46 protein-coding genes, 1 pseudogene and 1 riboswitch (2 of these 48 cut by a window edge) are annotated in these 57,671 nt (G+C 60.5%); of the genes and pseudogenes, 35 read left to right on the top strand and 12 right to left on the bottom strand.

What is annotated here, in order from left to right:
• Positions 1-383 carry the 3' portion of a DUF2177 family protein gene (locus HBO09_RS15140; protein ID WP_169993403.1) on the top strand. It extends 25 nt beyond the left edge of the window, so the window shows 383 of its 408 coding nt (coding positions 26-408); its start codon lies off the left edge, out of view; it ends in the stop codon at positions 381-383.
• Here the strand turns inward: HBO09_RS15140 and HBO09_RS15135 are convergent.
• A complete protein-coding gene (locus HBO09_RS15135) occupies positions 373-1,539 on the bottom strand; it encodes an MFS transporter (RefSeq protein ID WP_169993401.1) in 1,167 nt (388 codons plus the stop codon). The genes HBO09_RS15140 and HBO09_RS15135 overlap by 11 nt on opposite strands.
• A 102-nt stretch (positions 1,540-1,641) precedes the next feature.
• On the opposite strand from HBO09_RS15135, the gene HBO09_RS15130 reads away from it, so the two are divergent.
• A complete protein-coding gene (locus tag HBO09_RS15130; protein WP_169993399.1) occupies positions 1,642-2,535 on the top strand; it encodes a LysR family transcriptional regulator in 894 nt (297 codons plus the stop codon).
• Between the two features lie 139 nt (positions 2,536-2,674).
• Positions 2,675-2,797, top strand: coding sequence for a PA1414 family protein (locus HBO09_RS28940; RefSeq protein WP_003210728.1), 123 nt, complete (start codon positions 2,675-2,677; stop codon positions 2,795-2,797).
• 225 nt (positions 2,798-3,022) lie between these two features.
• Here the strand turns inward: HBO09_RS28940 and HBO09_RS15125 are convergent, their stop codons facing one another.
• Positions 3,023-4,405, bottom strand: a complete 1,383-nt coding sequence (locus HBO09_RS15125; protein WP_169993375.1) for a sodium:solute symporter — start codon at positions 4,403-4,405, stop codon at positions 3,023-3,025.
• Positions 4,406-4,471: 66 nt separating this feature from the next.
• On the bottom strand, positions 4,472-5,422 hold the full coding sequence (gene speB, locus HBO09_RS15120; RefSeq protein WP_032863463.1) for an agmatinase: 951 nt from the start codon (positions 5,420-5,422) through the stop codon (positions 4,472-4,474).
• Positions 5,423-5,709: 287 nt separating this feature from the next.
• Between speB and HBO09_RS15115 the strand changes: the two genes are divergently transcribed.
• The 8 genes and pseudogenes from HBO09_RS15115 to HBO09_RS15080 form a co-directional block, all read left to right on the top strand.
• Entirely contained in the window at positions 5,710-6,597 is an 888-nt protein-coding gene (locus HBO09_RS15115) for a LysR family transcriptional regulator (protein WP_169993373.1), read from the top strand.
• An 8-nt stretch (positions 6,598-6,605) separates the two neighbouring features.
• Complete coding sequence (locus HBO09_RS15110; protein WP_169993371.1) at positions 6,606-7,211, top strand: DTW domain-containing protein; 606 nt, start codon at positions 6,606-6,608, stop codon at positions 7,209-7,211.
• Between the two features lie 645 nt (positions 7,212-7,856).
• Entirely contained in the window at positions 7,857-8,246 is a 390-nt protein-coding gene (speD, locus tag HBO09_RS15105; RefSeq protein WP_169993369.1) for an adenosylmethionine decarboxylase, read from the top strand.
• Entirely contained in the window at positions 8,230-9,636 is a 1,407-nt protein-coding gene (locus tag HBO09_RS15100) for a radical SAM protein (RefSeq protein ID WP_169993367.1), read from the top strand. Before speD ends, HBO09_RS15100 begins: the two co-directional genes overlap by 17 nt.
• A 22-nt stretch (positions 9,637-9,658) precedes the next feature.
• Positions 9,659-10,873: an MFS transporter gene (locus tag HBO09_RS15095; RefSeq protein ID WP_169993365.1), complete on the top strand. Its 1,215-nt coding sequence runs from the start codon at positions 9,659-9,661 to the stop codon at positions 10,871-10,873.
• A complete protein-coding gene (locus tag HBO09_RS15090; protein WP_262381235.1) occupies positions 10,848-12,980 on the top strand; it encodes an ornithine decarboxylase in 2,133 nt (710 codons plus the stop codon). Before HBO09_RS15095 ends, HBO09_RS15090 begins: the two co-directional genes overlap by 26 nt.
• A 23-nt stretch (positions 12,981-13,003) precedes the next feature.
• On the top strand, positions 13,004-14,086 hold the full coding sequence (gene dinB, locus HBO09_RS15085) for a DNA polymerase IV (protein ID WP_169993363.1): 1,083 nt from the start codon (positions 13,004-13,006) through the stop codon (positions 14,084-14,086).
• Positions 14,087-14,119: 33 nt separating this feature from the next.
• Positions 14,120-14,419: pseudogene (locus tag HBO09_RS15080) on the top strand (transposase); the annotation flags it as partial.
• A gap of 115 nt (positions 14,420-14,534) precedes the next feature.
• Here the strand turns inward: HBO09_RS15080 and HBO09_RS15075 are convergent.
• From HBO09_RS15075 to HBO09_RS15065, 3 genes are read right to left on the bottom strand one after another with little or no spacing between them, the layout of a single operon-like run.
• Complete coding sequence (locus tag HBO09_RS15075) at positions 14,535-15,890, bottom strand: HlyD family type I secretion periplasmic adaptor subunit (RefSeq protein WP_169993359.1); 1,356 nt, start codon at positions 15,888-15,890, stop codon at positions 14,535-14,537.
• 10 nt (positions 15,891-15,900) lie between these two features.
• Complete coding sequence (locus HBO09_RS15070) at positions 15,901-18,060, bottom strand: type I secretion system permease/ATPase (RefSeq protein WP_169993357.1); 2,160 nt, start codon at positions 18,058-18,060, stop codon at positions 15,901-15,903.
• A gap of 20 nt (positions 18,061-18,080) precedes the next feature.
• Entirely contained in the window at positions 18,081-19,439 is a 1,359-nt protein-coding gene (locus HBO09_RS15065) for a TolC family outer membrane protein (RefSeq protein WP_169993355.1), read from the bottom strand.
• A 465-nt stretch (positions 19,440-19,904) separates the two neighbouring features.
• Here HBO09_RS15065 and HBO09_RS15060 point away from each other — a divergent pair, with 465 nt between their 5' ends.
• The 6 genes from HBO09_RS15060 to HBO09_RS15035 all read left to right on the top strand — a co-directional run bounded on the left by HBO09_RS15060 (position 19,905) and on the right by HBO09_RS15035 (position 35,028).
• Positions 19,905-28,520 carry a retention module-containing protein gene (locus tag HBO09_RS15060; RefSeq protein WP_169993353.1) on the top strand — a complete coding sequence of 2,872 codons (8,616 nt, stop codon included), beginning with the start codon at positions 19,905-19,907 and terminating at the stop codon, positions 28,518-28,520.
• Between the two features lie 333 nt (positions 28,521-28,853).
• Complete coding sequence (gene cysM / locus HBO09_RS15055) at positions 28,854-29,756, top strand: cysteine synthase CysM (RefSeq protein WP_169993351.1); 903 nt, start codon at positions 28,854-28,856, stop codon at positions 29,754-29,756.
• Positions 29,756-31,108, top strand: coding sequence for a 23S rRNA (uracil(1939)-C(5))-methyltransferase RlmD (rlmD, locus tag HBO09_RS15050; RefSeq protein ID WP_169993349.1), 1,353 nt, complete (start codon positions 29,756-29,758; stop codon positions 31,106-31,108). The genes cysM and rlmD overlap by 1 nt, the downstream gene beginning before the upstream one ends.
• A 120-nt stretch (positions 31,109-31,228) precedes the next feature.
• Positions 31,229-33,472 (top strand): GTP diphosphokinase, encoded by a 2,244-nt coding sequence (gene relA / locus HBO09_RS15045; RefSeq protein WP_169956980.1) that lies wholly within the window; start codon positions 31,229-31,231, stop codon positions 33,470-33,472.
• A gap of 151 nt (positions 33,473-33,623) precedes the next feature.
• Positions 33,624-34,457, top strand: a complete 834-nt coding sequence (gene mazG, locus HBO09_RS15040; RefSeq protein ID WP_133714205.1) for a nucleoside triphosphate pyrophosphohydrolase — start codon at positions 33,624-33,626, stop codon at positions 34,455-34,457.
• 25 nt (positions 34,458-34,482) lie between these two features.
• Positions 34,483-35,028, top strand: coding sequence for a DUF2058 domain-containing protein (locus tag HBO09_RS15035; RefSeq protein WP_169993347.1), 546 nt, complete (start codon positions 34,483-34,485; stop codon positions 35,026-35,028).
• Between the two features lie 197 nt (positions 35,029-35,225).
• Here the strand turns inward: HBO09_RS15035 and HBO09_RS15030 are convergent, their stop codons facing one another.
• The 4 genes from HBO09_RS15030 to purM form a co-directional block, all read right to left on the bottom strand.
• Positions 35,226-35,414, bottom strand: a complete 189-nt coding sequence (locus HBO09_RS15030; protein ID WP_029292397.1) for a hypothetical protein — start codon at positions 35,412-35,414, stop codon at positions 35,226-35,228.
• A 346-nt stretch (positions 35,415-35,760) separates the two neighbouring features.
• Complete coding sequence (locus HBO09_RS15025) at positions 35,761-36,474, bottom strand: DUF3108 domain-containing protein (RefSeq protein ID WP_169993346.1); 714 nt, start codon at positions 36,472-36,474, stop codon at positions 35,761-35,763.
• 8 nt (positions 36,475-36,482) lie between these two features.
• Positions 36,483-37,133, bottom strand: coding sequence for a phosphoribosylglycinamide formyltransferase (gene purN / locus HBO09_RS15020; protein ID WP_169993344.1), 651 nt, complete (start codon positions 37,131-37,133; stop codon positions 36,483-36,485).
• The gene (gene purM, locus HBO09_RS15015; protein ID WP_032857036.1) at positions 37,133-38,191 is read right to left on the bottom strand and encodes a phosphoribosylformylglycinamidine cyclo-ligase; all 1,059 of its coding nucleotides are present in this window, start codon (positions 38,189-38,191) and stop codon (positions 37,133-37,135) included. Before purM ends, purN begins: the two co-directional genes overlap by 1 nt.
• Before the next feature lie 359 nt (positions 38,192-38,550).
• Here purM and HBO09_RS15010 point away from each other — a divergent pair, with 359 nt between their 5' ends.
• The 5 genes from HBO09_RS15010 to HBO09_RS14990 all read left to right on the top strand — a co-directional run bounded on the left by HBO09_RS15010 (position 38,551) and on the right by HBO09_RS14990 (position 43,173).
• On the top strand, positions 38,551-39,609 hold the full coding sequence (locus HBO09_RS15010; RefSeq protein WP_169993342.1) for a DUF2066 domain-containing protein: 1,059 nt from the start codon (positions 38,551-38,553) through the stop codon (positions 39,607-39,609).
• Between the two features lie 43 nt (positions 39,610-39,652).
• Complete coding sequence (locus tag HBO09_RS15005) at positions 39,653-40,726, top strand: AI-2E family transporter (protein WP_169993340.1); 1,074 nt, start codon at positions 39,653-39,655, stop codon at positions 40,724-40,726.
• A gap of 215 nt (positions 40,727-40,941) precedes the next feature.
• Entirely contained in the window at positions 40,942-41,646 is a 705-nt protein-coding gene (hda, locus tag HBO09_RS15000) for a DnaA regulatory inactivator Hda (protein ID WP_032857040.1), read from the top strand.
• 213 nt (positions 41,647-41,859) lie between these two features.
• Positions 41,860-42,489, top strand: coding sequence for an NlpC/P60 family protein (locus HBO09_RS14995; RefSeq protein ID WP_169993338.1), 630 nt, complete (start codon positions 41,860-41,862; stop codon positions 42,487-42,489).
• Between the two features lie 144 nt (positions 42,490-42,633).
• A complete protein-coding gene (locus HBO09_RS14990) occupies positions 42,634-43,173 on the top strand; it encodes a C40 family peptidase (protein ID WP_169993336.1) in 540 nt (179 codons plus the stop codon).
• A 134-nt stretch (positions 43,174-43,307) separates the two neighbouring features.
• Here HBO09_RS14990 and HBO09_RS14985 read toward each other — a convergent pair whose 3' ends face one another.
• The gene (locus tag HBO09_RS14985) at positions 43,308-44,621 is read right to left on the bottom strand and encodes a sorbosone dehydrogenase family protein (protein ID WP_169993334.1); all 1,314 of its coding nucleotides are present in this window, start codon (positions 44,619-44,621) and stop codon (positions 43,308-43,310) included.
• 99 nt (positions 44,622-44,720) lie between these two features.
• Positions 44,721-44,969: riboswitch (cobalamin riboswitch) on the top strand.
• Positions 44,970-45,048: 79 nt separating this feature from the next.
• Here HBO09_RS14985 and cobO point away from each other — a divergent pair.
• The 13 genes from cobO (at position 45,049) to HBO09_RS14920 (ending at position 56,326) form a co-directional block, all read left to right on the top strand.
• Positions 45,049-45,660, top strand: coding sequence for a cob(I)yrinic acid a,c-diamide adenosyltransferase (gene cobO, locus HBO09_RS14980; RefSeq protein ID WP_169993332.1), 612 nt, complete (start codon positions 45,049-45,051; stop codon positions 45,658-45,660).
• On the top strand, positions 45,657-47,039 hold the full coding sequence (locus HBO09_RS14975; RefSeq protein WP_169993330.1) for a cobyrinate a,c-diamide synthase: 1,383 nt from the start codon (positions 45,657-45,659) through the stop codon (positions 47,037-47,039). Before cobO ends, HBO09_RS14975 begins: the two co-directional genes overlap by 4 nt.
• Complete coding sequence (gene bluB / locus HBO09_RS14970) at positions 47,036-47,686, top strand: 5,6-dimethylbenzimidazole synthase (RefSeq protein WP_169993328.1); 651 nt, start codon at positions 47,036-47,038, stop codon at positions 47,684-47,686. Before HBO09_RS14975 ends, bluB begins: the two co-directional genes overlap by 4 nt.
• Positions 47,683-48,591, top strand: coding sequence for an adenosylcobinamide-phosphate synthase CbiB (gene cbiB / locus HBO09_RS14965; RefSeq protein WP_169993326.1), 909 nt, complete (start codon positions 47,683-47,685; stop codon positions 48,589-48,591). Before bluB ends, cbiB begins: the two co-directional genes overlap by 4 nt.
• A complete protein-coding gene (gene cobD / locus HBO09_RS14960; RefSeq protein WP_169993324.1) occupies positions 48,584-49,573 on the top strand; it encodes a threonine-phosphate decarboxylase CobD in 990 nt (329 codons plus the stop codon). The genes cbiB and cobD overlap by 8 nt, the downstream gene beginning before the upstream one ends.
• Positions 49,570-51,021, top strand: a complete 1,452-nt coding sequence (locus HBO09_RS14955) for a cobyric acid synthase (protein ID WP_169993322.1) — start codon at positions 49,570-49,572, stop codon at positions 51,019-51,021. Before cobD ends, HBO09_RS14955 begins: the two co-directional genes overlap by 4 nt.
• A gap of 10 nt (positions 51,022-51,031) precedes the next feature.
• Positions 51,032-51,553, top strand: coding sequence for a bifunctional adenosylcobinamide kinase/adenosylcobinamide-phosphate guanylyltransferase (gene cobU / locus HBO09_RS14950; protein WP_154906374.1), 522 nt, complete (start codon positions 51,032-51,034; stop codon positions 51,551-51,553).
• Positions 51,550-52,605 carry a nicotinate-nucleotide--dimethylbenzimidazole phosphoribosyltransferase gene (gene cobT / locus HBO09_RS14945; protein WP_169993320.1) on the top strand — a complete coding sequence of 352 codons (1,056 nt, stop codon included), beginning with the start codon at positions 51,550-51,552 and terminating at the stop codon, positions 52,603-52,605. Before cobU ends, cobT begins: the two co-directional genes overlap by 4 nt.
• Entirely contained in the window at positions 52,602-53,186 is a 585-nt protein-coding gene (cobC, locus tag HBO09_RS14940; protein ID WP_169993318.1) for an alpha-ribazole phosphatase family protein, read from the top strand. Before cobT ends, cobC begins: the two co-directional genes overlap by 4 nt.
• Entirely contained in the window at positions 53,187-53,915 is a 729-nt protein-coding gene (locus tag HBO09_RS14935) for an adenosylcobinamide-GDP ribazoletransferase (RefSeq protein ID WP_169993315.1), read from the top strand.
• Between the two features lie 42 nt (positions 53,916-53,957).
• Positions 53,958-54,362 (top strand): MarR family winged helix-turn-helix transcriptional regulator, encoded by a 405-nt coding sequence (locus tag HBO09_RS14930; protein WP_169993313.1) that lies wholly within the window; start codon positions 53,958-53,960, stop codon positions 54,360-54,362.
• Between the two features lie 62 nt (positions 54,363-54,424).
• Complete coding sequence (locus HBO09_RS14925) at positions 54,425-55,624, top strand: MFS transporter (RefSeq protein ID WP_169993628.1); 1,200 nt, start codon at positions 54,425-54,427, stop codon at positions 55,622-55,624.
• 150 nt (positions 55,625-55,774) lie between these two features.
• On the top strand, positions 55,775-56,326 hold the full coding sequence (locus tag HBO09_RS14920) for a redoxin domain-containing protein (protein WP_169993311.1): 552 nt from the start codon (positions 55,775-55,777) through the stop codon (positions 56,324-56,326).
• A gap of 65 nt (positions 56,327-56,391) precedes the next feature.
• Here HBO09_RS14920 and HBO09_RS14915 read toward each other — a convergent pair whose 3' ends face one another.
• Positions 56,392-57,671 carry the 3' portion of an outer membrane protein transport protein gene (locus HBO09_RS14915; RefSeq protein WP_169993308.1) on the bottom strand. 13 nt of this gene lie beyond the right edge of the window, so 1,280 of the gene's 1,293 nt are visible here — the last part of the coding sequence; its start codon lies off the right edge, out of view — the gene reads right to left on this strand; its stop codon occupies positions 56,392-56,394.

Raw genomic sequence — 57,671 nt, 5'->3', positions numbered from 1 at the left:
ACCTCGGGACGTTATTGGCTTTTTTAGTGCTCGATGGCCTCTGGCTTGGCGTGTTGATGGGGCCGACCTATAAGGCCCTGCTGGGGCCGCTGATGCTTGAACAACCGCGATTACTCCCTGCGGTTTTGTTCTACCTGCTTTATGTGATCGGCTGTGTAGCTTTTGTGGTGTTGCCGGCTCTGGCCAGTGGTGGCTGGCAACGGGCCGCCCGGCTCGGTGCCTTGCTCGGGTTGGTGGCTTATGGCACCTATGACTTGAGCAACTGGGCGACCTTGCAAGGCTGGTCGGCGGGCCTGGCATTGATGGACATGGCGTGGGGCACCTTCCTCACAGCGGCCTGTTGCTCGTTGGGGTACGGGGCGGCTTACCGCGTCAGGGGCTGACCCGCGCCCGGCAATCAATCGGTGCCGGGGCCGGTCGTAGCAGCAATGCACCGGCCAGTATCAGGCCACTTCCCGCCACTATCAGCGCCGGCTGCAAGTCGCCGCTGAGGTGACTGCTCAGCGAGGCCAGTAGCGGTCCACTTAACTGGCCCAGGGCAAAACACGCCGTCAGCAGCCCCGTGCTGCGTTGCGCACCGTGGGGTGCGATTTCCCGCAGGCGCTGCATCACCAGTTGCATGCACGCCAGGAACGGCAGACCGCACAGCACCACGCCCAATGCCAAACCCACACCATTGCCCAGCAAACAAGCGAAGACGCCGGCCGCTTGCAGCCATAGGGTGGCCATCAACCAATAGCGTGTAGTGTCGGGGTTGGGCTTGCGCAGGCTGACCAGCAACACACCCAGGGCTGCCGCGAGGCCAAAGCACGGCCAGAACAGGTCCGCCTGCCAGGCGCCCTTGAACTGCGCGCTGGCCATTTGTGACAGGAACGTGGCGGGGATGATGTAGCCCAAGCCAAACAGCAGGTAAACCCAGCCCAGGTGCGCGATGTTGCCATTGCTCCTGTTAGCCGCGCTGCTGCGCTGCGGCTGTCCCCTGTCCGGCTTGGGCAGGAACGGCAGGATCACCAGCAGCATGACCAGGGCGACCACGCCATATACCAGCCACAACGTCGCCGAATCCTCGCCCAGCAGGTTCGAGCCCAATGCCAACAATCCCGTGAGCAGAATTCCCAACCCAGGCCCGGCAAACACCAGTGCTCCGAGTCGTGGGCGCCCTGTGGCAACCGCCAGGGGTTGGCTCAGGCCGGTGATCATCACCAGCACCCAGGCGCTGGCCACGCCGGTGCCAAAGCGCAACATCAGGTGCGACCAGAAACCGTTGGCCCAGAACGACGCCAGGGTCAGCAGCACACACAGCCACAAACCGCCGAGCAACCGCCCGCGTATGTGGTGATGACTGCGTGCGAACATCGAGTCCACGGCCCCTACGAAATAGCCCAGGTAGTTGGCTGCAGCAATCAGCCCGGCGTCGGTCAGGTCGATTTGCCCTTCACTGAGCAAGTGCGGCATCTGCGGGGTAAGGGCGAAGCGGCCAATGCCCATGGCCATCATCAGGGCAATAAAGCTGGCGAGTAAACGGATCAGGGGCGACATGGGCCAAACTCCTGCAAGAAGCGATGACCTCAGGTTAAGGTGGATTGGTATTCAGTAAAAATGAATAATACTGAGAAACTTGTTCAGTTTAGGAGAAGGCCTGTGGAGTTCAGCCAACTGCGTATTTTCCAGGCCGTGGCCGAAGAGGGCTCTATCACCCGTGCGGCAGAGCGATTGCACCGGGTACCGTCGAACCTCTCGACCCGGCTCAAGCAAATGGAAGAGCAACTCGGTGTCGAGTTGTTTGTGCGCGAGCGCCAGCGCCTGCAGCTATCGCCCGCCGGCAAGGTGTTGCTCGACTACAGCACGCGCCTTTTAGCCCTACATGACGAGGCGCACGGCGCGGTGCAGGGCGGCCATCCAGCCGGGGACTTTGTGTTGGGCAGCATGTACAGCACCGCCGCGATCCATTTGCCGAAACTGTTGGCGCAATATCACAAGGCTTACCCCATGGTGAACCTGCAGGTGCAATCGGCACCCAGCGGCGAACTGCTCGAGGGCCTGATCACCGGGCGCCTGGATGCGGCGCTGGTGGATGGCCCGCTGAGCCTGGCGACCCTGGACGGTGTGCCACTGTGCGAAGAGCGCTTGTTGTTGATCTGCGAGGCGGACCACCCGCCGGTGCGTGGCCCGCAGGATGTGGCCGGGCGCGCGGTGTTCACCTTCCGACGCAGTTGTTCCTATCGGGCGCGTCTGGAAGCGTGGTTTTCCCACGACCGCGTAGCCATGGGCCGGGCCATCGAGATTGAGTCGTATCAAGGCATGCTGGCGTGTGTGATCGCCGGTTCCGGGGTCGCGTTGATGTCCGAATCGATGCTCGACAGCCTGCCCGGCAAGGGCAGCGTATCGATCCATCCCCTGGCCGAGCCGTTTGCCCACGCCACTACGTGGCTGATGTGGCGCAAGGGCATGCTTGGGGCTAATCTCAACGCTTGGATTGACCTGCAGCAAGAGGGCAAGACGCGGCTGCCACAAGAGGCGCGGGCGATTGCTTGACCGCATCGTCAGGATTTGTATCAATTCAGTAATGGTTCGTTGCGGTTTCAGGCAAGCATTACGTGGGACTTAGTACTACTATCTGTAGGAAGCAGCCACAGAATTCCAGCTGCTCGGCACTACCCTCAAAGGGGGCACCATGAAAGAAAAACTGCAAAACTGGCTGCACGACCTCGGCGTCGCACTCGGCTTGATCGAGCCACCGCTGCAACCGGTGCCTATCCGCACCGATGACGAACAGCGCCGCCCGCGTCGCAGGTAAGCCCGGAAAAGCGCTCAGACACAGGGTTTGAGCGCGGTTGTAGGACCACGCAACACCGCAGATTCAATGTGGGAGCGGGCTTGCTCGCGATTACGGTAAATCAGTCACTGAACGGTTGACTGACCTACCGTAATCGCGAGCAAGCCCACTCCCACTTTTTGTTTGGTGTTTTAAATAAAAAACGGATGCGACAACCGACGTCGCACCCGCTGAAGCAAGCTTTACTCAGGCAGCGTCGGCTGCCGCCACCTGTGGCCGACGCGACAGCACACTCACCAGTACAAAACTCACCACGCTCACGCCCAGGCTGTAGTAGATCGGTGTGTTTGCCTCCAGACCATCCTTGATCATGAACACCAGCGACGTGGCAAACCCCAGTGCCATGGCGCTGATTGCCCCTGAGGTGGTGGCGCGTTTCCAGTAGATCGCCCCGATCAGCGGGATCAACATGCCGCCGACCAGCAGGTTATAGGCCAGGGTCAAGGCGCTGATCACATCGGTGACCACCAGAGCGATTGCCAGTACGGCAATACCGGTCAGCAGGGTGAACAGGCGGTTGATGTTCAGGCTCGACTGTTTGCCGCCGCGCAGGCGTGGCAGCAGGTCTTCGGTGAGCACGGTGGAGGCGGCGAGCAGCCCGGCGCTGGCCGTGGACATCATGGCCGCCAGGGCCGCTGCGATCACCAGGCCACGCAGGCCGTCGGGTAACGACAGTTTGACGATGGCGGCGAAGGCGTTGTTGACGTTGTCCAGGTCCGGGATCAGCACATGGGCGGCCATGCCGATCAGGGCACAGGCCAGGCCGTAGAGGATGCAGTAGAAACCGGCGAAAGTGCCTGCATACTTGGCGACCTTTTCGTCACGGGCGGTAAAGACCCGTTGCCAAATGTCCTGGCCGATCAGGATGCCGAAAAAGTAGATCATGAAGTAGGTGATGATGGTGTCCCAGCCGATGCTGGTGAAGCTGAAACTGGCCGCCGGCAGCTTGGCCACCAGTTCATCCCAGCCGCCCACGCGGTACAGGCAGATCGGCAGCAGGATAAACATCAGGCCGACGGTCTTGATCACGAACTGCACGATATCGGTCAAGGTCAGCGACCACATGCCGCCAATGGTCGAATACACCAGCACCACGCCCCCACCCAGTAGGATTGCGGCCCAGAACGGCAGGTCAAACATCACTTGCAATACGGTGCCGATCCCCAGGATTGAAGTCACTGCCAGCATCAACGCGTAGGCCAGCATGATCAGCCCGCTGGCCTGGCGGGCCGTGGGGTTGTAGCGCTGCTCCAGGACCTGGGTCACGGTGAAGATTTTCAGCTTGAGCAAGGGTTTGGCGAGGAACAGGTTCAGCGCAATGATCCCTGCACCCAGCGCTGCGCAGAGCCAAAAGCCGGAAATGCCGTGGACATACCCCAGGCGCACGCTGCCAACGGTGGACGCGCCACCGAGCACCGTTGCTGCCATGGTGCCCATGTACAGCGTCGGCCCCAGGTTGCGCCCGGCGACCAGGTAGTCTTCATGAGTCTTGGCCCGGCGCATGCCGAAATAGCCGAGCACGAGCATGCCGGCGGCGTAGATAAGTACGACGAATAGATCCAAAGCCATGGTGGCGAGTCTCCAATTATTATTTTTATAGGTGTTCAGGCGCGGGGCACATGGCCCCGCGCTACATCAACGGTGCGTGACGCCAGGCAGCACGCAGAGCATTTCGTACAGCAGGTTGGCGCCCAGCAACGAGGTGTTGCCCGTGGTGTCGTAGGGCGGAGAAACTTCCACCAGATCACAACCAATCAGGTCCAGGCCCTGGCAGCCACGGATAATCTCGATCGCCTGGATGGTGGTCAGCCCGCCGATTTCCGGGGTGCCGGTACCAGGTGCCCAGGCCGGGTCGATGCCGTCGATGTCGAAACTCAGGTACACCGGGCCGCCGCCGACCTTTTCCCGGACTTCGGCCATCAACGGCGCGAGGGACTGGTGCCAGCACTCTTCGGCCTGGACCACGCGAAAGCCTTGTTTACGGCTCCAGTTGAAGTCTTCGGCGGTATAGCCCTGGGCGCGCAGGCCGATTTGCACTACGCGGTCGCAATCGAGCAGGCCCTCTTCGACGGCACGGCGGAAGGTGGTGCCGTGGGCGATTTTCTCGCCGAACATGTGGTCGTTGACGTCAGCGTGGGCATCGATATGCACCAGCCCGACCTTGCCGTGCTTCTTGTGGATCGCCCGCAGGATCGGCAGGGTGATGGTGTGGTCGCCGCCCAGGGTCAGCGGGATCACGTCGTGCTTGAGGATCTCATCGTAGGATTCTTCGATGATGCGCACGGCGTCCAGCAGGTTGAAGGTGTTGATCGCCACATCGCCGATGTCAGCCACCGACAGTGAGTCGAACGGTGCGGCGCCGGTGGCCATGTTGTAGGGGCGGATCATCACCGACTCGGCGCGGATCTCGCGGGGCCCGAAGCGGGTACCGGCGCGCAGCGAGGTGCCGATATCCAGGGGCACGCCGACAAAGGCTGCATCCAGGCCGGCGGCGGTTTGCAGGTGGGGCAGGCGCATCATGGTGGCGATGCCGGCAAAGCGCGGCATTTCGTTGCCGCCCAGTGGTTGGTGAAAGATCTTGTCCACGGGAATGCCTCATCGATGTTGTGGTTATCAGAGGCCGATTCTGCGAAATGTCGGACAAGGGAAGAATCGCTGCGGGGAAATACTTAGTTCAGATTTTTCTGAACTAATGCCTGGGGTAGACTCCACCGGTGTGCAAAACCTGTTCCCTGTAGGAGCGAGCTTGCTCGCGAAAAACGTTAACGATGACGCGGGCATTTAGAATGTACGCGGCGCTCTCAGGTTTTTCGCGAGCAAGCTCGCTCCTACAGGGAATGGGCCTGTCAGCCGATTTTTTGCCTGGAGGTTCCATGGCCAGCGCCTTGCCCGACCTGAAACTGCTGCGCATCTTCGTCAGCGTCGTGCGCCACCAAGGGTTTGCCAATGCCCAGCACGAGCTCAACTTGTCGACGTCCGCCATCAGCACCTATATGAGCCAGCTGGAAGGCGCGTTGGGCCTGGTGCTGTGCCATCGCGGGCGTGGCGGTTTCAGCCTGACCAGCAAGGGCGAGCTGTTTCACCAGGAAACCTTGCGCCTGCTGGCCGAGTTGGAGGGCTTCGAGCAATACGCCGCGGCGCTCAAGGGCGAGTTGCGCGGCACGCTCAAACTGGGCGTGCTCGACTCCACCGTCAGCGACAAGGCCCTGCCGTTCGCCGAAGTCATCGGCGCCTACAGCCTTGAGCACCCGGCGGTGCATTTGCATTTGTCGGTCATGAGCCCCTACGAGCTGCAACTCGGGGTCCAGGACAATCGCCTGGACCTGGCCATCGGCGCCTTCTCCAACCGCATGAGTGGGTTGATGTACATGCCGTTGTACCGCGAACAGCATTGGCTTTACTGCAGTTCGCGGCATCCACTGTTCAGCGAGCGGCGCATCCCGGAACAGGTGATTACCCAGCAACGCATGGTCGGGCGCGGTTATTGGAGCCAGGCGGAACTGGCGCGCCATGGCTTCAAACATAGCGCCGCGACGGTGGAAAGTATGGAAGCGCAGCTAATCCTGGTGCTGTCCGGCGCTTACATCGGCTACTTGCCCGAACACTACGCCCAAGCCTGGGCCGACAAGGGCGATTTGCGGGTGCTGCTGCCTGCGACTTTTGGCTACCAGGCACCGTTTTCGTTGATCATGCGCCGTGGGCGCAGCCGCGAGCCGTTGATCCAGACCTTCCGCGATTTACTCAAAGCACAGCTCAATTAGGCCTGAATATGTCCAGACCCCAATGCCCCCGCTGCCTGCGGCCGACCACTCACTGCCTGTGCGCGCTGATTCCGAACCTGGACAGCCGCACCCGGGTGCTGCTGTTGCAACATCCCAGCGAGGTCAACCACGCACTCAATACCGCGCGTCTGGCCGCGTTGGGCCTGGTGAATGCACAACTGGTGGTGGGTGAAGTATTCGAGGACTTGCAGAACTTGCTCAATCCGCCTGGCTACCAGGCGCGGCTGTTGTTTCCCGCCGAGGATGCGCAGCCGCTGCAGGCCTACAGCCCATCCGACGAACCGTTGCTGCTGGTGGTGCCCGACGGCACCTGGCGCAAGGCGCGCAAGTTGCTGCACCTCAACCCGCTGCTGGCGGCGTTGCCACGGGTGACGCTGGCTGCGGGCGCGGTGTCCCGTTATCGGTTGCGCAAGGCACCGGGGCCGGGGGCGTTGTCGACGGTGGAGGCGATTGTGCAGGCGCTGCAGGTGCTAGAGGCGCCGCAGTCATTCGAGCCGTTGTTGCGGCCGTTTGAGGCGTTGATCGAGGGGCAGATTGCGGCGATGGGCGAACATATCTACCGCAGGAATCACGGGGATACGAGTTCTGTCTAACGGAGTCAGGAGCAGTGGGGTGGGCTGCTCCAGTCGAGGTCTTGAGGGTCGCTGCATTTAGCGCATTTTGAGCCTGATCCGTGTTGAAGCAGAGGCATTGGACGCTGACTTCAGGTCAGTTACGTGAGTAAAGCAATGTCGAAATAATGAGGAGAACGCCTACTTTTTTTTGCATGATTTTAGGCCTGCTCTTGTACGAAAAGTCTACTTGATAGCCCTTGCAGGAGGGGGCTTCCCCCTTGAATGACTACACCCAGAGGCGGCGAGCGCCAGCACTGGTGGAGGATTTGGAGCTAGATTCAGTTTTAGTGTGCGGCTGTAGTTGGCAAGTTGCCGGGATGACATGTTTGGAAATATTTAAAAAAGTATAAGATTTGTCTTGTCTGAAAAAAATTTTTACATTTTTCAGACTTTTTTAGTAAAAGTTTCCTGCTAATTTTAAGTTGCCCCGTAACGGCGGGCAACACTTAAACTTGAACAAGGAACGTATCATGAAATCTGCAATCGACCTGTTTCAAACTGAAGTGACTGGCGTTACTACCAAAGGTGTTTGCCTCTGGTAAGTGCAAAAGGGGGGAAGGGGAGTTAATCTCCCCTTCTCTTTATTTGAAGTATTTCATGCCCAAGGATAGGAGCAATGTTCGTATGGACGACTTTGGTTATCATACGATTTGGGATATCACAGGTGCAGATGCGCGCTTGTTGAAAGATGCGCCGGCACTGCATGATTTCTTCCTCAGTACTTTGCAGCGTTCACGTTTTACTGTACTAGATCATTTGACCCACAAATTCAATGCCGGCGGCGAGGGGGTGACAGGTCTCTATCTACTTTCCGAATCTCACCTTTCCTATCACACCTATCCAGAAAGTCATTACATTAGCATCGACATCTATACGTGCGGCTCGAATAACCTGTCAATCAATGAAGGGATTCGCGGTTTTTTTGGTGGAGATGTAAAAGTCAAAAGCCGTACGTTGCTTCGTGGCAGCAATGTGGTTGTTACTACAGAGGTGGAAAATGAAACTTGTCAATAATGGATTGATTAAATTCGATTATCAGTTTCCACTGTACAATTTCTTTTTTCCCTCGCAGTCCATGAACGTCTTTCGCCCGAGCGAAACGCAGTTGTCCAACTTGCTGAATGGAGCCAATGCCAAAGCGAAGTCGCGCGCATTATATTTTCATATTCCATTTTGCGAGGCTATCTGCTCTTTTTGTCCGTTTACTCGGGGGTTGTACAAAAATGCAGAGGATATTGATCGTTATACAAAGGCGTTGATAAAGGAAATCGAATATAAATCACGGCTGATGGACTTTAAAGCAGTTCCGGTCAGGGCGATATTCTTCGGAGGCGGTACGCCTTCGCTACTCTCACCACAGAATATCAATGATATCGGTGAGGCCTTGCATCGATTTTTCGACATGTCGACGGTTGAGGAATTCTCTTTCGAGTTCAATATCACCAGTGTTACGCGTGAACGCAATGTTGCATTGGCTGACATTGGCGTTACGCATGCGCGCTTTGGTTTACAGACGATTGATCCTACTTGGCGCAAACTGTTCAATCTCAATGAGGATATTGCCGAAATCGAGCGCGCAGCCGATCTGTTGGTGCCCACGTTTGAGCACGTCCTGTGCGACATCATGTACGGTATGAACGGAAGCAATGAGGCTCAGACGCTGGCAGATATCGACAAAGCCGTTGAGTTGGGTCTTAGCAACATAGACATTTATCCGATCAACAACGTCGTCACTTCAGTAAAACTCCACAAGCAAATCAAAGAACGTACTGCTGAAGTTTTCCCGGCAATGCGTAAATTGAACATGAAACTGATGATTGATGAGCACATGCGACAGAAGGGCTACCTGCCTTACAACGGGCATGGCTATGTGCGGCGAACCAGTGCGCAACCGACGTTGATTACCCCAGATTACTCATTTATCTACCATGAGCACGTTTACGGCTATGCCGACCACGACCTGCTGGGTTTTGGCGTGGGCGCTATCTCCTCTGTAGCGGAAAACGTGATTACCAACACCTCGTTGCGCGAACAATATATCGCCAAAATGAGCGCTGGTGATTATGTCTGTCAGGTCAGCCAGCATGCCCCGGTGTTGGATCTGGTCAAGCCGGTTGTGCTGCGTCTTCCCTATCACGGAGAAATCGACAAATCCAAGGTGGCGATGAGCCGGCTACCTCAAGGACTCCTGGCGCGTCTGCAGGAACTAGTGGAAGCGGACCTTATCACTGAATCCCCGACAAGCTTTGAGCTGAGCAAACTGGGCTGGCTGTGGTACAGCAACATTATGTTTTACTTAATTCCAGAAAGTGAACAAAATATCTTGAAAAAAATAGTGTTTGAGAAGCTTAGTGCCGACGGAAGAGATATCACTCGGGATGAGTTGATTTATTCTGCAGGTTAGAACCACTTGGTAGGCAGTGGATATGCGCGCACTTACACTCAATCATGGAACCCAACGGCTCTCGATCGCTTTTTTTTTCTCGAAATGCGGTGAGTTTGCTTTCGAGACGGCGTTTGCTGTAGCCGTTGTAACGTTGACCGATGCCGATATTCTACTGATGGGCTTGGTCTACTTTTTTCGTTACTTACCCAGTGCATTGTTTTCTCCCGTAGGCGGCTGGCTGGCGGATAACGTTGAAAAAAAGTCTACGCTGGTAGTTGTTGAATTAATGAAGTGCGCCTTGGCAGTTGCGATGTTCGTGATGTTCGAGTACTCGCAACCGACGGTGGCGATGGTCATCGTTGCCTCCATGCTCATGACGGCACTTGACTGTCTGTATACACCTACGTTTCGTGCTTACTTTCCCGATATTGTGCATAACGATGACTTGCCTGCTGTCAATAGTGGGGTGCAGGTCATTGAAGACATCTCTTCGATCATCGGTCCGCTTATATTTTCTCTTATTGCAATTGTTCTTGCGCCAAGCTATGCGTTTGCATTTTTCGCGGTAAGTTTGTTGGTGTCGGCCGCTTGTATGTTGATGTTGCTGTCGTCTGCAAGAACTACACAAGAGTCTTTCAATATACTGGCTATTTTCAAAGAAGCGACACGCAGCGTTGGCAGTCTGCGAAAATTCAACAAGCCACTCTTTACGGTCATCTGTTGCACTACGTTGTGTGCGATGTTTGCCACTTCAGTAATACGTTTTATATTGCCGGCTGCCGTTATCGAGCATTTTCAGTCGGAAGCGGCTGTTGGTTACATTTATTCCCTGCTTGCCCTGGGTACGGTGATGGGCGGTATGTTGTATGTGAAGTTCAATGCGACGACCACGGCGCGTTCAGTCATTGTCTATTGGTTGTTGTATGGCGTGCTTTTTTTGTCCACGGCTATCGCCTTGCAATTCAATACGTACTTATTCGTTTTGTTATTACTGTGCGTGGGTTTTATTGGTGCGTTCGTCGATATTGCAATTATTACCAATATTCAATGCCTGTCGAATCCACAGGAAGTGGGTAAGAACTTTTCCTTGTACTACTTCACGGCGGTCATTGGCGACGCTATGTCAGGGCTTATCGCGTGCCTTATGTTTCTCATCGTGGGGCCGGCTACTTTTATTGGCATGACGTTCATGCTGTGTGTTGCACCCTTGGGTTGGAGCCTGAGAAGAGATGATGCAGATAAGGATCGTTTGTAGCGCAACCGTCCATCTTGAGGAGCGGCCTGGGGTGGTGGTTGCAGCTTTCGCAGGGAGCCATGATTTGCTGGGGGCTGGCGCGCTGGTTTTGAGCGTGGAAGATGCATCGATAGCGCGCGTAATCGACTGCGTGGAAAAATGGCAGATTCCGTTGTTTGTGATACATCACGACGGGCAAGCGCAGTGCTCTGCCGCACTAGCCAAACTGCAGCCGACTTTGCTACAGGCGCCATTATCGGAGCGTGCCGCTAATCGCATCATTGATGCCGCCAGAGACTTCGAATCGAGGGCTCTACCAGCATTCAGTTCGGCAATCGCGCAGTTTGTGTCAAAGAAACGACCTACGTTTGCCTGCCCAGGGCATCAAGGCGGGCAATGTCTGGATCTGCACCCTGCCGGAGTGCGTTTCAAACAGTTGGTCGGAGCAGAGGTTTTCAGTGTGGATGTGCCCCACGCTGCGCCCGAGCTGGGCGATGTGCTCAGTCATGAAGGGCCGATCAAGCAGGCTGAGGAACTCGCAGCCAAGGTATTTAATGCCGACGAAACCTACTTTGTCCTCAATGGCACCTCGACCGCCAACAAGATTGTCACCAGTGCCTTGCTTACCGAGGGCGACCTTGTACTGATGGATCGGAACAATCACAAATCGGTGTATTTGGGAGCTCTGGTTCAAAGTGGCGCGCGTGCGGTGTATCTCGATAATTTTCGCGATGACTGCGGCGTACTGGGCGGCTACCGAAAAGGCGCCTTGCACGAGGATCAGCTCAGAGCCCGGGCGAGCAAAATAGATGAGGCGAAGGCGAGGCAGGCAAGGCCGTTTCGCCTGGCAATCGTGCAACACGCCACTTGCGACGGTGTTGTCGTGGATGCCGGTGCACTGTTGGAACGAATCGGTCACCTGTGCGATTACGTGCTCTTTGATTGCGCATGGTTAGGCTACGAACCGTTTGTCGATCTGCTTGCCCACCGATCGCCATTGCACATCCCGTTACTGCCGGACGCCCCGGGTATCATTGTGACGCAGTCTGTCCACAAGCAAATGTCCGGTTTTTCACAAACCTCGCAGATCCATAAAAAGGACAGGCATATCCAGTCCCAGCAGCGCTATTGCTCCAGCCGCGTGTTCAATAGCGCTTTCATGTTGCACTCTTCTACCAGCCCGTTTTATCCGTTGTTCATGTCCTTGGAGGTCAATGCGGCTATTCATGCCGATGGCCACGGTCAACGGCTATGGAGTGGCGCTGTCTCAATGGCCAATGAGTTCAGACGCCAGGTCGATCAGCACTGCACGGTTATCAAGCCGTACTACGGCAACCGGACGCCATCCTACGATCTTGCTTCTCAGGTCTATACGCAGGAATTTTGCCCCGTCAGTCGCGACGCTAACCCAATCGAACGCGGCCTGCATTACCTGGACCCCTGCAAGGTCATGTTCACTACGCGTGCGAATGAGGACGCGATTGCCGGCGGGTACGTTTCGATTCCTGCAAGCATCGTCACTTGCTACCTCAGAGAGATGAACTTCACGCCGGAAAAATCCGATTTCTACAACTTCACCCTGCTGGTGTCGCCTTCTTCCGACGCAACGCAGTTGACCCGGCTGATGCACACGCTGGAGCAACTGGAGCGGGCGCTGGCGCAAGGTGATTGGGTCAGCGACGTGTTGCCGTCGCTTGCGAGCAGCGGGCAGGGTTACGCAAACATTTCCTTGCGCGAGTTGTGCTGCGTCATCAACCACCTGTTCCAGCAGCATCAGATCCAGGAGCTCCAATCCAACATATTCAGCTCTGTGGCAGCGACGCAGGCCGTGTTGACGCCGTATGCGGCAAACCAAGCCTTCGTACGCGGACGGTCCAGGCTGATCGACATCGCAGATGCCGTTGGTTGTGTGGCTGCTGAAGGGGTCATTCCTTATCCGCCAGGGGTTATGTGCATCGCTCCCGGGGAGTGCTGGAATTCGGCGTTGGTTGGGTACCTGCTGGCCGTGCAAGCCTTGGCCAATCTCTATCCCGACCTTGCGCCTCATATCCAAGGGGTGCACTACGGACAACATGATGACGGTACTTTGGCCCTTCAGGTCCATGTACTGGATGACCTAACTGTTTGATATCAATGCGCACAGGACAGTCAATGGCGGGTACTACAGCAGGCGCGAGCGAGCGAAAGTTCATTTATATCGACATGGACTCTTTTTTTGTCTCTGTTGAGCTTCTCGACGCGCCCCATTTAAGTCATTGCCCAGTCGCCGTAGGGGGGACGGCGGCAGAACGTGGAGTGATCAGTACAGCGAATTACATCGCAAGAAAGTTTGGCGTCAAAAGCGGCATGGCCACCGCCACGGCACATCGTTTGTGCCCGGATTTGGTACTACTGCCAACGCGCTTCGAGGCATATGAAGCTATCACGCGAAAGCTCGACGAGATCTTCCGGCGATATACCGACAAAGTAGAGTTTCAGTCACTCGACGAAGCGGCTCTCGAAGTGACTGGGCAAACATGCTTCAACGGGTCCGCCACCCATATAGCCGCGCACATTCGCGCCACGGTCCAGCAGGAACTCGGCCTGACGGCCTCTGCTGGAGTGGCGCCGTTGAAATACTTGGCCAAGATTGCTTCGGAAATACAAAAGCCCAATGGAATGTTCGTCATTACGCCGAGTCAGGTGCGTGGATTTCTCGACGAGCTGGATGTTCGTAAAATTCCTGGCGTCGGCCCCAAGACCTACGCGGTGCTGGAAAACCTGGGTTGCCGCCAGTGCAAAGACGTTACCGAGGACAAAATTCCGGCATTGATGCGCTATCTCGGCGTGCATGGGTTTTACGTGTGGGAGCGGTGCCAGGGAATCGAAGAGGCGGATGAGGGGGGCAGTGATATCAAGTCTGTCGGCATTGAAAGAACACTGCCCTCTGACTGCGATGCGTTGTGCGATTGCCTGGAGGAGTTGGAGCGATTGTCGCAAGGCTTGAGGGAGCGTATTGCAGACATGGGAGATGATTACCTCATCACCAAAAATTTAGTAAAGCTCAAGTTTTCCGATTTTTCGATTTCAACTACAGAGGCGTCGGCCAACAGCCTGTGTACGCACACCGTTCAGTCTCTCTGTCGACTGCTCTGGGATACCCGTCGTGAAGGCAGGTCCGTTCGATTGATCGGGCTTTCGGTAAAAGTCCGGCGAAAGGTTCAGGACGATATTCAAATGGCGTTTCCCTGGTAGCCAAGTTATTAACCTAAGTAGAAGGAGTCTTAAATGGTTAGGCGCTATGAACTTCCCAATTGCGCGTGGAATTCAATCATGGACCTGATGTCGACAACGCAAAAAACGGGTAGACCGCGTCATGACGATCGCCTGATGCTCAATGGTGTACTTTGGATCGTTTGCTCCGGCGCAGCCTGGCGTGATCTACCGGAGCGGTTCGGAGCATGGTCGACGGTGTATCAACGCTATCGGGATTGGCGTGACGACGGCACGCTGGAGCAGATTTTGGATCGCCTGTGCACTGGAGTGAATGAGGGGGAGATGATTGATATGGAAACCTGGACACTCAACCCCGCACTGTTTCGAGAGCAGTTGGCACATCAAAATGCCTGAGCCTTGTGTGCCGCCCAGCGCAAACAGGGCAACGCTGATAACGCAGTGTCGTGTGACGCTGACACATTAACGCTCAACGCTCGCGCATCGCCTCCGTCCTCGCCTTCAACACCGGCTTGAGCAAGTAATCCAGCACGCTTTTCTCCCCGGTAATAATGTCCACCGTTGCCACCATCCCCGGGATGATCAGCAATGGTTTTTTCTCCCCGCCCAAATGATTCTTATCGGTGCGCACCTGGATCAGGTAGAAGCTGTTGCCCTTGTCGTCGGTAATCGTATCGGCGCCGATCAGTTCCAGTTTCGCTGCCAGCCCGCCGTAGATCGTGTAGTCATAGGCACTGAACTTGACCATCGCCTTCTGTCCCGGGTGCAGGAAGGCTACGTCCTGGGGCCGCACTTTGGCCTCGATCAGCAGGTTGTCTTCCAACGGTACGATTTCCACCATGTCGCTGCCCGGTTGGACCACGCCACCGATGGTGTTGACCTTCAGTTGTTTGATCACCCCGTGCACGGGGGAGACCACGGTGGTGCGGCTGACGCGGTCATCGATGGCGATGCTGGTGGCGGTGATTTTTGACAGGTCGGTGCGTTTTTCGTTGAGTTCCTTGGCCGCTTCCGAGCGGAAGGTCTGCACCGATTCGTCGATTTTGCTCTTGATCTCATTGATCGCCGACTCCGCCCGGGGGATCGCCAGGGTGGTGGCATTCAATGAGCCGCGGATCTCCACGGCGCTGCGTTTGAGGCGCAGGATTTCCACGGGCGATACCGCGCCGGTGCCCACCAGGGGCGCCGACATGTTCATCTCTTGCTGCAGCAGCGCCAGGCTGGAGCTGAATTGGCCCTGCTTGGAGCGGAACTCCGCCAGCTCCTGGGTTTTCTGCCGCAGTTGTTCGCTCAAGGTCCGCTGTTCGCTGCTCAAGCGCCGCTGGCGTTGTTCGAACAACGAGCGTTCGTCCTCGGCCACTTGCGGGGCTTTGGCGATCACTTCATCGGACAGTTTGAACGGCCGTCCCTCGGCCTCGGCGGACAGGCGTTCGACCTGGGCGGTGAGGGCATAACGGTCGACTTCGCTTTCGCCCTTGTTCGAGCGAAAGCGCGTGTCATCCAGTTGCAGCAGCTTGTCGCCCTTGTCCACCATCTGTCCTTCGCGCACGTAGATCTGGGTGACGATGCCGCCCTCCAGGTTCTGGATCACCTGCACTTTGCTCGACGGGATGGCCTTGCCTTCGCCCATGGTCACTTCATCGAGCACGGCAAAGTTGGCCCACAGCAGGGCGCAGATGATCAGGCCGGCGGTGAGCCATACGATAATCCGTGAACGGCGCGGCGAGTCCTGCAGCGCAGCACCCGCCAGTTCAGGCATGAATTCGCTGTCGGCGGTTTTGCCAAAACTCTTGAAGTAGCCCGGTGACGAGGGGGTGGCTGACATGGTGGGGCTCCTAGACGGCGGCCGAGCCGACACGGCCCTTGCGCAATGCATCGATCACACTTTCTTTGGGGCCGTCGGCCACGATGCGGCCGTTGTCCAGCACGATCAGGCGGTCGACCAGACTGAGCATCGAGGTGCGGTGCGTGACCAGAAGCAACGTCTTGCCCTTGACCCACAAATCCAGGCGCTGGCGCAGGGTTTCTTCGCTGCTGTTGTCCATGGCGCTAGTGGGTTCGTCCAGCAACAGGATTGGCGGGTCGAGCAGCAGCGCGCGGGCCAGCAACACCGCCTGGCGCTGGCCGCCGGACAACAACTGCCCGCGCTCGCCCACCGGTCGGTCGAAGCCTTGTGGATGTTGCCGGGCCAGTTCGCTGACGCCGGTCAGCTCGGCCACTTCGAGCATCCGCCCATCGCTGATGTAGCGCGCGCCCAAGGTCAGGTTATCGCGCAGGCTGCCAGCCAGCAGCGGCAGGTCATGGGCCACATAGCCCACTTGCTGGCGCAGGTCGGCCACATCCAGTTGCCGCAGGTCGAGACCATCGAGCAGCAATTGGCCTTCTTCTGGCGTGTAAAAACCCATCACCAGCCGGCCCAGGGTACTTTTGCCCGAGCCGCTGCGCCCGATAATCCCCACGCGTTCGCCGGCCTTGAGCTGGAAGCTGACCTGGTTCAGGGCTGGTGCGTTCTGCCCGGCGTAGCGGAAGGTCACTTGGCTGACTTCCAGGGCGCCACTCAGTTGCGTGCGTTCCAGGGGACGCTGTTGTGGGTCGCGCTCCTGGGGCAGGGCCATCAGCGCGTCGGTGCTGCGCATGGTCAATTGCGCTTGCTGGTAGCGGGTGATCAACCCGGCAATCTGCCCCAGCGGCGCCAATACCCGGCTGCCAAGCATGTAGGTGGCCACCAGTGCGCCGACACTGAGGTTGCCGGCGATGATGCTGTAGACCCCGGCGACAATGGTTGCCATCCCGGAAAACTGTTGGATGAACAGCGTGCCATTGGTGGCCAGCGCCGAGAGGTTGCGCGCATGGCTATCGAGGCGGGTGAGGGCGCCATGGGTGCTTTCCCACTGGTGCTGGCGCTCGCTTTCGGCGCTGCAGGCCTTGAGGGTTTCCAGGCCACCGAGGGTTTCGATCAACAGCGCCTGGCGTTCGGCGCCCAGGCTCAGGCTTTTTTGCACGGTGTCGCGCAGGCGTGCCTGGATCAGCATCGCAAAGCCGATGGTCAGCGGGAACGCACACAAAGGGATGATCACCAGCCAGCCGCCGAGCAGGCCGATCACCACCAGCATCAGCACCGCGAAGGGCAGGTCGATCAGACTGGTGAGGGTCACGGCGGTCAGGAATTCGCGCAGGCCCTGGAAGTCATGGATGCTCTGGGCGAAACCGCCGATGGTGGCGGGACGCGCCTTCATCGACATGCCGGTGATGCGCTCGAACAGGGTCGCGGAAAGAATCACGTCGGTCTTTTTGCCAGCAGTGTCCAGCAAATGGGCGCGCACCACCCGCAGCACCAGCTCGAACCCCGTGCCGATCAGCAGCCCGATCACCAGCACCCACAAGGTCGAGGTGGCCTGGTTCGGTACCACGCGGTCGTAGGTCTGCATGACGAACAGCGGCACCATCAGGCCCAACAGGTTGATCAGCAAACTGGCGAGAATCGCATCGCTGTACAGCCAGCGCGACAGCTTCAGGGTGTCGCGAAACCACGCCTCGACCCGCGGCACCAGCGGTGCGCGCAGGTCTTCGATTTCGTGCCGTGGCCGGGCGAACAGGGCCTGGCCGCTGTAGGCTGACTCAAGCTCCTCGCGGCTGACCCACTGCTCGCCGCCTTCGGCTTCGCTGGGCAGGATCAGTGCCTGGCCATCCTCGCCCCAGCGGCGCAGCACCGCGCAGCGGCCTTCGTTGAGCAGCAGCAGCACCGGCAGGTTCAGCGCCGAGATTGCCTTTAAGTCCCGGCGCAACACCCGCGCCTGCAAGCTGGCCCGGGCCGCTGCCCGTGGCAGCAAGTCCAGGCTCAGGCGTTGTTGCGCCAAGGGCAGGCCGGCGCTCAGGCTGGCGCGGCTGACGGTACAGCCATGCAGCTTGCACAGGATCAGCAGGCCGTCGAGCAACGGGTCATCAAAGCTCTGGCGCGGGTCGACACCCGGGTTCAGCGGTTCCATCTGGCTCACGGCGATCTGCTCCACGTTGGCTACTTCAGGTCAGGCAAGTGGGCTTCGCTTCTGACTTCCGACTGGGCAATGGCTTCGGCCGGTACCACCACGCGCTCCTTGTTCAGCAACTCGCCCATGTTGGCCAGCACGCGGTACATGGAGAACTCTTCGGTGTAGCGCACTTCGGTGTAGCGCCGGTTGGCGTTGTACAGCTCGTTTTCACTGTCCAGCAGGTCCAGCAGGGTGCGTTGGCCAAGGCCGAACTGGTCCTGATAGGCCGCACGTACCCGTTGGGTGGTTTCGGCGTATTCGCGGGCGGTGGGGGTCTGGATGCGGGCGTTGTCCATGGCGTGCCAGGCCAGGTTGAGGTTCTCGTTGAGCATGCGCAGGGCGTTGTTGCGGATGTCCATGGCCTGATTGATCTTGTGCGAGTCCGACGCCAGGCGGGCCTTGTCGCTGCCGCCACGGAACAGGTTGTAGTTCATCACCACCCCCACTCGCCATTCGTTGTCGTGGCCCAGGTCGCCCTGCACATTGTTATTGGCGCCCACTGCCGCCTCGGCATCGAAGCGTGGGTAGAACGGCGACTTCGCCACTTCGTACTGGCTCTCGGCGGCCATCACATCGGACTGGGCGGATTTCAGGTAAGGGTTGTTCTCCAGCATGCTGCGCCGGGCGCCGAGTTGGTCGGCGGGCAACTCGCCCTTGATCGAGGCCGGGCTTTCCAGTTCGTCCGGCATGCGTCCGACCACGCTGTAGAAGTTCGATTCAGCGTCCTGCAGATCGACCAGTGCGGTCTGGTAGTTGTTGTCCGCCAGGGCCCGACGGGCGGTGGACTGGTCGCGGTCGGCGGTGCTGCCGATACCGCGTTCGGTGCGCAGGCCGATCTGGTCGGTGACCCGCAGGTGCGCCTGCAGGTTGTTCTTGGCCAGTGTCAGCAGGTCGCGGCGCTTGAGCACTTCCAGGTACACCTCGACGGTGCGCAGGGCCAGGCTTTCGGCAGTGCCACGGGTGTAATAGGCGCGGGAGTTGACCACCGCCCCGGTGCGTTGCACTTCGTTGGAGGTGTTGAAGCCGTCGAACAGCATCTGGCGCAGACGCAGTTCCGACTGGGTGTAGTTGTCGGTCTCGGTGTGGTGGTTGCCGCCACGGGCGCGGGTGGTGCTGCTGTCGCTGTAGCCGCGGCCATAGCCGGCATTCAGGTCGAGGCTGGGATAGAAGCCGCCCTTGGCGACTTTCACATCTTCATCGGCCGACAGCCGGCTGTTACGACTGGCATTGAGTTCCGGGTGAGTGTCCAGCGTGCTTTGGATCGCTTGGGTCAGCGACATCGCTTGGGTATTGGCGCATGCCATGGCGATCAGAATGGCGCTGCAGAGGGGGGTAAAGACGCGCATGGGTACATCTCCTGTGTCTCAGTGCTGCTGGTCTGTCGCCATTTATTTGACGAATTTAGGGGGCAAACCGTCTCAGGCTTGTAACAACAGAGCTAAGAACATTTGCAGGAAGACCTAAGAAGAATTTTTCATAACGTTTATCTCCAAAAAAACTTATGCGTTCTGCGTGAAGCAAGACATTGTTCAAAGCACAAGCCTTGAGTTATGTGCGCTTCGGCGCATTTTCAGGCTCTAGGAAAGTTCAATCGCAAGTGCAAGCGGATGATGGGGTAGCGGAAAAAAGGGAATTTATGGGTGACGGTTTTTTGTCACTTGTTCCCTTGGAAGGCTCTCTGCAGGCGGGTCGAAGCGCGGGTTGGCGGCTGATTTGAATCAGTTTTGTGCCACCTCCGGACCACCCGTTCCACCGCACTTGTGCACGTAACCGAGGTGCCGACTACTGGGGTCGGACAGGGAGATAAGCACATGGCCAAGTCAATCGGTGTTGTCAGCAAGGTGGTTGGGGAAGTCTTTGCCGTGGCGGGAGATGGTAGCCGCCGAAGCCTGGTCGAAGGCGACCGACTGTTTGCCGGCGAGCAACTGCAGACCGGCGCGGCGGGTGCGGTGGCGGTGAAACTGACCAACGGCCATGAGCTGACCCTGGGCCGCGACAGCAGCCTGGACCTTTCCCCGCAATTGCTGGCCGGCCACGCGCCGCAGGTTCACGCCTCGGAAGATCTTGCACCAAGCCAGGCGCAATTGACCGATGTGCAGCAGCTGCAAAAAGCCATTGCAGCCGGTGTCGACCCGACCCAGACCGCGGAGGCCACCGCCGCCGGCCAGACCGGCAGTACGGCAGCGGGTGAGTTGGGCGGTGGGCACTCCTTTGTGCTGCTGACCGAAGTTGCCGGGCGCGTGGAGCCGGTCATCGGCTTTCCGACGGCGGGCTTTGGCGGGATTCCTGAGTTTCCGTTGTTCCAGGTCGCCGGCCAGCCGGATACCGGCAACGGCCAGCCGGTGGTGGTGCCACCCGACAACCCGGTGAGCCTGGGTGGGCTGGAGGTCGAGGGTGGTGAGTTGACACTCAACGAGGCCAATCTTGCCCAAGGCTCGGCCAGCAATCCGGCGGCGCTGGTGCAAAGCGGCACCTTCAACGTCTCGGCACCCGATGGCCTGCAAAGCCTGACCGTGGGCGGCATCAGCGTGGTCAGCGGCGGAGTGGTCAGCAGCTTCCCACAGACGATTACCACCGGGCTGGGCAACACCCTGAGCATCACCGGCTACAACGCGGCCACCGGGGTGATCAGCTACAGCTATACCTTGACCGGCAATGAGGCCCATCCGTCAGGTGGCGGCACCAACAGCCTGGGCGAGCAATTTGCGGTAGTCGCCACCGATAGCGATAACGACACCGCCACCGGCTCCCTGGATATCACCGTGATCGATGACGTGCCCAAGGCGCTGGATGACAGCCATGAGGGCAGCGCTTCGGAAAGCCTGTTGACCCTCAGCGGCAACGTATTGGACAACGACACCCAGGGGGCGGACCGTATCGCCACTGGCCCCATCGTCGGCGGTACCTTCAGCGGCCAATATGGCACCCTGGTCCTGGCTGCCGATGGCAGCTACACCTACACGCTGAACACCGCTGACCCCGATTTCGTCGCGCTGCAGGGCGGTGGCAATGGCACGGAAACCTTCACCTACACCCTGACCGACGCCGATGGCGACAGCAGCACCGCCAACCTGGTGCTGCAGGTCCATAACAACGACGATCCGGTGGTGATCGGTGGCATCAGCATCAACGGCGCCGACCTGACGCTCTATGAAAAAAACCTGGTGGACGGCAGCAGCCCCGACGCTAACGCGCTGACCCGCACTGGCAGCCTGACCGTGGCGGCAGCGGACGGCTTGCAGAACCTGTCCGTGGGCGGTATCAGCGTGGTGTCCGGTGGTGTTGCCGCCGGCTTCCCGCAATCGATCGCCACCGGCCTGGGCAATACCCTGACCATCACCGGTTTTGACCCGGCCACCGGAGTAATCAGCTACAGCTACACCTTGACCGGCACCGAGGCGCATCCAACGGCGGCGGGGGTCAATGAGCTGACCGAAAGCTTCAGCGTGATCGCCAGTGATACCAACAACAGCACGGCCACCAGCACGCTGCATATCAGTGTGGTGGACGACGTACCGACCGCTGCCGATGACAGCAATGCGCAAGTGGCGTCTGAAAGCCTGTTGACCCTCAGCGGCACGGTGTTGACCAATGATGTGCAAGGCGCTGATCGAGTGGCGTCCGGGCCGGTTACGCCCGGGTCCTTCACTGGGCTCTACGGCACGCTGGAATTGGCGGCGAATGGCACTTATGTGTACACGCTGAACACCGCCGATAGCGACTTCCAGGCACTGCACGGTGGCGGGAGTGGCACTGAGACGTTTACCTACACCCTGACGGATGCCGACGGCGATACCAGCACCGCCAACCTTGTCTTGCAGGTGCATAACAACGACGACCCTGTGGTGCTGACCGGCCTGGAAGTAAACGGCGGCGAAGTCACCGTCTACGAGAAAAACCTGCCGTTGGGCAGCGCCAACGATGGGCCAGCCTTGACCCAATCCGGCACCTTTACCGTGACCGCACTGGATGGCCTGAAAAACCTGACTGTGGGCGGTATCAGCGTCGTCACCAATGGCGTCGCCGCGACTTTCCCGCAATCGGAACCTACTGGCTTCGGCAACACCCTGACCATTACTGGCTACAACGCCAGCACTGGCGTGATCAGCTACAGCTACACCCTCAACGGCACTGATAGCCACCCAACCGGCGCAGGCACCAATAGCATCAGCGAGTCGTTCACGGTGACTGCCACCGACAGCAACAACAGCGGCGCTACGGGCACGTTGGACGTCAATGTGGTCGACGATGTGCCAAAGGCTTTCGACGACAACCCTGGCGGCGTGGCCTCTGAAAGCCAGCTCACCCTGGCCGGCAGCGTGCTGGGCAACGATGTGCAAGGTGCTGATCGGGTCGCCACCGGTCCCGTCACGCCGAACACCATCGTCGGTACCTACGGCACCCTGCAATTGTTTGCCGATGGCAGCTACACCTACACCCTGGACAAGACTGATCCGCAGTTCATGGCCCTGAATGGCGGTGGCAGCGGCACTGAAACCTTCACCTACCAACTGAACGACAGCGACGGCGATACCAGCACCGCGAACCTCGTCTTGCAGGTGCATAACAACGACGACCCAGTGGTGCTGACCGGCCTGGAAGTAAACGGCGGCGAAGTCACCGTCTACGAGAAAAACCTGCCGCTGGGCAGCGCCAACGATGGGCCTGCGTTGACCCAATCTGGCACCTTTACCGTGACCGCATTGGATGGCCTGAAAACCCTGACTGTGGGCGGTATCAGCGTCGTCACCAATGGCGTCGCCGCGACTTTCCCGCAATCGGAACCTACTGGCTTCGGTAACACACTGACCATCACCGGCTACAACGCCAGCACTGGCGTGATCAGCTATAGCTACACGCTCAACGGCACTGATAGCCACCCAACTGGCGCGGATGCCAACAGCATCAGTGAGTCATTCGCGGTGGTCGCCACTGACAGTAACAACAGCGGCGCTACGGGCACGTTGGACGTCAATGTGGTCGACGATGTGCCAAAAGCCTTCGACGACAACCCCGGCGGCGTGGCCTCTGAAAGCCAGCTCACCCTGACTGGCAGCGTGCTGGGCAACGATGTGCAAGGTGCTGATCGAGTCGCCACCGGTCCCGTCACGCCGAACACCATTGTCGGTACTTATGGCACCTTGCAGCTCTTCGCCGATGGCAGTTACGTCTACACCCTCGACAAGACTGATCCGCAGTTCATGGCCTTGAATGGCGGTGGCAGCGGCACTGAAACCTTCACCTACCAACTGAACGACAGCGACGGCGATACCAGCACCGCCAACCTCGTTTTGCAGGTGCACAACAACGACGACCCAGTGGTACTGACCGGCCTGGAAGTAAACGGCGGCGAAGTCACCGTCTACGAGAAAAACCTGCCGTTGGGCAGCGCCAACGATGGGCCTGCGTTGACCCAATCCGGCACCTTTACCGTGACCGCATTGGACGGCCTGAAAACCCTGACTGTCGGCGGTATCAGCGTCGTCACCAATGGCGTCGCCGCGACTTTCCCGCAATCGGAACCTACTGGCTTCGGTAACACACTGACCATTACTGGCTACAACGCCAGCACCGGTGTAATCAGCTATAGCTACACGCTCAACGGCACTGATAGCCACCCAACTGGCGCGGATGCCAACAGCATCAGTGAGTCGTTCGCGGTGGTCGCCACTGACAGCAACAACAGCAGCGCCAATGGTTCGTTGGACGTCAATGTGGTTGATGACGTGCCAAAAGCCTTCGACGACAACCCCGGCGGCGTGGCCTCTGAAAGCCAGCTCACCCTGACCGGCAGCGTGCTGGGCAACGATGTGCAAGGTGCTGATCGGGTCGCCACCGGGCCCGTCACGCCAAATACGATTGTTGGTATCTACGGCACCCTGCAATTGTTTGCCGATGGCAGCTACACCTACACCCTGGACAAGACTGATCCGCAGTTCATGGCGCTGAATGGTGGTGGCAGCGGCACTGAAACCTTCACCTATCAACTGAACGACAGCGACGGCGATACCAGCACCGCCAACCTCGTCTTGCAGGTGCATAACAACGACGACCCAGTGGTGCTGACCGGCCTGGAAGTAAACGGCGGCGAAGTCACCGTCTACGAGAAAAACCTGCCGTTGGGCAGCGCCAACGATGGGCCTGCATTGACCCAATCTGGCACCTTCACCGTGACCGCACTGGATGGCCTGAAGAACCTGACTGTCGGCGGCATCAGCGTCGTCACCAACGGCGTCGCCGCGACTTTCCCGCAATCGGAACCCACCGGTTTCGGCAACACCCTGACCATCACCGGCTACAACGCCAGCACTGGCGTGATCAGCTACAGCTACACCCTCAACGGCACTGATAGCCACCCAACCGGCGCAGGCACCAATAGCATCAGCGAGTCGTTCACGGTGACTGCCACCGACAGCAACAACAGCGGCGCTACGGGCACGTTGGACGTCAATGTGGTCGACGATGTGCCAAAGGCTTTCGACGACAACCCCGGCGGCGTGGCCTCTGAAAGCCAGCTCACCCTGACTGGCAGCGTGCTGGGCAATGACGTCCAAGGCGCGGATCGGATCGCCACCGGGCCCGTCACACCGAACACCATTGTCGGTACTTACGGCACACTGCAATTGTTTGCCGATGGCAGCTACACCTACACCCTGGACAAGACCGACCCACAATTTGTCGCCCTTCACGGCGGGGGGAATGGCACCGAGACGTTCACCTATCAGCTGAACGACAGCGACGGCGATACCAGCACCGCCAAGCTGGTGCTACAGGTGCATAACAACAACGACCCGGTAGTGCTGACCGGCCTGGATCTCACCGGCGGTGAGTTGACCGTCTTTGAAAAAAACCTGATCGATGGTTCCAACCCGAACATCCCCTCGCTGACCCAGACCGGTACCTTCACCGTGACGGCCCTGGACGGTTTGAAAACCCTGACTGTCGGCGGCCTGAACGTGGTGACCAATGGCGTGGTTGCTACCTTCCCGTTGTCGGAAGGTACTGCGTTGGGCAACAACTTTGTTGTGACTGGCTACGACCCCAACACCGGGGTGGTCAGCTACCGCTACACCTTGCTCGACAATGAAACGCACCCTGATGCCAACGGCAGTAACAGCCTGCCCGAACAGATCACGGTCACGGCCAGCGATTACGATACCAATACGGCGACGGGCACGATCGATATCAACATCATCGACGATCTGCCGACTGCCAACCCTGATGTGCGTACGGTGGTAGAAGGCGGTGTGGTCAGCGCCAATGTGTTGAGTAATGACGTAGGCGGCGCCGACAGCCCCTCGCTGGCTGGTGCGGTGGTCGGAGTGCGGGCGGGGAGCAACATCGGCACCCCGGCCAGTGGCGGCCTGGGCAGCAATATCAACGGTGCTTTCGGCTACCTGACCCTGGATGCGAACGGCAACGCTGTGTACCACAGCTATCCCAACTCGGTGACTCCACCGGGGGCCGTGGATACGTTCGTGTATACCGTGCGCGATGCCGACGGTGACGTCAGCACCACGACCCTGACCATCACCGTGACCGACAGCGGCTTGAAAGCGCTGACTGACGGTGATGTCACGGTCTACGAAAAAGCCCTGGACCTGAGCCTGGACGGCCAGGACCTGGCGCCAGGCACCGTGGTCGGCAGCGATCCTACGGCGACCACGGAAACCGCCAGCGGTAACCTCGCCGACTCGACATCCGGCGGCACTGGCCCGTTGAGTTTCAGCCTGGTCGGCAGCGCTACTGGCAGCTATGGGCAGATCCTGCTCAACGCCAATGGCACCTACACCTACACCCTGACGTCGGCGCCGAAAACCACGCCTAACGCCAATGACGGGCCGAATACCCTCACCGATACCTTTGTCTACAAGGTCACTGACCAACTGGGCAATACCACCACCAGCAACATCGTGGTGAGTATTGTCGACGACGTGCCCAGCGTGGTGTCCAGCACGCGTGAGGTCACGGCGACGGAGGTGGATTCCAACCTGCTGCTGATCATCGACATTTCCGGCAGCATGAATGACCCCTCAGGGGCCGGCGGTACACGGCTCGACCTGGCCAAGGCGTCCATTGTCGAGTTGCTTAACCGCTATGACGATATGGGCGACGTGAAGGTGCAGATCGTGACCTTCAACGACAGCTCGCAACAACTGAGCAGCCAATGGGTCAGCGTCGCCACGGCCAAGACCCTGGTCAACGGCCTCACTGCGTTTAATGGCACCAACTACGACTCGGCCCTGGGCACCGCGCAGACCGCCTATGGCACCGCCGGCAAGCTGGAAGGTGCGCAAAACGTGGCGTATTTCTTCTCGGACGGTAACCCCACCACGTCCAACACCAATAACCCGAACAACCCTGGCAACGTGGTCAACCCGGAGTACGGCGACGGTATCGATGCCACTGAAGAAGGCGTATGGCGGGCCTTCCTTGATGCCAATGGCATCAAGGCCTATGCCATTGGCCTGGGCGCGGGCGTCAACAGCATTTACCTGGACCCGGTGGCCTACGACGGCAGCACCCACACCAACACCAATGCGGTGGTGGTGGCCAACCTGGCGGGCCTGGATGCGGTGCTGGCCGGCACGGTGCAGGGCGCGCCAGTCACGGGGAGCCTGCTGACGGATGGCACGTTCGGTGCCGATGGCGGCTTCGTCAAATCCCTCACGGTGGACGGCATCACCTACACCTACAACCCGGCGGCGGGGGGCTCGATGAGTGCCAACCTGCCAGGCGGACACGGCACGTTCGACACCGTCAGCAACAGTGTCACCATCACCACCAACCAGGGCGGCACGCTGGTGGTGGACATGGACAACGGCGAATTCCGCTACACGCCGCCGAAGTTGACAGGCTCGTTGATTACCGAAACCTTCGGGGTGACCGTCAGCGACAACGACGGCGATCTCGCGACCTCCAGCCTGGTGGTCAAGGTCAATCCCAACGCGGCACCGGTGGCTGGTGATGATCATGTGATCACCAATATCCTGTCGGGCAACATTGTGGTACCTGCGCAGTTGCTGCTGGCCAATGACAGCGATGCCAACCATGACAACCTGACGCCTATCCCCACCAGTTTTGCCACTGGCTGGATGGTTAAGGGTGGCAGCTTTACGGGGAGCGGAAGTCGGGATTTCAGTAGTGTTGGTGACACCCCTGCGAACCAGAAGCTGGCGGATGTGCGTAATGCCTTCGCGAGCATCTCGAGCACGACGGCTGTGCTGCTGGTCACCGGCTACCTGGGCACTGTCAGTGCCAGCAACAACAATGATGAAGACCGCATCAATGTCACCCTGCATCAGGGGGAAACCCTGAACCTGAGCCATAACCTGTCGGATACACGCATGGTCATGGCGTACTCCTTCAATGGTGGCGCTGAGATCCCCATCCTTGATAACGGCACCTTTGTCGCGGGCGCCACGGGCGATTACCAGATCCACCTCACCAACATCCCCAATACCCCAGGCAATTCCACTATTTTCGAACGCTACCAGTTGACCATGACCGTCAACTACGCCGGCGCCCAGGACTACACGCCGGACTACCACGGTAACTACTCGGTCAGCGATAACCACGGCGGCAGCGACAGCGCCGCCGTAGATATCACCTACCAGGCCGGCACCACCCTTACCGGTACCAACGGTGATGACATCCTCATGGCCGGGCCCGGTAACAACATCCTCAATGGCGGCGATGGCAATGATGTACTGAGTGCTGGCAATGGCAACAACGAGATGCACGGCGGCAATGGCAATGACCTGCTGTTCAGCGGCATCGGCAATGACCTGCTCGATGGTGGCGCGGGCATCGATACAGTGAGTTATGCCAATGCCACGTCGGGGGTGACCGTCAACCTTGGCACGGTGGGAGGGCAAGTCACGGGGGGCGCCGGGACCGATACATTGACGGCCCTGGAGAACCTGATCGGTTCCAACTTCAACGACTTCCTCACCGGCAACGGCAACAACAACCTTATTTCGGGCGGGTTGGGCAATGACACCCTCAAGGGCGAGGGCGGCGATGACATCCTGATCGGTGGTCCGGGCAACAACACCCTGACCGGCGGCGCGGGTGCCGATACCTTCCAATACCTGACCGGCGGCAGTGGGCACGATGTCATCACCGACTTTGCCGTGGGCACCGACAAGCTCGACCTGTCGCAATTGCTGCAAGGGGAGAATGCGACGACGGCGTCCCTGGATGACTACCTGCACTTCAAGGTGGTGGGCGGTACGACCACCATCGACATCAGCGCCGTTGCAGGTGCCACGCCGAACCAGACCATCGACCTGGCCGGCGTCAACCTGGCGACCCAATACGGTGTGACACCGGGGGCGGGTGGCTTGATTGCGAGTGGGGCAGACACGGCGACCATCATTAACGGGATGCTCAACGATCATTCGTTGAAGGTGGATACCGTGTAACCCCTGCGACCAAGGAGCTGCTCAGGTAGAAGGGCTGTTGTGGCGAGGGGGCTTGTCCCCCGCTGGGCTGCGCAGCAGCCCCAATAAGATCACCGAGGTGTGTCAGATTAACCGAGGGTGCAGGTTTTGGGGCTGCTGCGCAGCCCAGCGGGGGACAAGCCCCCTCGCCACAACAGCCCCTCTTCCACAACAGCCCCTAGCCACAACGCCCCTGGCCACCGACAGCCTTGGGCTTTAGCTCGTTGAGTTATAAGCACCACACTTTGCGTGATATGGCCCGCCAGCGTTTGCCGGTATGATAGGCGCCCCCGCAGTCTGGATTGCGAATACGCCATGACCTTGCAGTACCCAACCATCGCCGATTGCGTCGGCAATACACCTCTGGTCCGCTTGCAACGCATGGCGGGTAACACCAGCAATACCTTGCTGCTCAAGCTCGAGGGTAATAACCCGGCGGGCTCGGTCAAGGACCGTCCGGCGTTGTCGATGATCACCCGCGCCGAGTTACGTGGGCAGATCAAGCCCGGCGACACCCTGATCGAAGCCACCTCCGGCAATACCGGGATTGCCCTGGCCATGGCCGCGGCGATCAAGGGCTACAAGATGATCTTGATCATGCCCGACAACGGCAGCGCCGAGCGCAAGGCGGCGATGACCGCCTATGGTGCCGAGCTGTTGCTGGTCACCCCGGAAGAAGGCATGGAAGGCGCGCGCGATCTCGCCGAGCGCATGGCCGCCGAAGGCCGTGGCCAGGTCCTGGATCAGTTCGCCAACGGTGACAACCCGGAAGCGCACTACACCAGCACCGGCCCGGAAATCTGGCGCCAGACCCAGGGCACCATCACCCATTTCGTCAGCTCCATGGGCACCACCGGCACCATCATGGGCAACTCGCGCTACCTCAAGGAGCAGAATCCGGCGATCCAGATCGTTGGCCTGCAACCGATGGAAGGCGCGGCGATTCCCGGGATCCGCCGCTGGCCCGAAGAGTATCTGCCAAAGATCTACAACGCCGCCCGTGTCGATCGCATCCTCGACATGGCCCAGCGTGAAGCCGAAGACACCACCCGTCGCCTGGCCCGTGAAGAAGGCATCTTCTGCGGTGTGTCCTCCGGCGGCGCCGTGGCGGGAATGTTGCGCTTGTCTGCAGAACTGGAAAACGCAGTTATCGTCGCGATCATCTGTGACCGAGGCGACCGCTACCTGTCGACCGGCATTTTCGACGCGCCCAACTGATGGCCAAGCAAGAGCGAGGCCTGCGTTTCCAGCCAACGGGCGGTAATCGGGCGCCACAAATCCCGGTCGGTAAAAAACAGCGCCTGACCATCGAGCGCCTGGCCAATGATGGCCGGGGGATCGTGTTTTTCGAAGGCCGCACCTGGTTTGTCGTGGGTGCCCTGGCCGGCGAAGAGGTCGAGGCGCGGGTGCTGGGTGCCCATGGCAAAGTGGTCGAGGCCCGCACCGAGCGGGTGTTCAAGGCCAGCGAACTGCGTCGCCCGGCGCCGTGCGCCCATGCCGGCCGTTGTGGCGGTTGCAGCTTGCAACACTTGCCCCATGACGAACAGCTTGCCCTGAAACAGCGCATGCTCGCCGAGCAATTGTCCCGTGTTGTCGGGGTCGAGCCCCAGGAATGGGCAGCGCCGTTGAGCGGGCCCGAGTTCGGCTATCGCCGCCGGGCCCGGGTGGCCGTGCGCTATGACGTCAAGGCCAAGCGCCTGGACGTTGGCTTTCGCGCCGTGGCCAGCCAGGACATCGTGGCCATCGATGATTGCCCGGTGCTGGTACAGGCCTTGCAACCGATCATGCAGCGCCTGCCCAACATGTTGCGGCGCCTGAGCAAACCTCAGGCCCTGGGGCATGTGGAGTTGTTCAGCGGCTCATCGATTGCGGTGTTGCTGCGGCATATGGCGCCGTTGTCGGACGCCGACCTGGTGGTGCTGCAAGAATTCTGTGCCTTCCATGATGCCCAGTTGTGGCTGCATGGCGAGGGCGAGCCGCAGCCGTTCGCGGCTGGGCCGGGCCTGGGCTATCGTCTGCAGCAGTGGGACTTGGACTTGGCTTACCGGCCTGGGGATTTTGTGCAGGTCAACGCCGGGGTCAACGAAGCGATGGTTGCCCAGGCGCTGGATTGGCTGGCGCCCCGTTCCGACGAACGGGTGCTGGACCTGTTTTGTGGCCTGGGCAACTTTGCCTTGCCCCTGGCCCGCCAGGTGCGTGAAGTGGTCGCGGTAGAGGGGGTGCAGGCCATGGTGGACCGTGCAGCCCTGAACGCCGATAGCAATAATTTGCATAATGTGCAGTTTTTTCAGGCCGATTTGTCCCAGCCTTTGAGTGATGCGCAATGGGCCAAAGCAGGCTTTTGTGCGGTACTCTTGGACCCACCCCGCGATGGTGCCCTGGAGGTTGTGCGCAAGCTCGCCACTCTGGGGGCTGATCGCCTGGTGTATGTGTCCTGCAATCCAGCCACGCTGGCGCGGGACACTGTCGAGTTGGTCAAGCAAGGCTACCGGCTAAAACGTGCCGGGATCCTCGATATGTTTCCGCAAACCGCGCATGTCGAGGCGATGGCGTTATTTGAAGCGAGCTAGGATGCTCGCTTAGTCCGACTGGCCTGCGTTCTCCAGGGCCTGTGACCTGCCAGGGAGTTCGCGTTACAAGGGTCAGCGATTTTGACGCGCTACAGGCGCGTCGTAGGGAAGGTAAGCAAGATGGTACAGGTGAGAGCACACCAGCCGATCAACACCGACGGCAGTATCAATCTCGAGGCATGGCTGGATCATGCCATCAGTGTCGATCCGGCACTGGACCGTGAAGCCTTGAAAGCCGCCTGCGAGTTCGCTCGCGAGGCAGAACAGCAAGACAATGCGGCCAAGAACCTCTGGGCCGAAGGAACATCCAGTTTTCGTACTGGGCTTGAAATCGCCGAGATCCTCGCCGACCTCAAGCTGGACCAGGATTCGCTGATCGCCGCGGTGCTCTATCGCGGTGTGCGCGAAGGGCATATTGCGTTGCCACTGGTCAGCCAGCGGTTCGGCGCGGTGGTGGCCAAGCTGATCGACGGCGTGCTGCGCATGGCTGCGATCAGCGCCAGCCTCAGCCCGCGCCAGTCGATGGTGCTCGGCACCCAGGGCCAGGTAGAAAACCTGCGCAAGATGCTGGTGGCGATGGTCGACGACGTACGCGTCGCGCTGATCAAGCTGGCCGAGCGCACTTGCGCGATCCGTGCGGTGAAAACCGCCGACGACGAAAAGCGCAACCGCGTCGCCCGTGAGGTCTTCGATATCTACGCGCCCCTGGCTCACCGCCTGGGGATCGGCCATATCAAGTGGGAGCTGGAGGACCTGTCCTTCCGCTACCTCGAACCCGATCAATACAAACAGATCGCTACCTTGCTGCATGAGCGGCGGCTGGACCGTGAGCGCTTTATCAGCGATGTGATGGGCCAGTTGCGCTCGGAGTTGCAGGCCACCGGTGTCGAAGCCGATATCAGCGGCCGGGCCAAACACATCTATTCGATCTGGCGCAAAATGCAGCGCAAAGGCCTGGCCTTCAGCCAGATCTATGACGTGCGCGCCGTGCGCGTGTTGGTGCCGGAAATGCGCGACTGCTACACCGCGCTGGGTATCGTCCATACGCTGTGGCGGCACATTCCCAAGGAGTTCGACGACTACATCGCCAACCCCAAGGAAAACGGCTACCGCTCGCTGCACACCGCGGTGATCGGCCCCGAGGGCAAGGTGCTGGAAGTGCAGATCCGTACCCACGCCATGCACGAAGAAGCCGAGCTGGGGGTTTGCGCGCACTGGCGCTACAAGGGCACCGACGTCAAGGCCGGCTCCAACCAGTACGAAGAGAAAATCTCCTGGCTGCGCCAAGTGCTGGAATGGCACGAAGAGCTGGGCGATATCGGCGGCCTGGCTGAGCAACTGCGGGTGGATATCGAGCCCGACCGGGTCTACATCTTTACCCCCGACGGCCACGCCATCGACCTGCCCAAGGGCGCGACGCCGCTGGACTTCGCCTACCGCGTGCACACCGAGATCGGCCATAACTGCCGTGGCGCCAAGATCAACGGGCGCATCGTGCCGCTCAACTACAGCCTGCAGACCGGTGAGCAGGTCGAGATCATCACCAGCAAGCACGGCACGCCGAGCCGCGACTGGCTGAACCCGAACCTGGGCTACATCACCACGTCGCGGGCGCGGGCGAAGATTGTCCACTGGTTCAAGCTGCAGGCGCGGGACCAGAACGTCGCCGCCGGCAAGACGTTGCTCGAACGCGAGCTGGGTCGCTTGGGTCTGCCCCAGGTGGATTTCGACAAGTTGGCCGAAAAAGCCAACATGAAGATTGCCGAAGACATGTTCGCCGCCCTCGGTGCCGGCGACTTGCGCCTGGCGCAATTGGTCAACCTGGCCCAGCAACTGGTAGAGCCGGAACGCGGCAGCGAGCAACTGGAACTGATCCCACGCAAGGCCACCGGCTACAAGCCGGGCAAGCGCGGCGATATCCAGATCCAGGGCGTAGGCAACCTGATGACCCAGATGGCCGGCTGCTGCCAGCCGTTGCCGGGCGATGCCATCGTCGGCTACATCACCCAGGGCCGTGGGGTGAGCATTCACCGCCAGGACTGCGCCTCGGTGCTGCAGTTGGGCGGGCGTGAGCCGGAGCGGATCATCCAGGTCAGTTGGGGGCCGGTGCCGGTGCTCACCTACCCGGTGGACATCATCATCCGTGCCTACGACCGCTCGGGTCTGCTGCGGGACGTTTCGCAAGTGCTGCTCAATGAGCGGATCAACGTACTGGCAGTCAATACCCGCTCGAACAAGGAGGACAACACGGCGTTGATGTCCCTGACCATCGAGATTCCGGGGCTGGACGCGTTGGGGCGGTTGCTGGGGCGTATCTCCCAGTTGCCGAACATCATCGAGACGCGGCGTAACCGCACGCCATAAATCGCTGGATGAGCGCGGTCTAAAATGTGGGAGCGGGCTTGCTCGCGAAAGCGGTGGATCAGTCAATATATTCGGCGACTGACACAACGCCATCGCGAGCAAGCCCGCTCCCACATTTGATCCTCAGCGCTCCCCGAACAGAGATTGACCGATGTATTCACTTGAAGACCTGCTGCACCTGATGAACCGTCTGCGCGACCCGCAATATGGTTGCCCGTGGGACATCAAGCAAACCTACGCCAGCATCGTGCCCCACACCCTGGAAGAAGCCTACGAAGTCGCCGACGCCATCGAGCGCGGGGATTTTGATCATCTGCAGGGCGAGTTGGGCGACCTGTTGTTCCAGGTGGTGTATTACAGCCAACTGGCCCGGGAAGAAGGGCGCTTCGAGTTCGCCGGGGTGGTGGACAGCATCACCCGCAAGCTGATTCGCCGGCATCCCCATGTGTTCCCCACCGGCGACTTGTATGCGCCGCTGGATGTTCCTCAGTTAAGCGAAGAGCAGGTCAAGGAGCGCTGGGAGCAAATCAAGGCCGAGGAGCGCGCAGAAAAGTCCCAGGCCCCGCAGCAACTGTCCCTGCTCGATGATGTACCCAGCGCTTTGCCGTCCCTGTCCCGTGCGGCCAAATTGCAAAAACGCGCGAGCCAGGTAGGCTTTGACTGGCCAGCGGCGTTACCGGTGGTGGATAACGTGCGTGAAGAGCTTGATGAGGTGCTCGAAGCCATGGCCGACAATGACCCGGCAGCGATTGCCGATGAAGTCGGTGACCTGCTGTTTGCGGCGGTCAACCTGGCCCGGCACCTCAAGGTGGACCCGGAAACCGCCCTGCGCGGTGCCAATGCCAAATTCGAAAGGCGATTCCGATTTATCGAACAGGCATTGCGCGACACCCACCGTCCCATGGAAGATTGCACCCTCGAAGAGTTGGACGCCCTGTGGGGTGAAGCCAAACGCCAGGAAAAGAATGTGTCCAACTGCGGTTGAGCAGTTGCCTAAGTGAGTAAGCACCATGAGCATTTCCCTTCGCGACCAGTTGCTCAAAGCAGGCCTGGTCAATCAGAAGCAGGCCAAGCAGGTCGGCAAAGACAAGCAGAAGCAGCAGCGCCTGGTTCACAAAGGCCAGGCCCAGGCCGACGACACCCAGCAGCGCCTGGCCCTGGAAGCGCAGGCCGAGAAGGTCAAGCGCGACCAGGAGCTCAACCGTCAGCAGCAGGAAAAGGTCGAGGCCAAGGCCCGTGCCGCGCAGGTCAAGCAATTGATCGAGACCTCGCGCCTGCCCAAGTTGACCACCGAGGACTACTACAACTTTGTTGACGACAAGAAGGTCAAGCGCCTGTCGGTCAACACCTTGATGCGCAACAAGCTGAGCAACGGTTCGTTGGCGATTGTCCACCATGGCGGCGGTTACGAGGTGATTCCACGGGAGGCTGCGCTGAAAATCCAGGAGCGTGCGCCTGAGCGCATCATCCAGCTCAACATCCTCACCGATACCCAGGTGCCGGATGAGGATGATCCGTACGCCGCTTACCAGATCCCTGATGATCTGATGTGGTAACAGCCTTGCGGTTGTAAGCGGGGCTATTGTGGCAAGCGGGCTTGCCCCACGCTGGGCTGCGAAGCGGCCCCAAAACCTGATCCCACCGTTGCATCTTAAAGATCGCGGTGGCCTTATTGGGCCTGCTTCGTAGCCCAGCGCGGGGCAAGCCCGCTCGCCACACATAGCCGCAGAGCGGCCCATAGCACTCCGGTGAGTCAGGAGCTGGATGCCTGGCGTTTCATTTCGAGGGTTTCGAGCTCGTTTTTATAATTGTGGGCGTCGCACTCGTTGTGAAACATACCGACCAGCAGGTCTTGTTGATGCACATCCCAGATATGAATGCCGTGGGCCAGGGCCTCGTGGGACATATGGGCATCGTCGCGTTCAGTTACTTTTACTGTCATCTGCTTGCTCCAGTCTCTGGTTGATCTGCGGCAAGGCGTCGCAGGCCTTTGTTATATGTTTTGTTAGCTTGCTAAGTAAACTGACTTTGCGCGCAACAATTCATTGCAGCAGCCGCAACAATGCTCCAGGCCCCGTAAACCGCGATATTGCGTCGCAGGGGCAAGGGGTTTATGACAAAAGTTTCATGTTCGAATCAGGCTTTGGCCTTGTGTTGGGTATCCCGCCGCCATCGCAAGTGCTCACCCGTGGGAGCTGGCTTGCCTGCGATGACGCCAGTCGCCCCGCGACAAATTCCAGGCGAAAAAAAGCCCCGCATTTAGCGAGGCTCTTTCAATCAATCAGCGATCAGCTGCCTTTCACAACCTTGCCATTGACCGTACCGTCCAACAGCATGATGTTGTATTCCTTGCCGTCGGTTTCGACCTGTTGCAGGCGAACCAGCAGGTAGTCCCAGTCCTTGGCAAACCACATCACCGTGGTGCGCTTGCTTTGTGTCGGGTCGCGCACGCGCTCAACCTTGATGGCGTCGATCTTGCCGGCCTTGGTGTCGACTTTCTCGGTAGCCAGTACGCGGAAGTCATAGGTCTCGACTTCGCCGTCATCCACGACCTGGTAGCTCATGGTTTTCTTGCCGGCCGCTACGTCATGCTGCAGGGCCAACTGGTAGGTGGATTTATCGACCATACCGCGGTTCAGCGGGATCTTGACCGCGTCGCCGCGATCGGTGCCGGTGACCATCTTGGCGGTCCAGTCGAAGTCCAGGTCGGCCTTCTTGGCTTTGCCAAGGCCACCCCGTTCAAAGTGGTAGGACTGGGGCAGCAGGGTGTCCTTGTCCAGCGTCAGGGTGCTTTCTTCGGTCAGGCTGGCGATCATCATCGAAGCCTTGAAGCTGAGCTTCCAGACGCCGTTGCCGGTACTTTCCAGGCTACGGGAGGCCTGGCCGCTCATGGGCAACTGCTTCCAGTCGGCGGTGTAGCTGGCGGAGAAAGGCTGAAGATCTGCCGCGTGCACGGTAGGCAGGGCAAGCAGAGCAAAAGCGAAGAGCAGGGCACGACGCATAAAATCTCCTAGGTACGAATCAAGTGGCCGCTGGCCGCAAGTAACTGGCCGTCCAACAATGCACCTTGTTCACCGAGCACCAAACGTCCTTCGGCAAACCAGCGAACCGCCAGCGGGTAAATCCTGTGTTCCTGGGTGTGAACCCGTTGCGCAAGGCTCTGCGCTGAGTCCGCAGACTCTACCGGAACTACTGCCTGTACGACCAGAGGCCCGCCATCGAGTTCCTCGGTGACAAAGTGCACGCTGCAGCCATGCTCTGTATCTCCGGCCTCTAGGGCGCGTTGGTGGGTATGTAACCCTTTGTATTTGGGCAGCAGGGAAGGGTGAATATTCAGCAGGCGCCCCTGGTAATGGCGCACGAAGCCAGCGCTGAGAATGCGCATGAAACCGGCGAGGACCACAAGCTTGGGATTGAAGGCGTCGATCAGTTCGATCAAGGCTGCATCGAAGGCCTCGCGACCGTCGAACGCCTTGTGATCCAGGGAGCGGGTATCGATACCTGCATCCTGGGCGCGTTGCAGGCCGTAGGCGTCGCTGCGGTTGGAAATCACCGCAGCGATGCGCACCGGGCTATCGCCGGTGCGCGTGCTATCGATCAGGGCCTGCAAGTTACTGCCGGTGCCGGAGAGCAGCACCACGACATCACAGGTTGCTGGCATCAGTGAGCCTTGAGGTTCTTCAGTTCAACCTGGGCCGCACCTTCGGCAGCGGTGGCGATCTGGCCGATCACCCATGGCTGCTCGCCGGCTTCACGCAGTACGTTCAGCGCGGTTTCCACGTGCTCTTGAGCTACGCAGATGACCATGCCCACGCCGCAGTTCAGCACGCGGTGCATCTCGGTTTCATTGACGTTGCCTTTCTCTTGCAGCCAGTCGAAGACCGCCGGGCGCTGCCAGCTGGCTACGTCGACGATGGCCTGGGCGCCTTTTGGCAGCACGCGCGGGATGTTGTCCAGCAGGCCGCCACCGGTGATGTGGGCCATGGCCTTGACTGCGCCAGTGTCCTTGATCAGCTTGAGCAATGGCTTGACGTAGATGCGGGTCGGGGCCATCAGCAGGTCGGTCAACGGCTTGCCGTCGAGCTGGGTGTTTTCGATGTCGGCGCCGGACACTTCGATGATCTTGCGGATCAGCGAGTAGCCGTTGGAATGCGGGCCGGACGATGGCAGGGCCAGCAGGGCGTCGCCAGCGGCAACCTTGGAACCGTCGATGATCTCGGCTTTTTCCACGACGCCGACGCAGAAACCAGCCAGGTCGTAGTCTTCGCCTTCGTACATGCCCGGCATTTCAGCGGTTTCGCCGCCGACCAGGGAGCAACCCGACAGTTCGCAGCCGGCGCCGATACCGGTGACCACTTGTGCAGCGGTCTCCACGTTCAGCTTGCCGGTGGCGTAGTAATCAAGGAAGAACAGCGGCTCGGCGCCGCACACTACGAGGTCGTTGACGCACATGGCGACCAGGTCGATGCCGATGGTGTCGTGCTTGTTCAGGTTCAGCGCCAGGCGCAGCTTGGTGCCCACGCCGTCGGTGCCGGAGACCAGCACAGGCTGCTTGTAGCCGGCCGGGATCTCGCAGAGGGCGCCGAAACCGCCCAGGCCGCCCATGACTTCGGGGCGCGCAGTGCGCTTGGCGACGCTCTTGATGCGTTCGACCAATGCTTCACCGGCGTCGATGTCTACACCGGCGTCCTTGTAGCTCAGGGAGGGTTGCTTGCTCATGATCCAGGCCTTTAGGGGGGGATTCAGGGGTAACGACCGATGCGGTGGGGGTACGGAAGTTGAACACTTCAGGACGGCCCAGCCGTTGACGGTCTGCGAAGGCGCGCGATTTTATCAGGCTTGAGGGGCAGCGGCCATCCTCGGGCCGACGGGCAGAGGCATATGGTGCTAAAAAAACCTTAATCGGCGCCGCGATCGCCTGTATTAAGGTATAGCCTTTAACCCGCTATCGTTATGACAGTACGAAAACTTACCGGGGCCTTGTGAATGTTTTGCCGGTTGCTGTGGTCACAGCCTTGCTTAACCTTCTTCACGCGGCCTGTTCCAGCCGCTTTTTTGTCGTTCGGGAATCTTTTTTCATGGGTCTGAGTAGATACTTTTTTGTCGGCTGTTTGTCGTTGGTCAGCCTGGCGAGTCATGCCGAAACCCTCAATGGCCTCTATCAAGTACTGGAGCCTGTCAGCAGCCAGGCGCCGCAAGAGCGCGAACAAGCCACCCAGCGTGCCCTGCAGACCCTGGTGATCCGCCTGACCGGCGACGCCAAGGCCGCCGAGGGCCCAGGCCTGGCAGCGATTCGCAAGGATCCGCAACAGATCATCAGCCAGTACGGCTACGACGCGGGCCCACCAGAAAGCCTGCAAGTGGATTTCGACCCGGTCAGCACCGACCGCGCCCTGCGCGATGCCGGTCTGGCGTTGTGGGGCAACAATCGGCCGTCGATCCTTGGCTGGTGGCTGAGCGACTCCACCGAGGGCAGCAGCCTGGTGGGTGATGGCCAGTCGGCTGCCGAACCGCTGCGCCGTGCCGCCCAGCATCGCGGCTTGCCGTTGCGCCTGCCACTGGGTGACCTCGATGAACAGATCGTTGCCACCGCCCCGAATCTTGAAAGTGCAGATCCCGCGCCCCTGCGTTCGGCCTCCGAGCGTTATGGCGCCGACGCCCTGCTGGCGGTGCATGCCCGTGAAGAGGCGGGCCAATGGCAAGCCAAATGGCGCCTGTGGCTAGGTGACAAAGCCGAGCAGGGCACCGTACAGGGCGCCGACACGGCTGCCCTGGCCGATGCCGTTTTGCTGGCGGTCAGTGAGCGTCTTGCTCCCCGTTTTGCGGTAAAAGCCGGGGTGTCCAGCGAGCAGTTGCTGCAAGTGCAAGGCATGACCCTGGAGCGCTACGCCGCCCTCGGTCACCTGCTGGAGCCTTTTGGTGCGCAGTTGCAGCGGGTGGATGGTGATCGGATCGTCTATCGGGTCAACGGCAGCAGCGAACAACTGCGCAGCCAGTTGAGCCTGGCCAAGCTGCAGGAGGTGCCAGCCGGCGAGGCGCTTGCGCCGCAGCCTGTGCAGCCGCCGGTGGCCGAAGGGGCTTCACCTGCGCCAGTGCCACCGGTCGAGCCTGAGCCGCAACTGCGTTTTCGTTGGTAAATGTTCTTCCTTATATAGAAGCAACTGACAGATGGAGTGGTTTATGGCGGATACGCGTCGTTGGGTGTGGCTTGGCGGGATTGTTCTGCTGTGCGTCTTTGTGTTCTTGCTGCATTCGATCCTGACGCCGTTCCTGGTCGCCTTGCTGTTGGCCTATCTGTTCGATCCAGTGGTGGATCGCCTGGAAAAGGCCGGCTTGTCGCGAACCTGGGGCGTAGTGGCGGTATTTGCGCTGTTTACCCTGATCGTCATGGCGTTGCTGCTGGTGTTGGTGCCGATGCTGGCCAAGCAGATGATCCGCCTGTATGAACTGGCACCGCAGATGCTCGACTGGCTGCAACACACGGCCATGCCCTGGGCGCAGTCCAAGCTGGGCCTGGCCGATGGCTTCTGGAAGTTCGACAAGGTCAAGGCCGCGATCAGCGAGCATATGGGGCAGACCACCGATATCGTCGGGGTCATCCTCAGTCAGGCCACGGCCTCCAGCCTGGCATTGATCGGCTGGCTGACCAACCTGGTGTTGATCCCGGTGGTGGCGTTCTACTTGCTGCGTGACTGGGACATCATGATCGCCAAGATCCGTAGCCTGCTGCCCCGCGATAGCGAGGAGCGCATCGTATCCCTGGCCGAGGAGTGCCATGAGGTGCTGGGCGCTTTCGTTCGCGGACAGTTGTTGGTGATGGTGGCGTTGGGGATTATCTACGCTGGCGGGCTAATGGCGATTGGCCTGGAACTCGGCCTGTTGATCGGCATGATTGCCGGCCTGGCGGCGATTGTGCCGTACATGGGTTTTGTCATCGGGATTGGCGCGGCGCTGGTGGCCGGCCTGTTCCAGTTTGGCGGCGACTTGTACCCGATGCTGGGGATTGTCGCGGTGTTCATGGTTGGTCAGGCGCTGGAAGGCATGGTGTTGACGCCGTTGCTGGTGGGCGATCGTATCGGCCTGCATCCGGTGGCCGTGATCTTTGCGATCCTGGCGGGCGGCGAGCTGTTCGGCTTTACCGGCATCCTGCTGGCGTTGCCGGTGGCGGCGGTGATCATGGTGCTGGTGCGCCATGTGCACGATGTGTACAAGGATTCGGACGTCTATACGGGCGCCGATGACCCTCAGTTGTAAGGCTGATCACAAACCCGGCTCAAGGCCGGGTTTGTTGTCTTCAGGGCTTGGCATTTAGCCATAGCGTCAAACAATCTCCAAAAAATCCAATGAGTTAACGCAAACCTTTGATTTTGCTTGTGGTCTGTTGCATTGTGCGCCCGGCGTCACGGGTATAAACTTTGCAAACTTTTCACAGAGGCCACTAACGGTTCGATTGGAGCCGTTCAGTCAGCATGAAACCGATTCAGCTGCCCCTAGGTGTGCGTCTGCGTGACGACGCTACCTTCATCAATTACTACCCAGGCGCCAATGCCGCTGCACTCGGCTATGTCGAGCGGCTCTGCGAAGCCGACGCCGGGTGGACGGAAAGCCTGATCTACCTCTGGGGCAAGGACGGCGTGGGGCGTACCCACCTGTTGCAGGCAGCCTGCCTGCGCTTTGAGCAGATGGGTGAGCCGGCGGTGTACCTGCCGTTGGCTGAACTGCTGGACCGCGGCATCGGCATCCTCGACAACCTCGAACAATACGAATTGGTTTGCCTGGATGATCTGCAAGCGGTCGCTGGCAGGGCGGATTGGGAAGAAGCACTGTTCCATCTGTTCAACCGCCTGCGTGACAGTGGCCGGCGCCTGCTGATTGCTGCGTCTACCTCGCCTCGGGAATTGCCGGTCAAGCTGGCTGACCTCAAGTCCCGGCTGACCCTGGCGCTGATCTTCCAGATGCGCCCATTGTCCGATGAAGACAAATTGCGTGCCTTGCAGCTGCGTGCCTCGCGCCGTGGTCTGCACCTGACCGATGAAGTCGGGCATTTCATCCTTACCCGTGGCACCCGCAGCATGAGCGCATTGTTCGACCTGCTCGAACAGCTCGACCAGGCCTCCTTGCAAGCCCAGCGCAAGCTCACCATCCCCTTCCTCAAAGAAACCCTCGGCTGGTAGCCAGCCCTTTTAAACCGGGGCTCTTGGCAAATTCCAGGCGCCAGAAAACCTGCGTTTGGGCCGCTCTGGCCACGCAAAAGGGTCTAAATGGGGTTTAAGGGCTTAGATGACATAGGTCAAACAGGAAGTCACATAGATCACGATTGAATTTGCAAATCGATGTCATAGAAGGCATAGTCTCGGCTTCTTTACATATCAGCCACGGTCGTGCCCATGCTAAATCGCTTCGCACCCCTCGTGCCTCTCGCACTCGTAACCCTGTTGTTTGGTTGCGCCACCCACCCCCAGCAGGTGGCTGAGCAGCAAAAGCCGCAACAACAGCATCAAGCCAAATTCGTCGCAACACAGTCTTCTTCTGTTTATGAAGAAGAGGTGGCGACCGAAAAAGAACTGGCCCAGTTCTCCGACAGCAAGCCTTATCAGTTGCCGCTGCTGGCCGACAGCATCCTCGAACGCGGCATGTCCCTGATCGGTACCCGCTACCGTTTCGGTGGTACCTCTGAAGCCGGCTTCGACTGCAGTGGCTTTATCGGCTATCTGTTTCGTGAAGAAGCGGGCATGAACCTGCCGCGCTCCACCCGCGAAATGATCAACGTGGATGCACCGTTGGTCGCACGAAACAACCTCAAGCCCGGTGATCTGCTTTTCTTCAGTACCAATGGCCGTGGGCGTGTCAGCCACGCCGGTATCTATCTGGGCGATGACCAGTTCATCCACTCCAGCAGCCGCCGTAGCGGTGGGGTACGGGTTGATAAGTTGGGCGACAGCTACTGGAGCAAGACCTTCATCGAAGCCAAGCGCGCACTGGCGATGGCCCCCACTAGCGTTACCGCCCGCAAGTAAACTTAAAGTGATACTTGAAGTTTGACGCGTAAGCGCTAGAATCCTGAGATATTGTTGCGAACCAGACCGCGCGAGCTTGCTTGCGCGGTCTAGTTTTCAGCGTTCGGCAGCGAAAGCCGCATCCAGATCAGGATTGTTCTGCCCATGTCGACCTCGGCCCGCCTAATTCTTCTTGTTTGCGCCGCGCTGCTCAGTGCCTGCGCCAGCCGTCCTCCACCTGCGCCTGTGGCCGTCAAGCCCAAGCCGGTATTCAACTACACCGCCCAGAGCTTTTCGCCGGTTGCCGAAGATGTGCTGTTTCGCGCCTTGGGCCTGGTCGGCACGCCTTACCGCTGGGGCGGTAACACGCCGGACTCGGGGTTTGATTGCAGCGGCCTGATTGGTTTTGTCTACCGCGATGCCGCTGGCATCTCGCTGCCGCGCACCACCCGCGAGTTGATCGTGATGCGTGCCCAGGACGTGCGTGAAGATGCGCTGCAAACCGGTGACCTGCTGTTTTTCGCCACGGGCGGTGGCTCCCAGGTCAGCCATGCCGGGATCTATGTGGGTGAAGGGCGCTTCGTCCATGCGCCACAAACCGGCGGTACGGTGAAGCTTGATACCCTGTCCAAGGCCTATTGGCAGAATGCCTACCTGAGCGCCAAGCGCGTGTTGCCGGCGGAGCATCTGGCGCGTAACCCTTAAGACCTGCACCGATCAAAAATGTGGGAGCGGGCTTGCTCGCGAAAGCGGTGGATCAGTCAGTACATCTGTTACTGATCCACCGCTTTCGCGAGCAAGCCCGCTCCCACATTGTTTTGTGGTGTTGTCGAGTCCTGCTATTTAGCAGCCGACACCCGCCACACCTTATTCCCCACATCATCGGCCACCAACAACCCGCCCTGCTGATCGATCACCACACCCACCGGCCGGCCCATGGCTTTCTCATCACTGTTGAGAAACCCGGTCAGCACATCCACCGGTTGCCCCTTCGGCTTGCCACCCTCGAATGGCACAAAAATCACCTTGTAGCCACTGTGCGGCTTGCGATTCCACGAACCATGCTGGCCGATAAACGCGCCATGGCTAAATTGTGCCGGCAGCGTATTACCTTCAGCGAAGGTCAGGCCCAGGGACGCAGTGTGTGGCCCGACGGCGTAGTCTGGTGCAATGGCCTTGGCTACCAAGTCCGGGTCCTGCGGCGTGACCCGTACATCCACATGTTGGCCGTAGTAACTGAACGGCCAGCCATAGAAGCCGCCATCCTTGACCGAGGTGATGTAGTCCGGCACCAGATCGCTGCCGATTTCATCGCGCTCGTTGACCGCCGTCCACAGCTTGCCGCTTTGTGGCTCCCAGGCCATGCCGTTGGGGTTACGCAGGCCGGAGGCAAAAATCCGCTGTTTGCCGCTGGCCCGATCGACCTCCCAGATCGCAGCGCGGCCCTGTTCGGCTTCCAGGCCGTTTTCGCCGACGTTGCTGTTGGAGCCCACGCTCACATACAACTTGCTGCCATCCTTGCTGGCCACCACGTTTTTCGTCCAGTGGTGGTTCAGCGGGCCGCCCGGCAGGTCGATGACCTTGGTGCCTGGCGCCTTGATCGCGGTTTCCCCAGGTTGATAGGGGAAGCGCAGCAGCTTGTCCGAATCGGCCACATACAGATCGTTGCCCACCAGGGTCATGCCAAACGGCGAGTTGAGGTTCTCCAGGAAGACCGTGCGGGTTTCCGCCACGCCATCATGGTCGGCATCGCGCAGCAGGGTGATGCGGTTCGGGCTAGGTACGCCGGCACCGGCGCGGCCCATGACCTTTTCCATGACCCAGCCGCGAATGCCCTTGGAATCATCCGGCTTGGGCGGCGCGTTGGTCTCGGCCACCAGCACATCGCCATTGGGCAATACATACAGCCAGCGCGGGTGGTCCAGGCCTTCGGCGAAGGCGCCGACCTGGGTGCCAGCGGCGGCCTGGGGCTTGGCGCCATCGGGCCAGCCAATGGCCGGGGCGATGTTGACGGTGGGGATCAGGGTTTTGTTCGGTTCCGGCAACTTGGGCGAGGGCCCGGTGCCGTCGGAGACCTGCAAGGTTGAGCTTTCCCCGCAGGCGGCGAGTGCGCCTGCGGCCATGATCAGTACGGCGAGTCGGGTCTTGTGCATGTTTTTCTCCTCAATGCCTGTAGTCATAGAGGTACGGTGCGTGGCGATGGTTCAAGTGCGTGGCCGGCTTTAATTGACGCTGTACCCCCAACCCACTAACCTTCGCCGCTTGTTTCAGGTGCTCTGTGACGTACGCGTCGACCGAGTGAAACAGGGAAGCCGGTGAGTGCGCGCACTTTTCTACAGTGCGGCCACGATCCCGGCGCTGCCCCCGCAACGGTAAATGAGTCAAGACGCTGCTTTTGCCACTGTATCGCGTGCGATATGGGAAGGCGCATCGTCGGCCCGCCCTGGTCAACAGGGCGCCACTCATGAGCCCGGAGACCGGCCTGATTCATCCAACAGCATCACGGTGGGCGATGCTTGGCTTCATATAGATTGTCTTTTCCTGCCCGCCGTTTTTGTCCAGCCCCAACGGAGAGCTGCCATGACTGATTCCCCTGATCGTGACGAACGCCACCTGGCGCGCATGCTGCGCAAAAAAGCGGTGATTGATGAGCGCATTGCCAATTCACCGAATGAATGCGGTTTGCTGCTGGTATTGACCGGCAATGGCAAAGGCAAAAGCAGCTCGGCGTTTGGCATGCTGGCCCGCGCCATGGGTCACGGTATGCAATGTGGTGTGGTGCAGTTCATCAAGGGGCGCAACAGCACCGGTGAAGAGTTGTTCTTCCGCCGCTTCCCCGAACAGGTACGGTTCCATGTGATGGGCGAGGGCTTTACCTGGGAAACCCAGGACCGCCAGCGCGATATCGTCGCTGCCGAAGCGGCCTGGAAAGTCTCCCGGGAAATGTTGCAGGATCCGTCCATCGGCCTGGTGGTGCTGGATGAGCTGAACATTGCGCTCAAGCACGGTTATCTCGACCTGGACCAGGTGTTGAGCGACCTGCAAGCCCGGCCACCGATGCAGCACGTGCTGGTCACCGGTCGCGGCGCCAAGCCGCAGCTGATTGAAATGGCCGACACCGTCACCGAAATGGGCATGCTCAAGCACGCGTTCCAGGCCGGTATCAAGGCACAGAAAGGCATCGAACTTTGAACCAGCCGCGCCATTGCCCTGCCGTGCTGATCGCCGCGCCGGCGTCAGGCCAGGGCAAGACTACCGTCACCGCCGCCCTGGCCCGTTTGCACCGCAACCTGGGGCGCAAGGTCCGGGTGTTCAAATGCGGCCCGGACTTTCTTGACCCGATGATCCATGAGCGCGCCAGCGGCGCGCCGGTCTATCAATTGGACATGTGGATGGTGGGCGAGCAGGAAAGTCGCCGTTTGCTGTGGGAAGCAGCGGGGGAGGCGGACCTGATTCTGATCGAGGGCGTGATGGGTCTTTTCGACGGCACCCCCTCCAGCGCCGACCTGGCGCGCCATTTTGGCGTGCCCGTGCTGGCGGTGATCGACGGCACCGCCATGGCCCAGACCTTCGGCGCCCTGGCGCTGGGGCTGGCGCGTTACCAGGCGGACCTGCCGTTCGCCGGGGTCTTGGCCAACCGCGTCGGGACCGTGCGCCATGCGCAATTGCTTGAAGGCAGCCTGACCGAAGGTCTGCGCTGGTACGGCGCGCTGTCCCGGGAAACCGGGATCGAACTGCCGAGCCGCCATCTGGGCCTGGTGCAGGCCAGCGAGTTGAACGACCTGGACCTGCGCCTGGATGCGGCCGCCGAAGCCCTGGCCGGCAGTTGCGAGGTAGCACTGCCGCCGCCGGTGGAGTTCGCCGCACCCGAGCTGATCGAGGCCGAACCTTTGCTGGACGGGGTACGGATTGCCGTGGCCCGTGATGAAGCTTTCGCGTTCACCTATGGCGCGAGCCTCGACTTGCTACGGGCGATGGGCGCCCAATTGCATTTCTTCTCGCCGATCCATGACCGCGTGTTGCCCGACGCCGACAGCCTCTATCTGCCCGGTGGTTACCCGGAGCTGCATCATCAGGCGTTGTCGCAAAACACCGCGATGCTGCAGGCGATCCGCGCCCATCACGGCGCAGGTAAGCCGTTGTTGGCCGAATGTGGCGGCATGCTCTATTTGCTCGACTCATTGACCGATGTCGAGGGCACTCGCGCCGAACTGCTGGGGCTCTTGCAAGGCGATGCGGTCATGCAGAAACGCCTGGCGGCCCTGGCCCTGCAAACGGTTGAATTGCCGGAAGGCGTGCTGCGCGGCCATACCTATCATCACTCCCTGACCAGCACGCAATGGCAGCCGATTGCCCGCGGCCTGAGCCCCAATGGTGGGCGCGGCGCCGAGGCGGTGTATCGCCAGGGGCGGATGACGGCCTCCTATGTGCACTTTTATTTCCCGTCGAACCCGGTTGCGGTGGCCGCGCTTTTTGCGCCTGAGCGGGACGCCGCTATCGCAGGCAAGCCAGCTCCCACAGGGGATTGCATTGCAAATGTAGGAGCGGGCTTGCCCGCGATAGGGTCATGACCGACAACGCCTTCCCCGCAGCCGAACGCCAGGCCATCTACCGCGCCATCGCCGAACGCCGTGATATGCGCCACTTCAGTGGCGGCACTGTCGCCCCCGAGCTCTTGCATCGCCTGCTGCAAGCCGCGCACCAGGCCCCCAGCGTCGGCCTGATGCAGCCGTGGCGCTTTATCCGTATCAGCGACCGCAACCTGCGCGGGCAGATCCAGCAGTTGGTGGAAGCAGAACGCCTACGCACCGCGGCTGCCCTGGGCGAGCGTTCGGATGACTTTATGAAGCTCAAGGTCGAAGGCATCAACGACTGCGCCGAGGTGTTGGTGGCGGCGTTGATGGATGATCGTGAGCGGCATATCTTCGGCCGGCGCACGTTGCCGGAAATGGACCTGGCCTCGCTGTCCTGCGCGATCCAGAATCTGTGGCTGGCTTCCCGCGCCGAAGGCCTGGGCATGGGCTGGGTGTCGTTGTTCGAACCCCGGGACCTGGCCGACCTGCTGGGCCTGCCGCCCGGCGCCAAGCCGCTGGCCGTGCTGTGCCTGGGCCCGGTGACGGAGTTCTACCCGGCACCGATGTTGCAACTCGAAGGCTGGACCGAACCGCGTCCGCTGAGTGACATGCTGTATGAGAACTATTGGGGAGTGAATCAATGAGTGTGGCCTTGCTGAGTGTCGCTGCAGTGGCGCTGGATGCGCTGCTGGGCGAGCCCAGGCGCTGGCATCCGCTGGTGGCGTTCGGCAATTTTGCCGAGCGCATCGAGCAGCGTTTCAACTCCGCAGGTCGCGGCTGGCGCAGCCATGGCGTGACCGCGTGGTTTATCACCGTGATACCGCTGACCTTGCTGGCCACGGCCTTGTCCTGGGCGCCTTACGTTGGCTGGGTGATCGAGATCCTCGCGTTGTACCTGGCCTTGGGCATGCGCAGCCTGGGTGAGCACGTGTTGCCGGTGGCCCAGGCCCTGCGCAGTGGGGATCTGGACGAGGCACGCACGCGCGTCAGTTACCTGGTCAGCCGCCAGACCAGCGAATTGGACAGCACTGAAGTGGCGCGCGCCGCCACCGAGTCGGTGCTGGAAAACGGCAGCGACGCGGTGTTCGCCGCGCTGTTCTGGTTTGTCGTGGCCGGGGTGCCGGGCGTGGTGCTGTACCGCCTGAGCAATACCCTGGATGCCATGTGGGGCTATCGCAACGAACGCTTTGAACGCTTCGGCTGGGCGGCGGCGAAAATTGACGATCTGCTTAATTACATTCCCGCGCGCCTGGTGGCGTTGACCTACGCCGTGCTCGGCAAAACGCGCCTGGCGCTCAAATGCTGGCGCCGCCAGGGCCCGACCTGGGACAGCCCGAATGCCGGCCCGGTGATGGCCGCCGGTGCTGGCGCCCTGGGCGTCGAGTTGGGCGGTGCGGCGATTTATCACGGTGAGCTGCACCAGCGTCCGGTCCTCGGCGAAGGACCACCGGCCGATGCCGATTCCATCGAGCGTGGCTGGCAACTGGTGCAGCGCGGCGTGTGGTTGTGGGTGTTGATCCTGTGCGCGGGGGCACAATTCTATGCTTGAACATGGTGGCCGGCTGCGCAAAGCCGCGATGCAGTACGGCATCGCCCAGGAAGATTGGTTGGACCTGTCCAGTGGCCTCGCGCCCTGGCCCTGGCCAATCCCGCCCATCCCATTACGGGCCTGGGCACGTTTGCCAGAGAGCGATGATGGTCTGGAGCAGGCCGCCTGCGACTATTACGGCGCGGCCCAGGTGTTGCCGGTGGCGGGTTCCCAGGCGGCGATCCAGTTGCTGCCGCGCCTGCGCCGAGCGGGCAAGGTCGGCGTGCTGTCGCCGTGCTATGCCGAGCATGCCGAGGCCTGGCGCCGCGCCGGTTATATCGTGCGCGAGGTGCTGGAGCAGGAAGTCGACTTCTTCCTCGACAGCCTCGACGTGCTGGTGGTGGTCAATCCCAATAACCCAACCGGCCTGAGCCTTACCCCCCAGCGCCTGCTGGATTGGCATGCGCGGCTGGCCCAGCGCGGTGGCTGGCTGGTAGTGGATGAAGCCTTTATGGACAACACCCCGCACTTGAGCCTGGCGAGCCAGGCCAACCAAGTGGGGCTGATTGTGTTGCGCTCGTTCGGCAAGTTTTTCGGCCTGGCCGGGGTGCGCCTGGGCTTCGTCCTGACCGAGCGCAAGCTGCTCAAGCTGCTGGCCGAACAGGTCGGGCCGTGGGCGGTCAGCGGGCCGACCCGGGAGTTGGGGCAGGTCTGCCTGCGCGACAGCGCCGGCCACGCCCACCAGCGTCAGCGCTGCGAAGAAGCGAGCCAGCGCCTGTTCAGCCTGCTGGATCAGTATGGCCTGCGCCCACAAGGTGGCTGCGCGCTGTTCCAGTGGCTGGTCGCCGATCGCGCCGAGCAGTTGCATGAGTTCATGGCCCAGCGCGGCATCCTCCTGCGCCTGTTTGTCCACGACAGCAGCCTGCGTTTTGGCCTGCCCGGGACCGACGCCGATTGGCTGCGCCTTGAACAAGCCCTGACTGCCTGGAAACAAGCCTCATGACCACCTTGATGGTGCAAGGCACCACCTCCGACGCGGGCAAAAGCACGTTGGTGACCGCGCTGTGCCGCTGGGTCGTGCGCCAGGGCGTGCCGGTGGTGCCCTTCAAACCGCAGAACATGGCGCTCAACAGTGCGGTCACGGCAGAAGGTGGCGAGATCGGCCGTGCCCAGGCCGTGCAGGCCCAGGCCGCCAACCTCGCGCCGCACACCGATATGAACCCGGTGCTGCTCAAGCCCAATAGCGACACGGGCTCCCAGGTCATCATCCATGGCCATGCGGTGACGAGCATGAATGCCGTGGCCTATCACGACTACAAGGCCGTCGCCATGCAGGCGGTGCTGGCCTCCCATGGGCGTTTGAGTGCGGCCTACCCTGTGGTGATGGTCGAAGGCGCGGGCTCGCCGGCCGAGATCAATCTGCGGGCCAACGACATCGCCAACATGGGGTTCGCCGAAGCGGTGGATTGCCCGGTACTGCTGATCGCCGATATCAATCGCGGCGGGGTGTTCGCCCACTTGGTCGGCACGTTGGAGTTGCTATCGCCGTCGGAACAGGCGCGGGTCAAGGGTTTTATCATCAACCGCTTTCGCGGCGATATCGCGCTGCTGCAACCGGGCCTCGATTGGCTTGAAGCGCGCACCGGCAAACCGGTGCTCGGCGTGCTGCCCTATGTGATGGACCTGCACCTGGAAGCCGAGGATGGCATCGACCAGCGCCAGATCGACAAGGCGGCGCAGGTGCTCAAAGTGGTGGTGCCGGTATTGCCGCGCATCAGCAATCACACGGACTTTGACCCGCTGCGCCTGCATCCCCAGGTGGATTTGCAGTTTGTCGGGCCGGGGCAGGCGATCCCTGCCGCTGACCTGATCATCCTGCCCGGCTCGAAAAGTGTGCGCAGCGACTTGGCCTACCTGCGCGCCAATGGCTGGGACCGTGCGATCGCCCGGCACTTGCGCTATGGCGGCAAGGTCCTGGGTATCTGCGGTGGCCTGCAGATGCTGGGCGCGCAAGTTCACGATCCGCTCGGCCTGGAAGGCACAGCGGGCTCCAGTGATGGCCTGGGCCTGCTGGCGTTCAGCACCACCTTGGAATCCGAGAAACAATTGCGCAATGTGCGTGGCCGGCTGGTGCTGGAAGATGCGCCGGTCAGCGGTTATGAGATCCATGCGGGCGTGACCCGAGGTACTGCCCTGGAGCAGCCAGCCGTGCGTTTGGATGACGGTCGCAGCGACGGTGCTTGTAGCGATGACGGGCAGATCCTCGGCACCTATCTGCACGGGCTGTTCGAGACTCCCGCCGCATGCAGCGCCTTGCTGCGTTGGGCCGGTTTGCAGGATGTGCAGGAGGTGGATTATCACGGCTTGCGCGAGCGCGATATCGAGCGCCTGGCGGACCTGGTGGAGCAGCATCTGGACACCCGGTTGCTGCGCCAGTTATGTGGCATTTGAGGGTTTGACCATGTTGCAACTGATCCTCGGCGGCGCCCGTTCCGGCAAGAGTCGCCTGGCTGAAAAACTCGCCAGCGACAGCGCCATGCCTGTCACGTATATCGCCACCAGCCAACCCCAGGACGGTGAAATGAACGCGCGCGTGGCCCTGCATCGCCAGCGTCGCCCAAGCCATTGGGGCCTGATCGAAGAGCCGCTGGAACTGGCGCGGGTCCTGCGCGAACACGCCGCCCCCGGCCAGTGCCTGCTGGTTGATTGCCTGACCCTGTGGCTCACCAACCTGTTGATGCTGGATGATCCGCAGCGCTTGGGTGTGGAGCGCGAACAACTGCTGGACTGCCTGGCGTCGCTGCCGGGGGAAATCATTTTTGTCAGCAACGAGACCGGTCTGGGTGTCGTGCCGCTGGGCGAATTGACTCGCCGCTATGTGGATGAAGCCGGTTGGCTGCATCAAGCCCTGGCCGAGCGTTGTCAGCGTGTCGTGCTGACCGTTGCGGGCCTGCCCCTGACTTTGAAAGGTACTGCGTTATGAGCCAATCCTGGTGGCTGGACCCCTGCAAGGCGCTGGACGCCACGGCCTATGAACAAGCCCTGGCCCGCCAGCAACAACTGACCAAACCCGCCGGGTCCCTGGGGCAACTGGAAGCGCTGGCGGTGCAATTGGCCGGTTTGCAGGGCCGGGTCAAACCGACGGTCGAGCACGTGTGGATCACCATCTTTGCCGGTGATCACGGTGTGGTCGCCGAAGGTGTGTCGGCCTATCCCCAGGAAGTCACCGGGCAGATGCTGCATAACTTTGTCAGTGGTGGCGCGGCGATCAGCGTATTGGCCCTCCAACTGGATGCGCGGCTGGAAGTGGTGGACCTGGGCACTGTCACGCCGTCCCTGGACCTGCCGGGCGTGCGCCACCTGAATATCGCCCCGGGCACGGCCAATTTCGTGCTGGGCGCGGCCATGACCGAGGCTCAGGGCCAACTGGCCCTGGCGGCGGGGCGTGACAGCGTGCAGCGGGCGATCAACGCCGGTGCGCAGCTGTTTATCGGCGGCGAGATGGGCATCGGCAACACCACTGCTGCTAGTGCGCTGGCCTGTGCGTTGCTCGATTGCCAGGTCAGCGACCTGACCGGCCCCGGCACCGGCCTGAATGCCCAGGGTGTGAGCCACAAAGTAGCGGTGATCGAGCGCGCCCTGGCACTGCATGCCGGGCAGCGGGGCGACCCGTTGCAGACCCTGTTCAATCTCGGAGGCCTGGAGATCGCCGGGTTGGTGGGAGCCTATCTGGCCTGTGCCCAAGCGGGTGTGGTGGTGCTGGTCGACGGGTTTATCTGCACCGTCGCGGCGCTGGTCGCCACGCGTCTGAACCCGTCCTGCCGGCCATGGCTGTTGTTCGGCCACCGGGGCGCCGAGCCGGGCCATCGCCACGTGCTGCAAAGCCTGCAAGCCCAGCCGCTGCTGGAACTGGGCCTGCGCCTGGGCGAGGGCAGTGGTGCGGCGCTGGCGGTGCCACTGCTGCGCCTGGCCTGTGCGTTGCACGGACAGATGGCGACATTCGCTGAGGCGGCTGTGGCGGATCGCCCGGCATGACCTTGCATCTGGACCTGTTGCGCCATGGTGAAACCGAACTGGGCGGCGGTTTGCGGGGCAGCCTGGATGATGCGCTGACTGCCAAGGGCTGGACGCAGATGCGCGAGGCGGTGCAGGCGGTGCAGGCGCGCGGGCCGTGGGATCGCCTGATCAGCTCGCCGCTGCAACGTTGCGCGCGGTTTGCCGACGAGTTGGGCGCACGCCTGAACCTGCCGGTGCACCTGGAGCAGGATCTGCAGGAGCTGCACTTCGGCGCCTGGGAAGGGCAGAGCGCAGCGAAGTTGATGGAGACCGACGCCCAAGCGCTGGGCCTGTTCTGGGCTGATCCCTATAGCTTTACGCCGCCGGGTGGCGAGCCTGTCGAAGGGTTTTCCCGGCGTGTACGCGACGCTGTCCTACGCCTGCATCAGCTGTATGCCGGGCAACGGGTGCTGCTGATCAGCCATGGTGGTGTCATGCGTTTATTGCTGGCCCAGGCCCGTGGCTTGCCCCGTGAACAATTGTTGAATGTCGAGGTGGGGCACGGCGGCTTGTTCAGCCTGCGGGTCGAGGCCGATGGCGTCTTGAGCGAGGGCGCCTGAATGTTGCCCTTTTGGATTGCCTTGCAGTTTCTCAGCAGCCTGCCAATCCGCCTGCCGGGCATGCCGCAACCCCAGGAACTGGGGCGTTCGCTGCTGTTTTATCCGCTGGTGGGGCTGCTGTTCGGGCTACTGCTGTGGGGCTTGAACACGCTGTTGATGGGCGCGCCGCTGCTGCTGCACGCGGCCCTGCTGCTGACGGCGTGGGTGCTGCTCAGTGGCGGCTTGCACTTGGATGGCCTGGCGGACAGTGCCGATGCGTGGCTGGGTGGCTTTGGCGACCGCGAACGCACCCTGACCATCATGAAGGACCCGCGCAGCGGCCCGATTGCCGTGGTCACCCTGGGCTTGGTGCTGCTGCTCAAATTCACCGCCTTGGTGGCGTTGATCGAGCAACACAATGGCGCTGCGTTGATCCTCGCCCCATTGATCGGCCGCAGCGCGCTGCTGGCGCTGTTTCTCACCACTCGCTATGTGCGCGCCGGGGGCCTGGGCCAGGCGCTGGCTGATCATTTGCCACGGATTGTCGGGCAGCAGGTGCTGATCCTCAGCGGCCTGGCCTGTGTGTTGATCGGCGGCTTCAGTGGTGGAGTCGCGGTGCTGCTGGCCGCTATCTGCTTTATAGGACTGCGCCAGGTGATGATCAATCGACTGGGCGGCACGACCGGAGACACGGCCGGCGCCTTGCTGGAGCTGCTCGAAGTAGCAGTGGTGATCGGCCTGGCTCTGTAACACTTTCTTGCATTTCCTTAATCCCGGGTATATACACGCTCCATGCTTGCCTCCCAATGTTTATGCACCAACCTGCGTCGTGCCGCCCGTGGCGTCAGCAGGCACTACGACGGCGCCCTCGATGGCTTCGGGATCAACGTCGCCCAGTATTCCTTGCTGTGTAATCTGCAGCGCCTGGACCAGCCGAGCATTTCCAGCCTGGCCGATGCCATGGGCCTGGACCGCAGTACCCTGGGGCGTAACCTGCGGGTGCTGGAGGGTGAAGGCCTGGTTCGGTTGGTCGAGGGCGATGATCTGCGCAATCGCCTGGTAATGCTCACCGAGGAAGGCCAGCAGCGCCTGGCGGCCGCGTTGCCGGCCTGGGAAGCGGCGCAGCAGAAATTGATCGATAAATTGGGCGTGCAAAAACGCGAAACCCTGTTGGCCTTGCTGGACGAACTCGCTTAAACGCGGGTTTGTTCGAATACAAGCGGGTATATACCCGTGAGCGGAGAATAATAATGACCTCGATGTGGCGTACCAGTGGCTGGATTCTTGTCGGGAGTGCGCTGATCCTGGCGCTTTCCCTGGGCGTGCGGCATGGCTTTGGCCTGTTCCTGGCGCCCATGAGTGCCGAATTCGGCTGGGGCCGTGAAACCTTTGCCTTTGCCATCGCTTTGCAAAACCTGATCTGGGGCCTGGCGCAGCCGTTTACCGGGGCCCTGGCCGACCGCTTTGGCGCGGCCAAAGTCGTGATGATCGGTGGCGTGCTGTATGCCTTGGGCCTGGTGTTCATGGGCCTGTCTGATTCGGCGTGGTCGCTGTCTTTGAGTGCCGGCTTGCTGATTGGTATCGGCCTGTCCGGCACCTCGTTCTCGGTGATCCTCGGCGTGGTAGGGCGTGCCGTGGCCCCGGAAAAACGCAGCATGGCCATGGGCATTGCCAGTGCTGCCGGTTCTTTCGGCCAGTTCGCCATGTTGCCGGGCACCCTGGGCCTGATCGGCTGGCTGGGCTGGTCCGCGGCCTTGCTGGTGCTGGGCCTGCTGGTGGCGCTGATTGTGCCACTGGTGACGATGATCAAGGATCGCCCGCTACCGGTCATGGCTGGTCAGCAAGCCCTGCGCGAGGCCTTGCAGGAAGCCTGTTCCCATTCCGGGTTCTGGTTGCTGGCCTTTGGCTTTTTTGTCTGCGGTTTCCAGGTGGTGTTTATCGGCGTGCACTTGCCGGCGTACCTGGTGGACCAGCATCTGCCGGCGACCGTCGGCACCACGGTGCTGGCGCTGATCGGCCTGTTCAATATCTTCGGCACCTACACGGCAGGCTGGCTCGGTGGGCGGATGTCCAAGCCGCGCTTGCTCACGGCGTTGTACCTGCTGCGGGCGGTGGTGATTGTGCTGTTCCTGTGGGCGCCGGTGACACAGATGAGCGCCTACCTGTTCGGCATGGCCATGGGCTTTTTGTGGCTGTCGACCGTGCCGCTGACCAACGGTACGGTGGCGACCTTGTTCGGGGTGAGAAACCTGTCGATGCTGGGTGGGATCGTGTTCCTGTTCCATCAGTTGGGTTCGTTCCTTGGCGGTTGGCTGGGTGGCGTGGTCTATGATCGAACGGGCAACTACGATTTGATCTGGCAGGTGGCGATTGTCTTGAGCCTGGTCGCGGCCGCCCTTAACTGGCCGGTGCGTGAGCGGCCGGTGGCAAGGTTGCAGGCGCAGATGGGGGTGGCATGAACTCGCTCGGATACTGGTTTGGCGCAGCCGGTCTGCTGACGCTGTTGCTGTTGGCCTGGTGGGGCTGGCAGCGCAGCGGGCTGGCGTTGATGCAACTGGGTATGGCGATCTGTTAGGTTGCTTGTCTGACTCTGTCCAAGGAATCTCGACATGTTGATGCGCTGGCTCGCAGTACCCGCCCTGATGATGGCTTTTGGCGGTGTCGCCATGGCCGCCGATTGTCCGTCGTTGCTTGAAGGCCAGTTGCCGAAGTTACGCGCCAAGGAGTCCATCGACCTGTGCCAGCGCTTTGCCGGCAAGCCTCTGGTGATCGTCAATACCGCCAGTTTCTGTGGGTTCGCCCCGCAGTTCAAAGGCCTGGAGGCGTTGTATCAGCGCTACAAGGGCGACGGCCTGGAAGTGATTGGCGTGCCTTCCGATGACTTCAAGCAGGAAGCCAAGACGGGCGAAGAGACCGCCAAGGTTTGCTATGTGAACTATGGCGTGACCTTCACCATGACCGAGCCACAGAAGGTCAGGGGCCCCGATGCGGCACACCTGTTCAAGGTCCTGGCCGAGCAGAGCAACGCACCGAAGTGGAATTTCTACAAATACGTAGTGGACCGCCAGGGCAAGGTAATCGCCAGCTTCTCCAGCCTGACCAAGCCGGACAGCCCTGACCTGATCGAGGCCGTGGAGCAGGCGCTGGCTTCCAAGCCCTGATTATCGGCCACTAAAAAGCCCCGCCTCCTTTGCAGGAGAGCGGGGCTTTTTTATGCAGCGTTGGATCAGAACTTGTACGTCATGCCCAGGCCAAAACCGTTGGCGCTGTTTTCATACTTGGCGTTGTACGTCTGGCCCAGCTTGTTGTGGCTGTTGACCTTGACGTCTTCTTCCTGCAGGTACGAATAGGCCAGGTCGATAGTCATGTTATCCATGACTGCGTAGCCCAAGCCAACACTGAAGATTGTCCGGTCGCCAGTAGGGATACGTGGCGAACGATTAGTGTTGTTGGTAGGCGACTGGTCGAAGGTCAGGCCAGTGCGCAGGACCACTTGCTTGGTCAGCTGGTACGAGGTGCCGACTGCGTAAGCCCAGGTGTCGTGCCAGTTCTGATCTTCCTTGATGGTGCCCACCAGCTGTGGCCCTGCACCGCCGCCGTTGCCCGTAGTGACGCCTTCGTTGTTGACGGTGATGTCTTTCAGGCGGCTCCAGCGTGTCCAGGTCGCGCCGGCATACAGCTTCCAGGCATCGTTCATGTCCTGGGTCACCGACAGGTCCCAGGATTCAGGGGTGTCGATCTTCAGCGAAGCGTCGTAGCGGTTGCCGCGCAGCAGCTGCGGTGGAACGCCAGCGCCCGGGGACACTTCGGTGTGGCCTTCGAGCTTGTACTTCACTTTCGAATGGTAGGTCAGGCCCACGCGGGTGGTGTCGGTGGCTTGTACCAGCACGCCAACGTTAAAGCCCAGGGCGGTATCGTCACCCTTGATCTTGATGTTGTTGACTGCGTTAGGTACTTGCGGCAGCGAAACATCCGACTCCAGCGTACCGGCGATGCGGTTGAAGGTCGGACCGAAACCTACGGACACCCGGTCGTTGAAGGCATAGCTGACAGTTGGCTGGAAGGTAATGACCTTCACTTCGCTTTTGCTGCCAAAGCCACGGCCCTGGAAGCCACGTTCGTAGTCAGTGACCAGGCCGAACGGCGCATAGACGCCGAAACCGACTGCCCATTGATCATTGAGTTTGTTGGTGTAGAAACCGAACGGTACGGCAGTGAAAGGCACCATATCGCCTTTGTTGCTACCGCGGGTATTTGTGTTGCCGCTGACCTGGCTGATATTGGTCGTGGCATCAATCGCCGCAACACCGCCTGTGACTTGCTGGCCTTCAAGGCGAGCCATACCGGCAGGGTTGCCAAAAACAGTGCTTGCATCATCGGCAGAAGAAGAACGGCCTGCGAACCCGGTACCCATACCGCTGACGCTTTGTTCGTTGAGGGCAAAGCCGCTTGCGAACAGTTGGGAAGAGGCCATGGCAACGGCGAGGCTAAGTGTGGTCTTGAGCA

Origin of the sequence: Pseudomonas sp. WS 5027 (genome assembly GCF_012985695.1) — a bacterium.
Taxonomy (GTDB): domain Bacteria; phylum Pseudomonadota; class Gammaproteobacteria; order Pseudomonadales; family Pseudomonadaceae; genus Aquipseudomonas; species Aquipseudomonas hygromyciniae.
This window is presented reverse-complemented; position numbering and strand designations above follow the sequence as displayed.

Bases quoted from the DNA above. Each gene is read 5' to 3' on its own strand.
- HBO09_RS15135 (WP_169993401.1), bottom strand. From the start codon at position 1,539: ATGTCGCCCCTGATCCGTTTACTCGCCAGCTTTATTGCCCTGATGATG.
- HBO09_RS28940 (WP_003210728.1), top strand. From the start codon at position 2,675: ATGAAAGAAAAACTGCAAAACTGGCTGCACGACCTCGGCGTCGCACTC.
- HBO09_RS15125 (WP_169993375.1), bottom strand. From the start codon at position 4,405: ATGGCTTTGGATCTATTCGTCGTACTTATCTACGCCGCCGGCATGCTC.
- HBO09_RS15115 (WP_169993373.1), top strand. From the start codon at position 5,710: ATGGCCAGCGCCTTGCCCGACCTGAAACTGCTGCGCATCTTCGTCAGC.
- HBO09_RS15110 (WP_169993371.1), top strand. From the start codon at position 6,606: ATGTCCAGACCCCAATGCCCCCGCTGCCTGCGGCCGACCACTCACTGC.
- speD (WP_169993369.1), top strand. From the start codon at position 7,857: ATGGACGACTTTGGTTATCATACGATTTGGGATATCACAGGTGCAGAT.
- HBO09_RS15100 (WP_169993367.1), top strand. From the start codon at position 8,230: ATGAAACTTGTCAATAATGGATTGATTAAATTCGATTATCAGTTTCCA.
- HBO09_RS15095 (WP_169993365.1), top strand. From the start codon at position 9,659: ATGCGCGCACTTACACTCAATCATGGAACCCAACGGCTCTCGATCGCT.
- HBO09_RS15090 (WP_262381235.1), top strand. From the start codon at position 10,848: ATGATGCAGATAAGGATCGTTTGTAGCGCAACCGTCCATCTTGAGGAG.
- dinB (WP_169993363.1), top strand. From the start codon at position 13,004: ATGGCGGGTACTACAGCAGGCGCGAGCGAGCGAAAGTTCATTTATATC.
- HBO09_RS15075 (WP_169993359.1), bottom strand. From the start codon at position 15,890: ATGTCAGCCACCCCCTCGTCACCGGGCTACTTCAAGAGTTTTGGCAAA.
- HBO09_RS15065 (WP_169993355.1), bottom strand. From the start codon at position 19,439: ATGCGCGTCTTTACCCCCCTCTGCAGCGCCATTCTGATCGCCATGGCA.
- HBO09_RS15060 (WP_169993353.1), top strand. From the start codon at position 19,905: ATGGCCAAGTCAATCGGTGTTGTCAGCAAGGTGGTTGGGGAAGTCTTT.
- cysM (WP_169993351.1), top strand. From the start codon at position 28,854: ATGACCTTGCAGTACCCAACCATCGCCGATTGCGTCGGCAATACACCT.
- rlmD (WP_169993349.1), top strand. From the start codon at position 29,756: ATGGCCAAGCAAGAGCGAGGCCTGCGTTTCCAGCCAACGGGCGGTAAT.
- relA (WP_169956980.1), top strand. From the start codon at position 31,229: ATGGTACAGGTGAGAGCACACCAGCCGATCAACACCGACGGCAGTATC.
- mazG (WP_133714205.1), top strand. From the start codon at position 33,624: ATGTATTCACTTGAAGACCTGCTGCACCTGATGAACCGTCTGCGCGAC.
- HBO09_RS15035 (WP_169993347.1), top strand. From the start codon at position 34,483: ATGAGCATTTCCCTTCGCGACCAGTTGCTCAAAGCAGGCCTGGTCAAT.
- HBO09_RS15030 (WP_029292397.1), bottom strand. From the start codon at position 35,414: ATGACAGTAAAAGTAACTGAACGCGACGATGCCCATATGTCCCACGAG.
- HBO09_RS15025 (WP_169993346.1), bottom strand. From the start codon at position 36,474: ATGCGTCGTGCCCTGCTCTTCGCTTTTGCTCTGCTTGCCCTGCCTACC.
- purN (WP_169993344.1), bottom strand. From the start codon at position 37,133: ATGCCAGCAACCTGTGATGTCGTGGTGCTGCTCTCCGGCACCGGCAGT.
- purM (WP_032857036.1), bottom strand. From the start codon at position 38,191: ATGAGCAAGCAACCCTCCCTGAGCTACAAGGACGCCGGTGTAGACATC.
- HBO09_RS15010 (WP_169993342.1), top strand. From the start codon at position 38,551: ATGGGTCTGAGTAGATACTTTTTTGTCGGCTGTTTGTCGTTGGTCAGC.
- HBO09_RS15005 (WP_169993340.1), top strand. From the start codon at position 39,653: ATGGCGGATACGCGTCGTTGGGTGTGGCTTGGCGGGATTGTTCTGCTG.
- hda (WP_032857040.1), top strand. From the start codon at position 40,942: ATGAAACCGATTCAGCTGCCCCTAGGTGTGCGTCTGCGTGACGACGCT.
- HBO09_RS14995 (WP_169993338.1), top strand. From the start codon at position 41,860: ATGCTAAATCGCTTCGCACCCCTCGTGCCTCTCGCACTCGTAACCCTG.
- HBO09_RS14990 (WP_169993336.1), top strand. From the start codon at position 42,634: ATGTCGACCTCGGCCCGCCTAATTCTTCTTGTTTGCGCCGCGCTGCTC.
- HBO09_RS14985 (WP_169993334.1), bottom strand. From the start codon at position 44,621: ATGCACAAGACCCGACTCGCCGTACTGATCATGGCCGCAGGCGCACTC.
- cobO (WP_169993332.1), top strand. From the start codon at position 45,049: ATGACTGATTCCCCTGATCGTGACGAACGCCACCTGGCGCGCATGCTG.
- bluB (WP_169993328.1), top strand. From the start codon at position 47,036: ATGACCGACAACGCCTTCCCCGCAGCCGAACGCCAGGCCATCTACCGC.
- cbiB (WP_169993326.1), top strand. From the start codon at position 47,683: ATGAGTGTGGCCTTGCTGAGTGTCGCTGCAGTGGCGCTGGATGCGCTG.
- cobD (WP_169993324.1), top strand. From the start codon at position 48,584: ATGCTTGAACATGGTGGCCGGCTGCGCAAAGCCGCGATGCAGTACGGC.
- HBO09_RS14955 (WP_169993322.1), top strand. From the start codon at position 49,570: ATGACCACCTTGATGGTGCAAGGCACCACCTCCGACGCGGGCAAAAGC.
- cobU (WP_154906374.1), top strand. From the start codon at position 51,032: ATGTTGCAACTGATCCTCGGCGGCGCCCGTTCCGGCAAGAGTCGCCTG.
- cobT (WP_169993320.1), top strand. From the start codon at position 51,550: ATGAGCCAATCCTGGTGGCTGGACCCCTGCAAGGCGCTGGACGCCACG.
- cobC (WP_169993318.1), top strand. From the start codon at position 52,602: ATGACCTTGCATCTGGACCTGTTGCGCCATGGTGAAACCGAACTGGGC.
- HBO09_RS14935 (WP_169993315.1), top strand. From the start codon at position 53,187: ATGTTGCCCTTTTGGATTGCCTTGCAGTTTCTCAGCAGCCTGCCAATC.
- HBO09_RS14930 (WP_169993313.1), top strand. From the start codon at position 53,958: ATGCTTGCCTCCCAATGTTTATGCACCAACCTGCGTCGTGCCGCCCGT.
- HBO09_RS14925 (WP_169993628.1), top strand. From the start codon at position 54,425: ATGTGGCGTACCAGTGGCTGGATTCTTGTCGGGAGTGCGCTGATCCTG.
- HBO09_RS14920 (WP_169993311.1), top strand. From the start codon at position 55,775: ATGTTGATGCGCTGGCTCGCAGTACCCGCCCTGATGATGGCTTTTGGC.